This window comes from Paenibacillus sp. P13VS (assembly GCF_015143645.1).
GTDB classification, from domain to species: Bacteria; Bacillota; Bacilli; order Paenibacillales; family Paenibacillaceae; genus Paenibacillus; species Paenibacillus xylanilyticus_A.
Window position 1 is genome coordinate 173,015 of sequence record NZ_WYEV01000007.1, and the last position, 56,558, is coordinate 229,572.

At 47.6% G+C, this 56,558-nt stretch carries 64 protein-coding genes (2 of these 64 running past the window's edge); 8 read left to right on the forward strand and 56 right to left on the reverse strand.

Annotated elements, in window-relative coordinates:
* The 5 genes from lysA to GUA98_RS18995 all read right to left on the reverse strand — a co-directional run.
* Positions 1–1,033: the 5' portion of a diaminopimelate decarboxylase gene (gene lysA, locus GUA98_RS18975; protein WP_153979219.1), read on the reverse strand. Its footprint begins 299 nt before the window's first position; 1,033 of the gene's 1,332 nt are visible here — the first part of the coding sequence; the start codon lies at positions 1,031–1,033; its stop codon lies beyond the left edge, outside the window.
* A 107-nt stretch (positions 1,034–1,140) separates the two neighbouring features.
* Positions 1,141–2,748 (reverse strand): spore germination protein, encoded by a 1,608-nt coding sequence (locus tag GUA98_RS18980; RefSeq protein WP_153980770.1) that lies wholly within the window; start codon positions 2,746–2,748, stop codon positions 1,141–1,143.
* 86 nt (positions 2,749–2,834) lie between these two features.
* Entirely contained in the window at positions 2,835–3,257 is a 423-nt protein-coding gene (locus GUA98_RS18985) for a stage V sporulation protein AB (protein WP_193724105.1), read from the reverse strand.
* Positions 3,244–3,900 carry a stage V sporulation protein AA gene (locus GUA98_RS18990; RefSeq protein WP_193724106.1) on the reverse strand — a complete coding sequence of 219 codons (657 nt, stop codon included), beginning with the start codon at positions 3,898–3,900 and terminating at the stop codon, positions 3,244–3,246. The genes GUA98_RS18985 and GUA98_RS18990 overlap by 14 nt, the downstream gene beginning before the upstream one ends.
* A 517-nt stretch (positions 3,901–4,417) precedes the next feature.
* Positions 4,418–5,329 carry a helix-turn-helix domain-containing protein gene (locus GUA98_RS18995; RefSeq protein WP_193724107.1) on the reverse strand — a complete coding sequence of 304 codons (912 nt, stop codon included), beginning with the start codon at positions 5,327–5,329 and terminating at the stop codon, positions 4,418–4,420.
* A gap of 108 nt (positions 5,330–5,437) precedes the next feature.
* Between GUA98_RS18995 and GUA98_RS19000 the strand changes: the two genes are divergently transcribed.
* Positions 5,438–6,385: a DMT family transporter gene (locus GUA98_RS19000; protein WP_193724108.1), complete on the forward strand. Its 948-nt coding sequence runs from the start codon at positions 5,438–5,440 to the stop codon at positions 6,383–6,385.
* Positions 6,386–6,458: 73 nt separating this feature from the next.
* Here the strand turns inward: GUA98_RS19000 and sigF are convergent, their stop codons facing one another.
* The 11 genes from sigF to GUA98_RS19055 form a co-directional block, all read right to left on the reverse strand.
* The gene (sigF, locus tag GUA98_RS19005) at positions 6,459–7,214 is read right to left on the reverse strand and encodes an RNA polymerase sporulation sigma factor SigF (protein WP_127537957.1); all 756 of its coding nucleotides are present in this window, start codon (positions 7,212–7,214) and stop codon (positions 6,459–6,461) included.
* An 11-nt stretch (positions 7,215–7,225) separates the two neighbouring features.
* Positions 7,226–7,681: an anti-sigma F factor gene (spoIIAB, locus tag GUA98_RS19010; RefSeq protein WP_095290499.1), complete on the reverse strand. Its 456-nt coding sequence runs from the start codon at positions 7,679–7,681 to the stop codon at positions 7,226–7,228.
* Positions 7,678–8,031, reverse strand: coding sequence for an anti-sigma F factor antagonist (gene spoIIAA / locus GUA98_RS19015; RefSeq protein ID WP_036663380.1), 354 nt, complete (start codon positions 8,029–8,031; stop codon positions 7,678–7,680). The genes spoIIAB and spoIIAA overlap by 4 nt, the downstream gene beginning before the upstream one ends.
* 143 nt (positions 8,032–8,174) lie before the next feature.
* The gene (locus GUA98_RS19020; RefSeq protein ID WP_193724109.1) at positions 8,175–9,350 is read right to left on the reverse strand and encodes a D-alanyl-D-alanine carboxypeptidase family protein; all 1,176 of its coding nucleotides are present in this window, start codon (positions 9,348–9,350) and stop codon (positions 8,175–8,177) included.
* Positions 9,351–9,701: 351 nt separating this feature from the next.
* Positions 9,702–10,526: a purine-nucleoside phosphorylase gene (locus tag GUA98_RS19025; RefSeq protein WP_193724110.1), complete on the reverse strand. Its 825-nt coding sequence runs from the start codon at positions 10,524–10,526 to the stop codon at positions 9,702–9,704.
* A 181-nt stretch (positions 10,527–10,707) separates the two neighbouring features.
* Positions 10,708–11,598 carry a tyrosine recombinase gene (locus GUA98_RS19030; protein ID WP_153979226.1) on the reverse strand — a complete coding sequence of 297 codons (891 nt, stop codon included), beginning with the start codon at positions 11,596–11,598 and terminating at the stop codon, positions 10,708–10,710.
* Positions 11,599–11,672: 74 nt separating this feature from the next.
* Entirely contained in the window at positions 11,673–11,915 is a 243-nt protein-coding gene (locus GUA98_RS19035) for a DUF4227 family protein (RefSeq protein WP_153979227.1), read from the reverse strand.
* A 167-nt stretch (positions 11,916–12,082) separates the two neighbouring features.
* Positions 12,083–12,550 (reverse strand): Fur family transcriptional regulator, encoded by a 468-nt coding sequence (locus GUA98_RS19040; RefSeq protein ID WP_024630961.1) that lies wholly within the window; start codon positions 12,548–12,550, stop codon positions 12,083–12,085.
* A 108-nt stretch (positions 12,551–12,658) separates the two neighbouring features.
* On the reverse strand, positions 12,659–13,288 hold the full coding sequence (gene spoIIM, locus GUA98_RS19045) for a stage II sporulation protein M (RefSeq protein WP_127537951.1): 630 nt from the start codon (positions 13,286–13,288) through the stop codon (positions 12,659–12,661).
* 133 nt (positions 13,289–13,421) lie between these two features.
* Positions 13,422–14,639, reverse strand: coding sequence for an endonuclease Q family protein (locus GUA98_RS19050; protein ID WP_415753042.1), 1,218 nt, complete (start codon positions 14,637–14,639; stop codon positions 13,422–13,424).
* On the reverse strand, positions 14,639–15,223 hold the full coding sequence (locus tag GUA98_RS19055) for an NUDIX hydrolase (RefSeq protein WP_193724112.1): 585 nt from the start codon (positions 15,221–15,223) through the stop codon (positions 14,639–14,641). Before GUA98_RS19055 ends, GUA98_RS19050 begins: the two co-directional genes overlap by 1 nt.
* A gap of 121 nt (positions 15,224–15,344) precedes the next feature.
* Here GUA98_RS19055 and GUA98_RS19060 point away from each other — a divergent pair, with 121 nt between their 5' ends.
* Positions 15,345–15,479 carry a Z-ring formation inhibitor MciZ gene (locus GUA98_RS19060; RefSeq protein ID WP_153979230.1) on the forward strand — a complete coding sequence of 45 codons (135 nt, stop codon included), beginning with the start codon at positions 15,345–15,347 and terminating at the stop codon, positions 15,477–15,479.
* A gap of 128 nt (positions 15,480–15,607) precedes the next feature.
* Here GUA98_RS19060 and GUA98_RS19065 read toward each other — a convergent pair whose 3' ends face one another.
* Positions 15,608–16,741 (reverse strand): M20/M25/M40 family metallo-hydrolase, encoded by a 1,134-nt coding sequence (locus GUA98_RS19065; protein ID WP_153979231.1) that lies wholly within the window; start codon positions 16,739–16,741, stop codon positions 15,608–15,610.
* Between the two features lie 85 nt (positions 16,742–16,826).
* Here GUA98_RS19065 and prli42 point away from each other — a divergent pair, with 85 nt between their 5' ends.
* Entirely contained in the window at positions 16,827–16,928 is a 102-nt protein-coding gene (gene prli42 / locus GUA98_RS19070) for a stressosome-associated protein Prli42 (protein ID WP_095290480.1), read from the forward strand.
* Positions 16,929–16,953: 25 nt separating this feature from the next.
* On the opposite strand, the gene lipB is transcribed toward prli42, so the two are convergent.
* The 5 genes from lipB to lpdA form a co-directional block, all read right to left on the reverse strand.
* Positions 16,954–17,661, reverse strand: coding sequence for a lipoyl(octanoyl) transferase LipB (gene lipB, locus GUA98_RS19075; protein WP_193724113.1), 708 nt, complete (start codon positions 17,659–17,661; stop codon positions 16,954–16,956).
* Between the two features lie 117 nt (positions 17,662–17,778).
* Positions 17,779–19,182: a dihydrolipoamide acetyltransferase family protein gene (locus GUA98_RS19080; RefSeq protein ID WP_153979233.1), complete on the reverse strand. Its 1,404-nt coding sequence runs from the start codon at positions 19,180–19,182 to the stop codon at positions 17,779–17,781.
* 71 nt (positions 19,183–19,253) lie between these two features.
* Entirely contained in the window at positions 19,254–20,240 is a 987-nt protein-coding gene (locus GUA98_RS19085) for an alpha-ketoacid dehydrogenase subunit beta (protein WP_095290475.1), read from the reverse strand.
* Positions 20,241–20,242: 2 nt separating this feature from the next.
* Positions 20,243–21,271, reverse strand: a complete 1,029-nt coding sequence (locus GUA98_RS19090) for a thiamine pyrophosphate-dependent dehydrogenase E1 component subunit alpha (protein WP_095290473.1) — start codon at positions 21,269–21,271, stop codon at positions 20,243–20,245.
* Between the two features lie 140 nt (positions 21,272–21,411).
* Positions 21,412–22,836: a dihydrolipoyl dehydrogenase gene (lpdA, locus tag GUA98_RS19095; RefSeq protein WP_153979234.1), complete on the reverse strand. Its 1,425-nt coding sequence runs from the start codon at positions 22,834–22,836 to the stop codon at positions 21,412–21,414.
* A 229-nt stretch (positions 22,837–23,065) separates the two neighbouring features.
* Between lpdA and GUA98_RS19100 the strand changes: the two genes are divergently transcribed.
* Together GUA98_RS19100 and GUA98_RS19105 are read left to right on the forward strand one after the other, a co-directional pair.
* A complete protein-coding gene (locus GUA98_RS19100) occupies positions 23,066–23,383 on the forward strand; it encodes a DUF2627 domain-containing protein (RefSeq protein ID WP_095290469.1) in 318 nt (105 codons plus the stop codon).
* A gap of 165 nt (positions 23,384–23,548) precedes the next feature.
* Entirely contained in the window at positions 23,549–23,896 is a 348-nt protein-coding gene (locus tag GUA98_RS19105; RefSeq protein WP_193724114.1) for a potassium channel family protein, read from the forward strand.
* An 8-nt stretch (positions 23,897–23,904) separates the two neighbouring features.
* Here GUA98_RS19105 and GUA98_RS19110 read toward each other — a convergent pair whose 3' ends face one another.
* The gene (locus GUA98_RS19110) at positions 23,905–24,117 is read right to left on the reverse strand and encodes a hypothetical protein (protein WP_193724115.1); all 213 of its coding nucleotides are present in this window, start codon (positions 24,115–24,117) and stop codon (positions 23,905–23,907) included.
* A gap of 178 nt (positions 24,118–24,295) precedes the next feature.
* Between GUA98_RS19110 and GUA98_RS19115 the strand changes: the two genes are divergently transcribed.
* Positions 24,296–24,889, forward strand: a complete 594-nt coding sequence (locus GUA98_RS19115) for a thymidine kinase (RefSeq protein WP_095290464.1) — start codon at positions 24,296–24,298, stop codon at positions 24,887–24,889.
* Between the two features lie 179 nt (positions 24,890–25,068).
* Here GUA98_RS19115 and GUA98_RS19120 read toward each other — a convergent pair whose 3' ends face one another.
* Entirely contained in the window at positions 25,069–25,545 is a 477-nt protein-coding gene (locus tag GUA98_RS19120) for a hypothetical protein (RefSeq protein WP_153979236.1), read from the reverse strand.
* Between the two features lie 540 nt (positions 25,546–26,085).
* Positions 26,086–26,724, reverse strand: coding sequence for a hypothetical protein (locus GUA98_RS19125; RefSeq protein ID WP_227779820.1), 639 nt, complete (start codon positions 26,722–26,724; stop codon positions 26,086–26,088).
* A gap of 201 nt (positions 26,725–26,925) precedes the next feature.
* Here GUA98_RS19125 and GUA98_RS19130 point away from each other — a divergent pair, with 201 nt between their 5' ends.
* Entirely contained in the window at positions 26,926–27,696 is a 771-nt protein-coding gene (locus GUA98_RS19130) for a FlxA-like family protein (RefSeq protein ID WP_193724116.1), read from the forward strand.
* A gap of 91 nt (positions 27,697–27,787) precedes the next feature.
* On the opposite strand, the gene GUA98_RS19135 is transcribed toward GUA98_RS19130, so the two are convergent.
* From GUA98_RS19135 to spoIIIAA, 26 genes are all read right to left on the reverse strand, one after another.
* The gene (locus GUA98_RS19135) at positions 27,788–28,825 is read right to left on the reverse strand and encodes an NAD(P)/FAD-dependent oxidoreductase (RefSeq protein ID WP_193724117.1); all 1,038 of its coding nucleotides are present in this window, start codon (positions 28,823–28,825) and stop codon (positions 27,788–27,790) included.
* A 318-nt stretch (positions 28,826–29,143) separates the two neighbouring features.
* Entirely contained in the window at positions 29,144–29,962 is an 819-nt protein-coding gene (spo0A, locus tag GUA98_RS19140; protein ID WP_193724118.1) for a sporulation transcription factor Spo0A, read from the reverse strand.
* A 193-nt stretch (positions 29,963–30,155) separates the two neighbouring features.
* Entirely contained in the window at positions 30,156–31,487 is a 1,332-nt protein-coding gene (gene spoIVB, locus GUA98_RS19145) for a SpoIVB peptidase (protein WP_193724119.1), read from the reverse strand.
* A 102-nt stretch (positions 31,488–31,589) separates the two neighbouring features.
* On the reverse strand, positions 31,590–33,326 hold the full coding sequence (gene recN, locus GUA98_RS19150; RefSeq protein ID WP_153979279.1) for a DNA repair protein RecN: 1,737 nt from the start codon (positions 33,324–33,326) through the stop codon (positions 31,590–31,592).
* 53 nt (positions 33,327–33,379) lie between these two features.
* Positions 33,380–33,829, reverse strand: coding sequence for a transcriptional regulator AhrC/ArgR (gene ahrC / locus GUA98_RS19155; protein ID WP_095290448.1), 450 nt, complete (start codon positions 33,827–33,829; stop codon positions 33,380–33,382).
* 35 nt (positions 33,830–33,864) lie between these two features.
* Positions 33,865–34,350, reverse strand: a complete 486-nt coding sequence (locus GUA98_RS19160) for a hypothetical protein (RefSeq protein WP_153980777.1) — start codon at positions 34,348–34,350, stop codon at positions 33,865–33,867.
* An 85-nt stretch (positions 34,351–34,435) separates the two neighbouring features.
* On the reverse strand, positions 34,436–35,281 hold the full coding sequence (locus GUA98_RS19165; protein WP_153979280.1) for a TlyA family RNA methyltransferase: 846 nt from the start codon (positions 35,279–35,281) through the stop codon (positions 34,436–34,438).
* Positions 35,282–35,335: 54 nt separating this feature from the next.
* The gene (gene dxs / locus GUA98_RS19170; RefSeq protein WP_193724120.1) at positions 35,336–37,243 is read right to left on the reverse strand and encodes a 1-deoxy-D-xylulose-5-phosphate synthase; all 1,908 of its coding nucleotides are present in this window, start codon (positions 37,241–37,243) and stop codon (positions 35,336–35,338) included.
* A 285-nt stretch (positions 37,244–37,528) separates the two neighbouring features.
* On the reverse strand, positions 37,529–38,434 hold the full coding sequence (locus GUA98_RS19175; RefSeq protein WP_153980778.1) for a polyprenyl synthetase family protein: 906 nt from the start codon (positions 38,432–38,434) through the stop codon (positions 37,529–37,531).
* Entirely contained in the window at positions 38,427–38,684 is a 258-nt protein-coding gene (xseB, locus tag GUA98_RS19180; protein ID WP_095290439.1) for an exodeoxyribonuclease VII small subunit, read from the reverse strand. Before xseB ends, GUA98_RS19175 begins: the two co-directional genes overlap by 8 nt.
* Positions 38,674–40,038 (reverse strand): exodeoxyribonuclease VII large subunit, encoded by a 1,365-nt coding sequence (gene xseA, locus GUA98_RS19185; RefSeq protein ID WP_193724121.1) that lies wholly within the window; start codon positions 40,036–40,038, stop codon positions 38,674–38,676. Before xseA ends, xseB begins: the two co-directional genes overlap by 11 nt.
* Before the next feature lie 8 nt (positions 40,039–40,046).
* A complete protein-coding gene (gene folD / locus GUA98_RS19190) occupies positions 40,047–40,904 on the reverse strand; it encodes a bifunctional methylenetetrahydrofolate dehydrogenase/methenyltetrahydrofolate cyclohydrolase FolD (protein ID WP_095359278.1) in 858 nt (285 codons plus the stop codon).
* A gap of 47 nt (positions 40,905–40,951) precedes the next feature.
* Positions 40,952–41,404, reverse strand: coding sequence for a transcription antitermination factor NusB (gene nusB, locus GUA98_RS19195; RefSeq protein WP_153979283.1), 453 nt, complete (start codon positions 41,402–41,404; stop codon positions 40,952–40,954).
* Between the two features lie 218 nt (positions 41,405–41,622).
* Positions 41,623–41,856: a DUF2273 domain-containing protein gene (locus GUA98_RS19200; protein WP_095290432.1), complete on the reverse strand. Its 234-nt coding sequence runs from the start codon at positions 41,854–41,856 to the stop codon at positions 41,623–41,625.
* Positions 41,857–41,870: 14 nt separating this feature from the next.
* On the reverse strand, positions 41,871–42,410 hold the full coding sequence (gene amaP / locus GUA98_RS19205; RefSeq protein ID WP_095290430.1) for an alkaline shock response membrane anchor protein AmaP: 540 nt from the start codon (positions 42,408–42,410) through the stop codon (positions 41,871–41,873).
* 154 nt (positions 42,411–42,564) lie between these two features.
* Positions 42,565–42,975: an Asp23/Gls24 family envelope stress response protein gene (locus GUA98_RS19210; RefSeq protein WP_024630996.1), complete on the reverse strand. Its 411-nt coding sequence runs from the start codon at positions 42,973–42,975 to the stop codon at positions 42,565–42,567.
* Positions 42,976–43,203: 228 nt separating this feature from the next.
* On the reverse strand, positions 43,204–44,547 hold the full coding sequence (gene accC / locus GUA98_RS19215) for an acetyl-CoA carboxylase biotin carboxylase subunit (RefSeq protein ID WP_095359280.1): 1,344 nt from the start codon (positions 44,545–44,547) through the stop codon (positions 43,204–43,206).
* A gap of 56 nt (positions 44,548–44,603) precedes the next feature.
* Positions 44,604–45,071 (reverse strand): acetyl-CoA carboxylase biotin carboxyl carrier protein, encoded by a 468-nt coding sequence (gene accB, locus GUA98_RS19220; RefSeq protein WP_095359390.1) that lies wholly within the window; start codon positions 45,069–45,071, stop codon positions 44,604–44,606.
* A 138-nt stretch (positions 45,072–45,209) separates the two neighbouring features.
* Positions 45,210–46,040, reverse strand: coding sequence for a SpoIIIAH-like family protein (locus tag GUA98_RS19225; protein WP_193724122.1), 831 nt, complete (start codon positions 46,038–46,040; stop codon positions 45,210–45,212).
* Between the two features lie 68 nt (positions 46,041–46,108).
* Positions 46,109–46,747 carry a stage III sporulation protein AG gene (spoIIIAG, locus tag GUA98_RS19230; RefSeq protein WP_095290425.1) on the reverse strand — a complete coding sequence of 213 codons (639 nt, stop codon included), beginning with the start codon at positions 46,745–46,747 and terminating at the stop codon, positions 46,109–46,111.
* Positions 46,748–46,764: 17 nt separating this feature from the next.
* Positions 46,765–47,595: a stage III sporulation protein AF gene (gene spoIIIAF, locus GUA98_RS19235; RefSeq protein ID WP_193724123.1), complete on the reverse strand. Its 831-nt coding sequence runs from the start codon at positions 47,593–47,595 to the stop codon at positions 46,765–46,767.
* Between the two features lie 30 nt (positions 47,596–47,625).
* Positions 47,626–48,822, reverse strand: coding sequence for a stage III sporulation protein AE (gene spoIIIAE, locus GUA98_RS19240; protein ID WP_193724124.1), 1,197 nt, complete (start codon positions 48,820–48,822; stop codon positions 47,626–47,628).
* Positions 48,823–48,843: 21 nt separating this feature from the next.
* Positions 48,844–49,233: a stage III sporulation protein AD gene (spoIIIAD, locus tag GUA98_RS19245; protein WP_193724125.1), complete on the reverse strand. Its 390-nt coding sequence runs from the start codon at positions 49,231–49,233 to the stop codon at positions 48,844–48,846.
* Positions 49,234–49,265: 32 nt separating this feature from the next.
* Positions 49,266–49,469, reverse strand: coding sequence for a stage III sporulation protein AC (gene spoIIIAC, locus GUA98_RS19250; protein WP_017687585.1), 204 nt, complete (start codon positions 49,467–49,469; stop codon positions 49,266–49,268).
* 29 nt (positions 49,470–49,498) lie between these two features.
* Complete coding sequence (spoIIIAB, locus tag GUA98_RS19255) at positions 49,499–50,017, reverse strand: stage III sporulation protein SpoIIIAB (RefSeq protein ID WP_193724126.1); 519 nt, start codon at positions 50,015–50,017, stop codon at positions 49,499–49,501.
* Positions 50,010–51,014 (reverse strand): stage III sporulation protein AA, encoded by a 1,005-nt coding sequence (gene spoIIIAA, locus GUA98_RS19260; RefSeq protein ID WP_153979289.1) that lies wholly within the window; start codon positions 51,012–51,014, stop codon positions 50,010–50,012. Before spoIIIAA ends, spoIIIAB begins: the two co-directional genes overlap by 8 nt.
* A gap of 265 nt (positions 51,015–51,279) precedes the next feature.
* Here spoIIIAA and GUA98_RS19265 point away from each other — a divergent pair, with 265 nt between their 5' ends.
* Positions 51,280–52,029: a 2-phosphosulfolactate phosphatase gene (locus tag GUA98_RS19265; protein ID WP_193724127.1), complete on the forward strand. Its 750-nt coding sequence runs from the start codon at positions 51,280–51,282 to the stop codon at positions 52,027–52,029.
* A gap of 70 nt (positions 52,030–52,099) precedes the next feature.
* Here GUA98_RS19265 and GUA98_RS19270 read toward each other — a convergent pair whose 3' ends face one another.
* The 5 genes from GUA98_RS19270 to GUA98_RS19290 all read right to left on the reverse strand — a co-directional run.
* A complete protein-coding gene (locus GUA98_RS19270) occupies positions 52,100–53,353 on the reverse strand; it encodes an aspartate kinase (RefSeq protein ID WP_193724128.1) in 1,254 nt (417 codons plus the stop codon).
* Between the two features lie 190 nt (positions 53,354–53,543).
* Positions 53,544–54,101 carry an elongation factor P gene (gene efp, locus GUA98_RS19275; protein WP_095290413.1) on the reverse strand — a complete coding sequence of 186 codons (558 nt, stop codon included), beginning with the start codon at positions 54,099–54,101 and terminating at the stop codon, positions 53,544–53,546.
* Positions 54,102–54,415: 314 nt separating this feature from the next.
* Positions 54,416–55,489: a M24 family metallopeptidase gene (locus GUA98_RS19280; RefSeq protein ID WP_127537928.1), complete on the reverse strand. Its 1,074-nt coding sequence runs from the start codon at positions 55,487–55,489 to the stop codon at positions 54,416–54,418.
* 39 nt (positions 55,490–55,528) lie between these two features.
* A complete protein-coding gene (gene aroQ / locus GUA98_RS19285; protein ID WP_095290410.1) occupies positions 55,529–55,972 on the reverse strand; it encodes a type II 3-dehydroquinate dehydratase in 444 nt (147 codons plus the stop codon).
* A gap of 77 nt (positions 55,973–56,049) precedes the next feature.
* Positions 56,050–56,558, reverse strand: partial view of a YqhR family membrane protein gene (locus tag GUA98_RS19290; protein ID WP_193724129.1) — the 3' portion only. The gene runs 70 nt beyond the window's last position; only the last 509 of its 579 coding nucleotides appear in the window; its start codon lies off the right edge, out of view; its stop codon occupies positions 56,050–56,052.

A 56,558-nucleotide genomic window follows, 5' to 3' on the forward strand; every position in this document is an offset into this window, starting at 1 on the left:
GGTTGGCAAGTACAGCTTCATATTTGGATTCATACAGTGCCGGACGCGGGTTGTCCGTCATGCCGCCATCCACTGCGACATATTTGCGTACACCAGGGATGTCTTTGCTCGTACCAACGGTATACAGCGTTGTACCTGCTTCACCAACGATACTGCGGCCTGGTTCAACCCAGATTTCCGGAACGTCATATCCAATTTGGGCAAAGTGATTTTTGACAGCATCTGTGATGGCTTTAACGTATTGTGCAACTTCAAGCGGAGTATCCCCTTCTGTATAGCGGATACCGAATCCACCGCCCAGGTTAACCACTTTGAACGCTACGTTGATACGCTCATATACGCTTGCAGCGAATTCAGCTACACGTTGAATCGCCATTTGGAAGCCTTCCACCTCAAAGATTTGAGAACCGATGTGGGAGTGAACACCCAGCAATACGAGGTTGGACTGTTTGGAAGCCAGCTCAATCGCTTCAAATGCTGTTCCGTTACCGATATCAAATCCGAATTTCGAATCTGTTTGACCAGTGGAGATATATTCATGCGTATGCGCTTCAACACCAGGCGTCACACGAAGCAGGATGTTCACTTGACGATTTTTCTCTGCAGCTACAGCCTGCAGCAAGTGCAATTCGTTGAAGTTATCCACAACGAAGCAGCCGATCTCGGCATCAAGTGCCATTTCAATCTCTTCCAATGTTTTGTTATTGCCGTGGAAATGAATGCGTTCAGCAGGGAATCCTGCTTGCAGTGCTGTAAACAGTTCACCGTCCGAAACCACATCCAGGGAGAGCCCTTCTTCCGCAGCGAGAGCACACATCGCCATAACGCAAAAAGCTTTGCTTGCATATGCCACTTGGAAACCAAGTCCAGAAGCACGGAATGCATCCATGTATTCTCTGCAGCGATCGCGAACCAATTGCTCGTCCACAACATACAGTGGTGTTCCAAATTGTTCTTTCAAGTCCGTTGCATCTACTCCGCCAATTTCCAGATGGCCTTGAGCATTTATTTTACTTGTACCATGTAAATACATAATCAGCATTCCTCACTTTTTTATATACTGGAACAGCTTCTTCTATTCCAATGATTTTACACCAGTATATCAAATTCGTCAGCGAGAAGAATGGATTTTTAGGCAGATCATTTGTGTTTTTTACTTTTTCGCTTTTCACCGTCCGGATCATCGGACATTTTGGTGTTATCTCTTGTTTTGTTAAATGATGGACGTTTCTTACTTTCAAGCAGAGGCATACGGAACAGAAAGTTTCCCAGAGCCTTTGCATTAAACGGTATAAACGGCCATAAGTAAGAGGAATTATAGGACCGATGTATGGTCAGCGCTATAATGAGTAAAGTTGTACCCACGACAAACCCCGGCACCTTGAACATGGCAACAGCAATCAGCAGGACCAGCCTCACCAGCCGATTCGCAAGCCCCAGCTCATAGCTTGGTGTCGCAAACATACCGATGGCAGCAATAGCCATGTACAGAACGACCTCATTGACAAAATATCCTGTTTTTACAGCGATGTCCCCGACCAATATGGCTGCAATCAAGCCCATCGCCGATGCAAGAGGTGTAGGGGTATGAACTGCCGCCATACGCAGCAAGTCGACCCCGAGTTCAATCAGAAGGAACTGCAAAATAATCGGGAGCTTCACATTCTCTTGGGGACCAATAAAATCCAGCCCCATCGGTTTGAGCGCAGGATCAATCACCATCAGCATCCATAGCGGCAGCAAAAACAACGAAATTAATATGCCGGCAAAGCGGACCCAACGCAAGTAAGTCCCCATAAACGCAGTCTGTCTGTTCTCTTCTGCATGCTCACACAGATCGAAGAAGGTTGTAGGCAAAATCATGACACTTGGCGATGTATCAACGAATACGACGACTCTTCCTTCAAGCAGGTGAGATGCTGTCACATCGGGCCTCTCCGAGTAGCGCACCAGAGGGAATGGGTTCCATCCCTTATTGATAATCGCTTCCTCCAGCTGTTTATCTGCTGCCGGTATGCCATCGACATCTACCCGTTTGATTTTTTCGCGGACCGAGTCCACCTGCACTTTATCGACGATATCGTCGATGTACACTACGCAAACATCGGTTTGTGTTCTTCGGCCCACCTGCATGATCTCGAACTTCAATCCAGGGTCGCGAATTCTGCGTCTTACCAATGTCACGTTGGTCAGCAGTGTTTCGGTAAAGCCATCCCTTGACCCACGGACTACGCGTTCGAGAGAAGGTTCTTCGGGTGATCGTACCGGATAACTCCGTGTATCCATCACTAATACGGAGCGGTCCCCTTCAACAAACAAAGCACTCATCCCCGTAAGAACCTTGTTGATGACAGCACTCATTTTATCGACTTTCTCAACCTGGATATGTGGAATGTAACAATCGAAATACGACTTAAGCGCATGGCCTGATATTTGATCAGGGGTAAGATAGGTCAGTCTTTTCAACACTTCCAGCAAAATTTCGTCTTTTGCAAATCCCGTCAGCATCAATAATCCGACATTTTTGCCTCCCAGGACCATCTCTCTCATATTGACATCAAAGGACTCCCCGAGACCCAAAACCTGCTTCAGTGTATACTTGTTCTCACTCATACGAGCGGAGATATCATCCCTGTCCTGCCAGTACTGTACCGATTCTTCAACACTATCGGACATCTCATCCTGCTTCTTTTTTTCGTATGCCCTGCGCTCCTCTTCCTTTTGAATCTCATAAGGACTCTTATGCATCAGCTCTTCGGGTACTCCCTCACCTGAACCCTGTCCAGCATTATCAGATCTCACATCCATTTTCTTTCCTCCTTCGATTCCTTGGCCTAACGCTGGTATACAAAAAAGTCAAATAAGGAACCTGTCATTTTGCCCAAAATCATGGCCAGCAGCAGTCCAAACAAATACGATTTCATACCCAGACGTTTAGCAAGTACTGGCAGCACATTCAATACCTCGGTCAGTGCCGCGGCAAGCAAGCCGATAAACACACCGCAAAAGCACCCAATAATCGGACTCAGGATCAGTATCCCATGTACCTTCCAATGCCAGAAATCCGCGATGGTTCCGACGAGCGACCCTCCGATCAGTGACCCTTCATACCAATGCGTTTTGTCATAAGAACGGGTCAGCTGTGCCAATCTGGGGATCATATCAAGCACGAGAATGAGGGCGATCACACCACTACCTACGGCAACTCCTCCCGCAATTCCAAGTACAATACTGATCGCACCATTAAGAACGCTCATCGGCATTCATCTCCCCGCGTTCCTGCTCATGCATTCGTTCGGTTTCTTCAATGACCACAAACTTGTCTACATTTTGCTGATATAAAAACATTTCCACTTCAAGCGGAGTAGGTTCTTCATTCCACTTTTTCTTGAATAAATGATTAAAGAATACAGCCATACCAAACCCGATTCCGATGGAGTATGCCACCTGAAACAGATAAGGATGCTCGTCCCGGCGACCCGTTATCATTTCCACGATTCGAATTTGAACTTCCTGCATGTTCACATCTGCATGGAAATTCATGATGGTCAGGGCCGATCCAAAGAACAACAGCAGCCAGACCAGGATGAATAGAGATTTGGAAGGTTTGCCCGTTCCCGCAACGACCTCAACCAGCGTATGCCCCGAACCAATAAGTTCGACGGTCACTTCCGGCAGCATGCGCCGTATCTGAGGAATGATCTGCAAAATGTCAATCAGGATCAGATTGCCGTCCTCCGGTCCCGGGCGCAGCAGTTCAAGCTCAAGCAGCCTTTTTTCTCCCTCTTCCGGAGAGGTTAATACATGAGCGATATCACCAAGCTTGACGCCTCTGCCCCTCTGAATGCGGATACGGCTGCGCAGACGAATATAGACCGTTGGAGTGGGTGTCAGAGACATCCGAAACACTCCTTTACTGCGTAATTTAGGTTAGTATTTGAAGAATGTGCAAATTTATTACATTCCGGTTGGAAAAAGGTCGTGGGACAAGCAGATGCTCCGGGATGGATCGGTCACTGGCCGCTGTTCTTCGAATGTTACAGATTAGAACCTACACGCGGGCACTTCGGCGGCAGACCAACCTTCCGATCGCTGTTGACTCCAAATTTCCCTAATTCAATTTTATGTTGTAGAAATTCGGAGTCAAAGGCGAACGCTTCGCTTCTTCAGGTTTATTCTGCCGCCTGCGTTGCTAGTGTAAGTATGATGCAAACCCCCTGCAGTTCTCTCCTTCGACCGATTCCATCCCTCTGCTGCATGTGTCCCCGCTTTCCAAAAGACTGAAAAAATATGCTGGCGGGTGGGTAGTCGAGAGAAAAACTGTTTTACATTTAACAACACTTAAAAACTAGCCTTTTCCACAACAAAAAAAAGCCGCCATGTGGCGACTAGACTGGATAACCTGGCAGAAAAACGCTTAATTTTTTCGTTCCTCTGGCTTCTTCTCGGCAAGCTCTCTTTTGTATCGTAAAGGCGTCTTTTTCATGCTTTTCCGAAACTGGTTAATGTAATAGCTCGTGCTGTTAAAACCCACCTCATACGCGATTTCGGTGATGCTTCGGCCCGAGAACCGCAGAAGTTCAATGCTTTTTTGGATCCGGTAATCCATAACATATTGCATGGGTGTAGTTCGCAGGATTTGCTTAAAATAGCGACATGTCTCCGATCGGCTTAACTGTCCAGTCCTTGCAATATCCTCCAACCTGACCGGGTCGGCATAATTCAGATGAATCCACTGCAGCATATCCTTCATTCTTCTGCTCCTGGTCATCTCGGATGCATCATACTCTAACGCATATCCGTTCTTAATCAAAAGTGTCCACATATCCAGCAGTGCTGAAGCCACTTTCAATTCGTAATAAGGGGTTTGACTTACAAGCTCCGTTCTAATTAACCTGATGACCTCCAAAATCTGTGCTCCCCAGGCAATGCCCCCATCTATATAGAGAAAAGGCAAATTGGTAGCCGTTATATAGGGGTGCACATACTTTACGTACAGATCTGAAGGCGCTGCAAGTTGGGGCGTCAAATTCAGACATAGATAAATGCAGTTACTATTCCCTCCATGATCTTCGGCCATATGCATGACTCCACTGTTAATAAAAATGCCATTATCTTTGGTTACACTAATTCTCTGGTCATTGATATGGAACAACGCTGTGCCCTGGAGAACCGCAACAAACTGCAATTCATCATGCCAGTGCAGGGGGATGTGTCCATGTATATTATTCACAATGGTCGTTTCATAACAGGCGACAGGTAAAGTATCGGTCCGATGCTTCGTCATTTCCTTCAAATTTTGATCAATGATAAATTCAGTCTTTTGCATAAGCCTCATCTCAATATATTTATATTTTTACGTGTGATATTGATATTAATATATCGCATTTCTCCTTAATATAGCACTATTCTTATATTTAAGGTGAGGCGATCAAGAGTGACAACTTCTGCAAGTTCCAAGATATCGGGTATCCTCCTTGTTCTAACAGGAGCCATCTGCTGGGGAATCGGAGGAACCGTATCGCAAAAACTGTTTCAACTGGATGGTATTGAAGTCAATTGGTATGTAACCGTTCGATTGCTGAGCGCTGGTACCCTGCTTCTGGTTATTCAATCTTCTACACACGGTAGATCACAGATTATGGATGTATGGAGAAATACAAAGACAGCTGTACAACTGATCCTATTTGGATTAGCAGGTATGCTCGCTGTACAGTATACGTATATGGCTTCCATTAAACACGGTAACTCCGCGGTTGCCACTCTCCTTCAGTACCTTTCCCCCATCATGATCATGATCTACATCGCACTGCGGAAGCAGGCTGTACTCACGCGCAAGGACCTTGCATGCGGCATCCTCGCACTCCTGGGCTGTTTTTTACTGCTGACAAATGGCTCGGTTACGCAGTTATCTGTCTCCTGGCTTGCCGTCATATGGGGATTATTATCCGGGGTAGCCGCTGCATTCTATACCCTTTATGCTGTACAGCTGATTAAGAAATTCGATTCACTTGTTATCGTCGGCTGGGCCATGATTATTGGTGGTCTGGGACTTAGCTTGATCCACCCGCCATGGAAAGCGGACTTTGCCAGCATCTCGACTGAAACATACGGGTATTTAATATTTACTATTATCTTTGGGACGATGATTGCTTTTTGGTTCTACATTGCGAGTTTAAAAAGCCTTACACCCAAGGAGACCAGCCTGCTTGGAAGTGCCGAACCTCTGGCTGCCGTTGGTACAACCGTCGTATGGCTCCATGAACCCTTTGGTTTCTATCAATGGCTGGGTACTGCCTGTATTATCGGGTTGATTCTGATCATGCAATTCAATCGCTCAGGATCATCTAAACGATTGAACGACAAACAACCTCACTCGCGTTAGGAGCGCGATGAAAGGTTGTTAGTTGTCGTATATTGGCGATTCAGCACCTGTGTTGGAGTCCGTACTCCACCATCTACTGCGCGATCTGATCGCGAATCGATTGAAGTATCTTTTTCTCCAGCCGGGAAACCTGAACCTGAGAAATCCCCAGCCTCGTCGCGACCTCCGACTGCGTCTGATCCCGGTAATACCGTAGATAAACGATGAGTCGTTCCCGCTCACTAAGGCCTCCGATCGCTTCATTGAGCGCCAGCTTATCAAACCAGCGTTCCTGAGATTCGTCGGCAATCTGGTCCATCAATGTAATCGGATCCCCGTCGTTCTCAAACACGGTCTCATGAATAGACGTCGGCGGTTTGTTCGCTTCCTGGGCAAAAACAACCTCCTCCGGGGTCACCCCCAGTTGTTCAGCCACTTCCTTGATCGTTGGCAGACGGTCAAGGTGTTTGGACAGTTCGTCCCTTTTTTTGCGGACTTTATTCGCCATTTCTTTCAGGGAACGACTAACCTTGAGGGTTCCGTCATCCCGCAGGAAACGTTGAATCTCTCCGATGATCATCGGTACCGCATAGGTAGAGAACTTCACATCATAACTAAGGTCGAATTTGTCCACCGATTTGAGCAGGCCGATACAACCAATCTGGAACAGATCCTCCGGTTCATATCCCCTGTTCATAAAACGCTGAACGACAGACCAGACGAGTCTGATGTTGCAGTTCACCAGCGTATCCCGTGCGACATGGTCACCCGACTGACTGAGCGCAATCAGCCGTTTGACCTCGGCATCGTCCAAATAGGTCTGTGAAGATGGTTTCACTTCAGCATCCATTAGACCAACCCCTAATTATACATTGCTTTCTTGGATTCAATCCTCTTCTTCATCTTGATGGAGGTGCCTCTGCCGGGCTCACTGCTGACTTCGAATTCATCCATGAAGTTTTCCATAATGGTGAAGCCCATGCCCGACCGCTCAAGTTCGGGTTTGGACGTATATAGCGGCTGTTTGGCCAGTTCCAGGTCTTCGATTCCTTCTCCGCGATCTTCCACAATAATTGTAATCATGTCTTCGCGAATTTGCGCCTGAATGGACACGACACCCTCGGGATTGTTGTTATACCCGTGGATGATACTGTTCGTCACCGCTTCCGAGACAACCGTCTTCAGATCGCTGAGCTCGTCCATTGTGGGATCAAGCTGAGAGATGAACGCAGCGACAGTCACCCTTGCGAACGATTCGTTCTCCGACTTGGCCGCAAATTGCAGATTCATGAAATTTGTTCCCGTACCTTCACTCATGAGACGACCTCCAGACCCGAGAGAGCTGTTCCCTCATTTTCGTAAATCGGCATGATCTTGAACAAGCCCGACATTTCCAGCAAACGATAGACCGGCGGATTAACATCACATACAACCATCTTGCCGCCTTTATTTTTAATGAGTTTGTATCTGCCCAAAATGACACCCAGACCCGAACTGTCCATGAATTGAAGATCTTTCAGGCTAAGCACCAGATGTTCACACTGTCTGCGTTGGATGGCCTCATCCATTTGCATTCGAACCATATCGGCTGTATGGTGATCCAGCTCCCCGGATAATCGCACAATCAGAATCCCACGGTGATGTTCCATTTCCACATGCAAGTTCACGTTTGCTCACTCTCCTCCCAGTCTTGAACAAGGATTTCTACGTTTCCGAAGGCTTTTCCTGCCCCCCGACAAAACTAGAAGAAAACCCCTAATTAACTACAAAATACGTTCAAAGAATGTATGCAGAACGCGCAAATCGGCATTTAATCAAACAGGTTCGATGTTGTTCGTTTAAACAGCTTCCACCAGCCAGCCTTATTCACATCCTGAGGGGCCTGGATATCAAACTCCTTGATGACCTCGTTTTCTTGGTAAACGACAAGTTTACCTACGCTCTGACCAGCCTTGACGGGTGCTTTCACTTCTTTTGCCATTAACAGCTCATGGCGGAACTCATCGGCTTTGGCGCCTTTGCGCATCAGCACACTATAATTCTGCGTAGCCGTCAGCGGCAGTTCAGCCACTTCCCCTTTTTCAATCTTCAGACTGCCGAGCTGATCCCCTGCTTTGTACAAAGGTTTCATCGTGTATTGTCCGAACGCATAGTCGAACATCGAAGCCACTTCAGCATTTCGGGTTTTCGTATTCGGTTCACCCAGCACTACCGCAACCGTACGCAGACCGTCCTTCAAAGCGGTAGCTGACAAGCAGAATTTGGCTTCTGATGTATAACCCGTTTTCAGACCGTCTGCGCCTGAGTAGAAACGGACCAGTTTATTGGTATTCACCAGCCAGAAGGGCTTTTCCGTATCTTTACGAAGGTAGTCCTGGTATGCTCCCGTGTATTTCGTAATCCCTGAATGTTTCAGCAGTTCACGACTCATCAGCGCAATGTCATGTGCGGAAGAATAATGATTCTCCACTGGAAGTCCATTACAATTGGCAAAGTGCGTATCTTTCATGCCGAGCTCTTTGGCCCGTTCATTCATCAGCTGCACAAAAGCTTCTTCTGATCCGGCAATTTTCTCTGCCATCGCAACAGATGCATCATTACCGGAAGCCATGGCGATTCCTTTCAACATGTCATCGACAGTCATCTCTTCGCCAGGTTCGAGGAAAATCTGTGACCCCCCCATGGATGCAGCATATTCACTCGTTCTCACCTTATCCGTCAGCTTCAGCTTGCCGGAATCGATGGCTTCGATCGTCAGCAGCATGGTCATAATCTTTGTAATACTCGCCGGAGGCAGCTGATCATGACTGTTTTTCTCAAAAATAACTGTTCCCGTATCGGCATCCATTAAAATGGCAGAACGAGCCGACGGGGCAAGATCTGTCCCTCCTGCCGTTTTGGGTGCTTCCTCCGCCAGCGCTGTTGTCGCCATAAGGGGTAGCAAAATACATAGGGTCATGAACGATGCCATTATTCGTTTCTTCACTAGGGTTAACCTCCTCAAATGACTTGCTTACTGCATGCTCCATGCATGTACTGCTAATCATTGTCGGCGCGTTTACAGTAAATTATTCCATCCCATGAATGATTTCCCGAACTTTTTCTATTCTCAAACAAATGCACAAAAAAACGTGCCCCCTAATTGAAAAGAGAACACGTAATTACACACGATACTGTAAAGAGGGGATTAACCCCCAAAATCCCATGAATAGATATTCCAGAAGACAAGAAAAGAAGTTAATACGACAGATATACGGATGTTCCACTTTGTAAAAAAAAGACAACCTCTTGAATGATCCCAAGGATCACCATAGGTTGTCTTACTGTAGCTTCTGAATTACATTTGTGGAATCACGGCCAGAACAAGCGCAAGGAATGATTCACGAACACGCTCGGTCGTTTCCATAACCTCATCATGGGACAACGGCTGATCTAGGATTCCGGCTGCCATATTACTGATGCAGGAAATGCCGAGCACTTTCAGACCAGCATGACGTGCCACGATAACCTCGGATACTGTAGACATACCCACCGCGTCTGCACCCAGCGTACGCAGCATGACGATCTCAGCAGGTGTCTCATAATTAGGACCCAGCAAGCCTGCGTATACGCCTTCACGTACGTTAAAGCCTTGTGAAGCCGCTGTATCTTTCGCCAGTGCGCGCAGTCGGCGGCTGTAGGCTTCAGACAGGTCAGGGAAGCGCACGCCCATAGCCGGGTCATTAGGCCCGATCAACGGATTTTTGCCCGTCATATTCAAGTGATCGGAGATGAGCATCAGATCGCCTGGCTCATACGAAGTGTTTACACCGCCAGCCGCGTTGGTTACGAGCAGTGAAGATACACCCAGTTCTTTCATGACACGTACAGGAAACGCTGTAAGCTCAGGTCCGTATCCTTCGTACATGTGGAAACGGCCTTTCATCATAACAACCGGACGGCCTTTGATGGTGCCGACCAGCAATTCCCCTTCATGCCCTTCTACCGTGGAGACCGGGAAGTGAGGAATATCCTGATAGGCAATACTTACGCCATCTTCAATAAGATCGGCCAGAATGCCAAGACCGGAACCCAAAATCAAACCGACTTCCGGCTTGATGGAGCTTTTGCTTTGAATGTAAGAAGCAGCTTCCTGAATCATCTGTTGATTTAATGGTGTCATTTCAAATGTTCCCCCTTGAGTTGAAACTTCCGTCTATGTCAGCTAGCTGCATCGTTCAGGTATATTCCTTCTGACGACGCGCTCGCTTATGTATAACGGCGTTTAAATGTGTACAGTTTATTTTATCCTAAATCAGCGATATGTTCCGCATCTATTATTGAACTTTTAGCGTTAAAGCCCATTATTTTGCTCGCGGATGATGCGTTTCATAGATCTCCTTCATCGTTTTGCGGCCATGATTCCCATATTGTTGTCCTGCCTGCTCCACATGACCCAGCATGTCCTGCACGGCACGAGTATCTGCCCCGCTTGCAATCAGGTGGGCCGCAAAGGAATGGCGCAGCGTGTGCGGCGTAATCTCTCCTGAAATCCCCGCATCCATCGCCGCTTTCTTGAGCAGCTTCCAGAAGCCCTGGCGGGTTAAACGTCTTCCGGACACGTTGACGAACAGGGCCTGCTCGTCCGAGTCTGTTTTGAGCAGGTGGTTACGAAAATCGTTAACATACACACTTGCCCAGTGTGCTGCCGGTGCGCCAATCGGCAGAATTCGTTCTTTGCCTGCACCTCCGCAGCGAATAAACCGCATGCCAGGTTGAACATCCCGTATATCCAGTGCGATCAATTCCGAGACGCGAATACCGGTAGCATACAAAAGCTCAAGCATGGCACGATCACGCACCCCTTGGGCAGAGCGAGTATCGGGCGAGGCCAGAAGGAGTTCAATTTCATCCACCGTTAATACCTGTGGCGGGGTTTTATCCGCTTTCGGAGCCTCGACATCAAACGTTGGATCCTGCAGAATCTCGCCACGGCGCATCAAAAAATGAAAATAGGAACGCAAGGATACCACGCTGCGAGCAATAGTCGCATTGGCACGCCCCGCCTGCTTCAGTTTGCCGATAAACAAAATAACATGAGTACGACGCACCTGCCCTGCCTCACGAATACCGTATTCCTTATCTGCAAATTCGATGAACTTGTCCACGTCTCGAAGATACGACTCCAGCGTACTGCTTGACATCCCTTTATCTTCTTCCAAGTATAAGGCATAGGGGTGTATCGTCTGTCTCATGTACAACGCTCCTCATCTGACAGCATTGCCGAACTGGCAACCTGCTTCCGTATTTGCATCCCTGGCTGTCCGGACTACTCTCCATACCAATAAAACAAACGGAGTCTCTCCGCCAGCGTAAGACGTGCTTCTCCATTGCCTGGCCAATCCGTCTCCTGAAAGACTTTGACTGCATTTCCTGTAGGCATCTGATACTGATCCACAGGTGAGATCCAGCCGTTGAACAAATCCAGAACATGATAGAACAGATAAACCAATCCTGCAAAAACTATAATAAATCGTATAAAACGAAGCCCTCGGCGCAGTGAAATAATCATGGGTTGTCCCCCTCCTGGTTTGAATCCAATTCATCTAGAATCAGGGTATGACGACAAACACAGGAATATGACATTTGAGATGCCATCAGAGATAACCTTACATCATGTACTGGACCAAAAAAGCTCTCCCGTCAAAACCGCCGGTGAGAGCTTGAAGATATGCTATGTTATTCTTCATCTTTGGGCTTCTGGTCATTTTTAGCTTTGCAACGATAACAAATCCCATGAAAATCCAGTCGGTGATCTACTACCGAAAAGTTAAATTCCCGCTCCAGACGCTCTTCAAGCGGTCCAAGCCAGTCTTCACGTATTTCATCCATACTTCCGCATTGAACGCAAATTAAGTGATGATGGTGATGCTTGGATGTATCTCCGCGCAGATCATAACGCGCTACACCGTCGCCGAAGTTGATTTTCTCTACAACATGCAGCTCACTCAGCAGTTCGAGGGTACGGTACACGGTTGCCAGACCGATTTCGGGAGCTTTTTCTTTAACGAGCATGAATACGTCTTCCGCACTCAGATGATCTTCTTCATTCTCAAGAAGTACTCTTACGGTGGCTTCCCGCTGGGGCGTTAATTTATAACCTTGGGACTGTAGTTGCTGCTTAATTTTATCGATCCGTGCTTCCATTTTCTCCCTCCCCCTAGGAAATCACTGCACACTGCAACTTAACCCACTTCTTTCATTATAGGGGGAGTGCGTAATTAAAGTCAACATTTTACACTGTCCGTTGCGGCGCTACGCCGGGAGCAGCATTGGCGTTACCCAGCGCATCATCGCGGGTGTTACCCATGTTTCAAAAGACGCGACGCCTAACAGCAGTCCAGCCATAACCAGCGTCAGCAGCACATAAGAGGCAAAAGGCCTTTGCCCACCTGGCGCCCGCTGCATGAGTACACGATTCCGAATGATATATAAGGAAAAGGTCATAGCCGACACACTGCAGATCAGTAATACCGGAATGACGAACAAATTATGCGGCGCGACGGATACCAGGGCAAACAGCAGCCCTTTCCAGGAATACTGTCCGACGAGATATCCAACGGTAAATCCGATCAGCACTCCTTTTAGAAAATCCAAAACCAATATCCCCGGCAATCCGATGACGGACAGGCCAAGTATCCAGATAAGGCCAACCCATTTCAGATGAAGTATCGCTATATCCCAATAGGTTCCGGACTCGACAATCTGCCCGCTGTGCTGGACTGTCATGAAAAAATTGCCCAGATACCCCTCCAGATCCTGACGCTGCTCAAGAGACAGGGCATTCACCATCAAGGCGCCAAAAATGACACCGACCAGAAACAAGACAGCTACAAATACATATAACGAAGTTTGACCTTTGAACGTGAAGTAGGAAGAACGCATACAGGTACGGGTCCCCTTTCCGGTTATCATGCTGCAGGATCTCTAAGAAATCCACACAGTCATTCTATGAACCGAAATACGTGGGTATGACTCCTTGTCCCGATACGCGCCCTATCCTTCCCTCCTGCTTGTCTTAGTCCTTTTCCTTACCAGAGACCTTGCCATAGGTTCCCCCGCCTCCGGATGACAACTCCAGTCGACCATTTCGAGCAGCAACGATAAGACTGGCCAGAACGGGTCCCACAACACTCGCAAGCTCCTCTTCAATTGTCCGATGTAGGACATTCATTTCGGTGCCAAAGTGTTCCAGAAGCTGACGCAGCTTTGCCTTGCCCAGTCCCGGGATAAACTCAAGCGGTACCTGATAGTGGTACGGTGGCCTGAATTCTGGTACGTGAGGGCTCTCCCGATCTGCTATGGCCAGTATACGATCCAGAACGCCCTGCACCAGCTTCATACTGCCGCAATAGGGACAGCGGTCTGCTGACATCGCTTGTTCATCCATGATGCTGCCACAGGCTGCGCAATACGTGCGGTGATATTTGCCAAGCCTCGGGTTCAAGCCGTAATTGGCCTTGATACTTCTTCCAGCCTGCCCCTTCAATGCCATGCTGAATTCGTCAAATGAAGGATGGGCAATCTGCAGCTCATTATACTCACGTCCAATTTTACCAAGGGAGTGTGCATCCGAATTGGTTAGAAAAGGGAGCTGGTCAAGCTCCTGAATGTAGCTGGCCATCGATGAGTCTGAGCTTAATCCCAGCTCCACCGCATCAATCAGGCTTGTATCCAGTACATCCGCCATACGCGGAGCCGTGCTGCCATAGATGCCTTTGTGAGGTGTAAAGGCATGTGCGGGCACGATGAGCCCGCCACGGGCTTTTATCTCGTCCTGCATTTCGAGGGATGAGACATATACCCGTTGTGAACTGAGATTCACATTTTTCATATAACGCTGCATCCACTCCGTGAATGACTTCATCGTTGTCAAATCACGAAAGTAGGCCAGCATGTGATATTCCCGCATCTCCGGTTCGCGCAGCTCGATTTCGGTACCGAGCAGAATCGTGGTGTCCTGGTAGGCAATGCCCCCATCCTTCAGCTCGGACATCGTACCATTCTCAAGCAGCTGCTCGATATCCATCTGTACCACTGGTGAATGGCAGTCTATGACGCCGAGCAGATGAATTCCCTTGCGTTCTGACGCTTCACGGGCAATATTCTCGAAGGTCAGATCCCGGCTGCCACTAATTTTAACAGCTTCACCGCGGGACGTACGCCCAATGTGGATATGCAGGTCTGCGTAACAGGAATCCCACGTGTTAGACGTTGTCTGCTGATCTGGCATCATTAAAACCGCCCTGTCGTTCTGTACAGATCCCAAGCGTACACAGCCATCATCGTTTTGGCATCACTGATCCGGTTCTGATCCATCAGCTGATACGCTTCCTCAAGCGTGATTTCGGATACTTCGAGAAATTCATCTTCATCCAGTGCCATGTCTCCGGCTTCGAGCTCCTCGGCAATGTACAAGTGAATGATCTCGTCTGCGAAACCGGGTGATGTATAGAATGAACGCAGATGACGGAGCGACTTGGCTGCGTAGCCGGTTTCTTCCCGTAATTCACGAGCGGCCGCAACCTCCGGCTCTTCTCCGGGATCAAGTTTGCCTGCAGGTATTTCCACCTCGGTACGCCCCATCGCCTGACGATACTGATCAACCACCAGCATGCGATCCCCGTTCAAAGCAAGTACTGCTACCGCACCAGGGTGACGGATGATCTCACGTGAAGCTGTCTGACCATTAGGCAGCTTGACCGTATCGACCTGAAGAGAAATGACTTTTCCTTCAAAGATTGGCTTCGTCGAGACTGTTACTTCATCGAGCTTGGGATTAGACGGGTGGTTAGTACCCGTTTGGTTGGTAGGATTCATATAGGATCAACTCCACTTTTTCAAGATTTTATATTCACAATACGTATAATCCCCCGTTTTTTGGCATATCGTGAGCCTATAGCCTTTCGAGAAATAAAAAAACAAATCAGGGGGATATCCAATGAACAGTTATGTGACATCTCAATCAGTACATGTGGTCGGACAAGCAAGGCAAGTCCAGCTTATACTCAAGCAATGGATGCGTGAATGGGGCCCTGATGCCAAGCTGAGTGAACTGATAGCGGGACGAAAGTAATCCTTGTTGACTTTCATTTCTCCCATAAAATATAACATGAATTCGCAAAAAGTCCGAATCCGATGCTAACCGGTTTCGGACTTTTACGTAGAGAGGCGCTTCCTTCCAAGTAACACCTCTATATATGCTTACTTGCTGCCAGAAGCCGTCTCCTGAATGATGGCTACGACAACCTGGGACAGTTTAACGATATCTTCCGCACGAATGCGCTCTTTCGTCGTATGAATATCCTCATAACCTACCGCCAGATTGACGGTCGGAATGTTGAAGCCATTGAAGATGTTGGCATCACTGCCACCACCTGAAGCAAACGTACTTGTTTCCAGACCCAGGCTGCGAATCGCACGCTGCGCAAGCTGCACAACCTCATGCTCATCGTGGAACCCGAAGGCAGGATACAAAATCTCGCTGCGGAATTCGGCTGTGGCACCATATTTGCGGCAGGTTGTTTCTAAAGCTTCACGCATCTGAGCAATTTGCTTTTCCACTTTTTCCTGCACAATACTGCGTGCTTCCGCTTCAATCTGTACAAAATCACATACAACATTCAGTGCAGATCCGCCTTGAAACTTGCCAATATTGGCCGTAGTCTCATCATCGATCCGTCCCAGTGTCATTGCTGCAATGGCCTTCGCCGCCACTTGGATGGCACTGATGCCATCTTCGGGGTTCACACCTGCATGTGCCGACTTCCCATAAATGTTCATCTGAATCTCGGCTCTCGCCGGGGCAGCCACACATATCGTTCCCACTGCACCATTGGAATCAAGTGCATAACCGAATTCAGCCTCAATATCTTTTGGATCCATTGCACGGGCACCGACGAGACCGGATTCTTCGCCAACGGTAATGACGAACTGAATTTTCCCGTGTGGAACCTTGTTCTCCTGAATCGCCCGAATCGCTTCAAGCAGAGCAGCAATACCTGCCTTGTCGTCTGCTCCGAGGATCGTTGTTCCATCGCTGCGAATCCAACCGTCTTCTCCAAGCTCGGGTTTGATTCCCTGTCCAGGAGTTACGGTATCCATGTGGCAGGTAAAAAAGATCGGCGCTGCCTCCGGTGCACCATCCGCTTCCCAGGTAACAATCAGGTTACCTGCTCCATGCCCGGTTTTCTCCAAGGTATCGTCCTCATATATGCTGAGACCCAGCTGGGTAAACTGTTCCTTCAATACGTTGGAGATGTTATGTTCATTCTTCGTTTCACTGTCGATCTGCACCAGTTCCATAAACTGATGTATGACACGTTCCTGTTTAATCATAGGACTTTCCTCCCTCTCATGGATACGGTACAATACAATTAATATGCTTGTTTATTTTTCATTTGTTGAAAGGAGTTCTCTCTTCATGCAAAAAAAGAAATGGTTCAAAATCGTGATCTATCTCATGCTGATTGCCATGATCGGGTCTACCCTTTTCATCGCTCTTGAACCCCTACTATTTGGATAGAATCTGAAGCCCTTGACTGTCTGAACTAGAGACGGACAATGGCTTCTTTTTCGTTTCTCCAAGTCATCTCATATGGAAAAATACGTCCGAAATATGGGACAATCTGCTGGGCAACGTGCTCCACGGTGTAGGTTCTGCCGGTGATGTCCTCGAGAGAGGTCACGCCGTACTGCTCTATGCCACAAGGGATAATCCCTTGAAACCCTTCATCCTGAATACCTGAAGTAATATTAAAAGCAAAACCATGACTCGTCACGAATCCTCGCCGATGTTTACAACGGTTAAACTTTACCCCGATGGCAGCGATCTTCATATCCCCGATCCATACTCCGGTGTATGCTTCTTTCCGGCCAGCCTCAATACCCTCATCTGCCAGGTAATCAATGATGACCTGCTCCAGATTGCGCAAATATCCATGTAAATCAAGAGCTTCATCACGGCCGAGAACGAGCAGCGGATAACCAACAAGCTGACCTGGACCATGATATGTAATATCACCGCCACGATCAATTTGAAACAAGGTAATCCCCTTTGCCTCGAGCTCCTCCTTGCTGAGAAGCAGATGCTCCGGGTGATTTTGAGATCCGATTGTATATGTGGGAGGATGCTGCAGCAGAAGCATCTGCTCGATTCCCTCACCTTCGTCCAGCTGCTGTACAATTGCTTTTTGGCGGTTCCAAGCCTGTTCATAATCAAGCATCGGTATGTATGTCACATCCAGCGGCTTGTTCATGATTTCCCCACACCCTTCCGCTTCATTGTCCAAACCATATTTGATCGTTTAACCGCAGACAGCGGGAAAAGTGCACGGCCTGTGGCACATACACTTTCCCTTGACAACTCTATTTCATTAATACACTTTTGTTTCCATATTATAACCTTCAAGGTTTTCCTTGACCCGCTGTAAGAACCGGCCGCAGATGACGCCATCCAGTATCCGATGATCCAGAGACAGACACAGGTTGGCCATTGAACGAACAGCAATCATGTCATTAATGACTACAGGCTTCTTCACGATCGATTCAAACGTGAGAATTGCCGCTTGTGGATAGTTAATAATCGGTTGCGAAAGAATTGAACCAAACGAACCGGTATTATTGACTGTAAACGTACCACCTTGCATATGATCCAGCTTCAGAGTACCTTCACGGGTTTTACGTGCCAAATCATCGATTTCCCGGGCCAAACCTGCGATATTACGCTGATCCGCATGTTTGATCACAGGTGTTAGTACAGAGTCTTCTGTACCTACCGCCATGGACAAGTTAATATCCCGTTTAACGATAATTTTGTCAACAGCCCAAACCGAGTTCATGATCGGGTAATCCTTAATCGCATTTACAACACCCTTCATCATGAAGGAAAGGTATGTCAGATTAATACCTTCTTTACGCTTGAACTCATCCTTGAGCTTATTGCGCAGCATAACAAGGTTGGTAACATCCACTTCAATCATGGTCCATGCGTGAGGAATTTCCGATACGCTTTGACGCATGTTTCGGGCAATGGCATTACGCACAGGAGTAACATCGATAAAATATTCCGATCTTCCCTGGCCGCCACCTTCTACTTCAATCTGCGGGATTTTCGGAGATTCCGTCAAATGAATCCCTGAATGTCTCACGGGAACGCCTGCATCCGCCGCAGAAACCGCTTCTCTTGCGGAGATTCCCGTTTCTGCACCGCTTTTGTTCAAACCGCTAAACGGTGAAGCAGATGGACTAGCTTCAGAGGAAGATTGTGCTGACGGTATACTTGTTTGGCCACCTTGAGCGATTACAGCAAGCACATCCTTGCGTGTGATGCGTCCGCCTGCTCCTGTGCCTTGAATGGCCTGCAAGTTAAGACCATGCTCTGCTGCAAGTGACTGTACCGCAGGAGAGTAGCGATTACGCATAGGCTGATTGGCATCATGACCTGCTGGAGTTACTGATCCTTGCTGTGCATTGTTCTGCTGGGATACTTGTGTCACTTGCTCTGCAACTTGTTCATCATCCGCAGCTGCTACCTGCATACGGCAGATGGCTTCACCAACAGCAATCGTCGTACCTTCTTCCACCAGAAGGTCGCCCATGATTCCATCAACTGTCGATGGAATCTCTGCATTGACCTTATCGGTAATTACTTCACAGATTGGCTCGTATTGTTCAACCCGGTCGCCCGGTTTTTTTAACCATTTTCCAATGGTAGCCGAGACCAGCGATTCTGCCAGCTGCGGCATAATGACCTCGATCCATTTCATACGTTCAGCCATTTGTTATATCACTCCAAACTTTGCTTTTAACCTTTTTTCGAATAGGTTGTCGAAACTTATATTCAACCGAATTAATACTCCGCAAGGGTGCGCATGGCTTCCTTCGCTTTATCCTTGCTAAGCATGTAGAATTTCTCCAGTGTAGGGCTGATTGGCATTGCCGGTACGTCCGGTCCGCAAAGACGCTGAATAGGTGCATCCAGATCGAACAGGCACTCTTCGCTGATAATAGCCGCAACTTCGGCACCAACACCACCTGTTTTGTTGTCCTCGTGAACAATAAGCACCTTACCTGTCTGACGAGCCGAAGCGATGATCGCTTCACGGTCAAGCGGCTGCAGTGTACGCAGATCCAGAACGTGGGAAGTAATCCCTTCTTCACGCTCCAGTTCTTCCGCTGCCTGCATTACAAAATGCAGCGGCTGGCTGTACCCGATAACCGTAATATCCGCACCTTCACGAAGCACATTTGCTTTGCCGATCGGAACGATGTAATCATCCTCTGGTACATCTTCTTTAATCAGCTTGTAACACTTCTTATTTTCAAAGAACAATACCGGATCCGGGTCACGGACGGCAGCTTTGAGCAAACCTTTGGCGTCGTATGCCGAGTAAGGAGCGATGATTTTCAAACCAGGTGTACCGAAGAAAATGGATTCCGGACATTGTGAATGATACAATCCTCCGAAAATCCCTCCTCCAATCGGCGCACGAATAACAATCGGACAGCTCCAGTCATTGTTGGAACGATAACGGATTTTGGCCGCTTCACTAATGATCTGATTGGTTGCCGGCAGCATAAAGTCTGAATATTGCATCTCCGCAATGGGCTTCATGCCATACATAGCCGCCCCAATGGCTACTCCTGCAATGGCTGATTCGGACAAAGGTGTATCCATCACACGCATCTCGCCGAATTGCTCTTGCAAGCCTTTGGTTGTGGTAAACACGCCGCCTTTGACACCGACGTCTTCACCCAGTACAAAGACATTCTCGTCTCGCTCCATCTCTTCTTTCATCGCAAGACGGATCGCATCTATATATTCCATAACCGCCATGATTACCGTCCCCCTTCTTCGCTGTCCGCATAAACGTGCGTCAGAGTGTCCTCAGGTTTCGGATATGGCGCGTTGTCTGCATATTCAGTCGCTTCTTTCATTTCCAGCGCGAGCTGGGAAGCCAGATCCGCATCCCGGGCTTCGTCCCAGATGCCGCAATCAATCAAATAATTTTTCATCCGAAGAACGCCGTCCTTCTTCCAATTCTCATCAACCTCTTCCTTGGTCCGGTAAGCCAGATCATTGTCGGAAGTGGAGTGAGGAGACAAACGGTACATCATGGCTTCAATCAGGGTAGGGCCTTCACCGGCAATTGCACGGCGGCGCGCTTCTTTGACGGCAGCATATACTTCGAGCGCATCATTGCCATCAACCCGTAGTCCAGGGAAGCCGTATCCCAGTGCACGATCCGATATCTTGCCGCTAAGCTGCTTATGGACCGGAACAGAGATGGCGTACTGGTTATTCTCACACATAATAATGACAGGCAGCTTGTGAACTCCAGCGAAGTTAGCTCCTTCGTGGAAGTCTCCCTGGTTGCTTGAGCCTTCACCAAACGTAACAAATGAAACAAATTCTTTTTTCTGCATTTTTGCCGCCAGTGCAAAACCTACGGCATGCGGTACTTGAGTAGTAACCGGGCTTGAGCCCGTAACAATTCGCAGCTTTTTATGACCAAAATGCCCCGGCATTTGACGGCCGCCGCTATTCGGATCTTCCGCCTTGGCAAAAGCAGAGAGCATCAGCTCGCGAGGCGTCATGCCTACCGCCAATACGAAGCCGTAATCGCGGTAATAAGGTAAGTAATAATCGTGATCCCGGTCCAGTCCAAAAGCAGCACCCACTTGTGCAGCTTCCTGACCTACACCGGATACGTGAAAGTTAATTTTGCCGGCCCGCTGCAAGAGCAAGCAACGTTCATCGAACTTGCGCGCAAGCAGCATGTATTTGTACATGTCCAATACTTCTCCATCGCTAAGTCCCAGCTGTTCATGCCGGTGGACCGCATCTGCAGTACCTTGTGAACTCATATGAGGTACCTCCTTTTAATCAGAGCCTGTGCCCGTCTTACAACCCGATCTTATAACCTGGTACTAAGACTTGGCTTAACCTTATTATAATCCCTTTTGCCCAAAAAAGGAAAGAACCTTTCTCATAAGTCTGTCCAGACCTACATTCCAATGGCTTTTCCGTCTACGGCCAGCATGGCTTCGCCCATAATTTCGGACAATGAAGGATGCGGATGGATCGTCTGTCCCACTTCCCATGGCGTCGCATCCAGCATTTGTGCCAGTGAAGCCTCAGCGATCAGTTCCGTTACATGGGTACCAATCATATGTACACCCAATATATCATTCGTCTTGGCATCGGCGATTACCTTCACAAAACCGTCCCGGTTTCCATGAACGAGTGATTTGCCAATTGCCTGAAACGGAAACTTGCCGGTTTTGACATCAAAACCACGCTCTTTCGCTTCACGCTCCGTGAAACCAATGCTTGCTGCTTCAGGACGAGTGTACACACACCGGGGAATACGGTGGGATTCGACGGCATGAACCGATTCACCTGCGAGGTGATTCACGGCCAGAATGCCTTCATGACTCGCAGCGTGTGCAAGCTGTAATCCACCAATGCAATCCCCGATCGCATAGATATGTCCTTCACCAGTCTGTAGATGCTTGTTTACTGCGATGAATCCGCGGTCCAATTTGATATCGGTGTTTTCGAGTCCAATATTTTCGACATTAGCCTGCCGCCCCACTGATATCAGCATTTTGTCCGCACTGAGCGTCTCCTGCTGATCGTTATTCATCTGAACATTAATTCGAACGCCTTCTTGACCAGCCTCATATGATTCTGGCATGATTTTAGCCTTTGTCAGGAAGCGTACTCCGCGTTTGCCAAGCAGCCGCTGCATCTCCCTTGCCACGTCTTCGTCTTCTGCGGGTAATACATGATCGGCAGCCTCGACAACCGTAATGTCCACCCCGAAGTCATTCAGCATGGATGCCCATTCCAGTCCAATCACGCCACCACCCACGATGATGAGTGATGTTGGCAATTCATCCATCCGCAGAGCTTCGTCACTGCTCATGATATACCGGCCATCCGGCTCCAGGCCCGGAAGTACGCGCGGACGTGACCCGGTAGCAATGATGAGATTGGTTGGCACAACCGTATCCATCTCCCCATCTTCAAACTCCACAGCTACCGCTCCGCTCTGAGGTGAGAATATGGACGGTCCGATTACACGGCCTTTGGCGTATACAACCTGGATCTTATTTTTTTTCATCAAATATTGAACACCTTGATGCAGCTGCTCCACAATGGCGTCCTTGCGCGCCTGTACCTTGGGAAATACCAGCGTTGCTCCTGCTGTTTCGATTCCGTACGATTCGCTCTCTTGAATCTCAGCGTACACTTCGGCACTTCTCAATAGCGACTTGCTTGGAATACACCCGCGATGCAAGCAGGTACCCCCAAGCTTGTCCTTCTCAATAATGACAACCTGTTTACCCAACTGGGCAGCACGAATTGCGGCAACGTAACCTCCGGTCCCTCCTCCGAGAATGGCAACATCACATGTAATTGGCATCTTTTATGTTCTCCTCTATCAATATGATTAGTTATGAATGGAACGATGTTGATGATGATGAAAAGCCTTTTGCAGAACTTTACTATATTCCATTGTACTCCCCTTGGGCAGTCAACTCAAAGTTTGTCCTAACACATGGACAGCGTGCACAAACCAAGCTATGATGGAATCAGGCATGACCTGTAAGCGCAACCTTTATTTTACGTCGACATTTGGCAGAAGGGGTTAAATGGTGATGAATACTAGACTGGTCTTTGCACGGTTTTTGGCGATTTTGGTCTTGGTTATTCCTGGACTAATGGCCATGAAAGGTTTTTTGATGATGAAAGACGCCCTTTTCCTATATTATGCTGAGCACGGGAATGATCAGATCTCACCAGGATTCCAGTGGCTTTCCTTTGGAGGCGGGCTTCTCCTGTTTGCTGCAGGCATGAGTTTCTTGGGGGGCTGGATTTTGTTCCGTGACCGTAAACGCAATTATGTGGGTCCCCGTTTCCGTTCCAAAAACACAACCGAACAGGCAGAGACACCCGGCAAGCTTTCCTAAGTCCGGGCTTTTTGCTGTTCTCCCTAGCTTTATCATTCAATCTGGATCGGGTATAATGCTTATTTATTCACATGGATTTCTCATGGATATCTCAGCATCTTCCCGCTCGTGACTGGAAGAAGATGATACGAATGATCGACTTCAAAAAAGACAGGATGGTTTAACATGATATCGTTTCTCATAACGCTGAAAAGATTGCTCAAGGGCATTTTCCACGCGTTCAAGGACCCCAAGTTTCTCGCACTTTTTATCTTGACTGCAGCAACACTGCTGTCAGGAACCTTGTTCTATACCCGTGTTGAAGGGCTGCACTGGATCGATGCGCTTTATTTCTGCGCCGTGACTTTGACGACGGTGGGGCATCCTGAATTTGTGCCTACCACCGGATTCAGCAAAGCATTTACCGTAATCTACATGTATGCCGGCATTGGCCTTACCTTTGCCATGATTGCCAGAATTACAGCAGGTATTCTATTTCCTCGCAAATTGCAGACAGAAGAGAACCCGGAGTAATCTCCGGGTTATTCGTATAATGCATCCCTCAGCTTCGTTGACATGCGGGATTCTTTGGAAGAAGACTTCAGAATGGTTCTGCGCAGGGTTAAATTGCTGGCCTGCAGCCGCTCTATTTCCGCAAACAGATCGGCAATCAGTGCCTCTGTGCCTTCATGAAGGACAGCTTGTCCCTTTAATTCCTCATACCGCTGCTGCATTTCATTTATTGCTTCACTCACTTGTAAAACACCTCTTTTCCAATACTACAGCTTCACAACTGCCGTTACCAACAGTGTAATAATCCATATAGTAACACAAAGCAGCTTGGATTAGTTCTAGCTCTGACCGGAGATTTCGTGGTACTCTGTAATGGTCGCTTTTTTTGTTGAATCCGTATGTGAGAGGAGTAGCAGCACCGTGCAAACAGGACGTATTACCGTAATTACTGGACCGATGTTCAGTGAAAAATCCGGTGAACTCATTCGCCGTTGTCAGAAATTAATTCAATTTGGCCGTAAAAAGGTCGTTGCTTACAAACCAGCCGAAGATGATCGGTTTGCTCAGGACGAGATTGTCAGCCGAATCGGATATCGTCTTCCTGCCCATTCCATCCCCCGGCAATTAACTCCGGAATCCGTGGAGATGATTCTTGCTCAGACCAAAGATGCTGATGTGGTTGCTTTTGATGAAGTGCAATTTTTCAGCAGTGCCATAATGGACCTCGTCTCCGAGCTTGCCTATTGCGGCAAACACGTGATTGTAGATGGTCTTAATATGGATTATCGTGGCAAGGAATTCGGATATATTGGGGGTCTGCTCGCCATGGCAGATGACATTGAGAAGCTCTCCGCATTCTGTGCGGTTTGCGGAAGCCCTGATGCTGCCTTCACTCAACGTATTGTGAACGGAGAACCAGTCACTCTTGGTCCGGTTGTCATGATTGGCGATTCGGAAGCCTACGAACCACGCTGCCGCTGCTGTTTCATTCCTCCTCACAAAGTAGAATGCTAGTTCAGCTTTTATTATATATTCGGCAGGTTCTCTGAAGCAGAACTCAGAGTCAGACCTGCCTGTTCTTAAAAAGCCCTGAAGGGCTTTTTTTGCTTGACCACCGCATTCGCTCTACCCGGTTCAACATTCATTACAAAAAAGCACCGCTTCAAAGCGATGCTCTAATTCGTAGTCTCCCACTAGTCGCGGGAGACAAAATATTTGTTGGTCATGTAGTATGCGTCACCGCGGGACGTTTCTACCATTCCTTTTTTGGCGTCCAGAAATACGATTTCTTTACACTTCGTACAATACCATTTGGTTCGCTTATATGGAGATTCCGTTACATATGCCGTACCGCACTTGCAATCAATTTTCATCAATAGCTCGGTTGATTTATATGCACTGGATAAGCGTTCCAGACTATCCTGCTGCTGTGTGGGCATGATGGTCTGTTGATAATCGGATAAATGATTTTGAACTTTGAAATCGGCCACGAGGCCTGCATTCAATCCAAAGAACTCTTTCCCAATCTCGGTCACGAAGCGCTTCTCATTTCTGTAGCAATCCAGCCACTCAACAATCTGCTTATTAGACAGTGGAACCGTACCCTTGATACCGCTGTTTAAGGTGTAGGTCATGATGTATAAAGTATCGTCTTGTCTACCTGAGTACATTAGAATCCTCCTTCGAATACATTTGCTAATGTACTACAAAAATGCTCATAAATCAAAGCAATGTTATTTCCTGAGCATGATTCTTCCTATTAAATGGGGTACATTCCACGTTCATCCGCCAACAGCTTACAAGAACTGCATACACCTGTAACATTTCCCTGAGGCGCTGCGTAATGAACGACTGATTCAACTTTTTTCTTGCAAATGGAGCAGTAGTGCCTCCTTTCTTTTTTAGGTGTGTAGTCCGATAGCTTCACTACGTTTTGTTTGCGTCTGAATCCGTGTAAGAAGCCCAGCCATTTCATCTCACTCTCACTCTTTCTCTAGACTAGATTGCAGCCATTCTTCGTCGTTCTCCGGTCAAACTGAACCTGCCGGTATTATGTATACAATTCCCAGTTGTGCACGTCTATCTCATAATCTATTCGACGTTTTAGAGCCTTTTCCTGTCTTTAATCGGTACACATATCAAAAAAAACCGACAAAAGCTATCCTCCCTATCGAGGGAGGGTCAAGGACAGCCGTGTCAGTATTGAATCTTTATTTATAAAAGGTACCTAATACTTCCAGCGCAGGTGAACGCTCAATTCGGAACGGATAGATATACCCTTGATTAAACCGGGTAAACCTTCTGCTCCACAGATCCAGCCCCGAGGTAAATTGATAGGCCTGATATACAAATTTGGAGCAATAATTTCGTTCAATGCTTCGCAAATTGGTCTGCAATCGATAAAACTTAACCTGCTTGTAGTGTTCATGCACCCACTCGGCCGCACGCTGTCCAGCCTGGTTTAAACGTGAACGAAATACAATGAAACGATCTCCTTCATAGAACCGGGTAAGATACCACTCCAGGGAATCGGCGAACACGGGTCCATAAGGATGAACATGATACACTTTGCCGTCCAGCCCAATAATCCCCATATGTCCTGCATAATAGGTCGATTCCGAACTTGGCGTGTACACGATATCTCCCGGTTCCAGCTTCATTTGCCCCAGTTCTGCAACAGGAAGATCCTGCTGCAGCCGTTTGGCTGCGGATCGCTCACGCCTGCTCTCCACCAGTAATCGATGCAAAGCACCGGCAACAGCAAGATAAATGGCTGCGTATTTGATTCGTTTCTTTCCTTTGGTAACCCTGAGGACAGAGGAAATGAAACTCCGAAACATTTTAGACATACCCCACCCCGTATTCTCCACTCTGTCAGATTTATTCGTCTAATTTCATATTATAGTTTTCACTTCGGAACGGATCAAACGGCCATACAATTTTAGCTGCTGCATGTTTCAGTGTCTCTTAACAGAATAACCCAAAACTCCGATATTATAATAAGTATGATAAAAAAATCACGCAACTATCACACCCAGGAGGAATCCCTTATGTTATCCGTTTCATCTTCGAACAGAAGCACCGGAACCCATCAGAGCAGTAATACAGCTACCAAGACGGACAAGATCATTCAGGACTTAAATAAACAAAAGGCAAGACTAAGCGAAGAAATACAAACGGTGAGATCCAATGAAAAACTGGACACAAAAACGAAAATGCAGCGCATTCAAACCCTGAACTCCAGTATTCAGGAAATTGACGCTCAAATTGCTCAAATTAAAGCAGAAGAGATTCAGGAAAAGACACGTCAAAAAGAGAATGAACAGCCCAAGAGTTCTGATCCTCAACCTGAAGATACGGTCTCACTCGGTTCTGTAATCAAGAATAGCAATACATACGATCAATTGGGAAAGCTGGTTGGATCCCGCGAGAAAATGCAAGGTTCAATCAACACGCTGGAGGGCGGCGTTCGTTTTGATCGTACCTTATTAGATAGTAATCCTCATGCAGATAACGGAAAATCGGCGATGCTTGAAAATGCAGAGCATACTGTTTTTCAAATGAAGCGAGAAATGGTTCAGGAAGTTAAATCCCACATTAGAAGTACGGACAAGAAAATTGGGGAATTACTCCAAGATATAAACGATACAGCTCCACGCAATGAACCGACTGTTGAGAAAGCTTCTACCGAAGAGGTGAAAGCGGAAAAGGACAATAAAGACGATAAACTTTCGGTTAACAACGAGGTTATGGACAACAAACCACATTCGAATTCTCTGACAATGATAAACCCTAATACATCAATTGACATTTTAGCTTAATAAATTTAGAACACACACAAAAATAAACCACAACCCTAATACCTGGTATTCACTCAAGGTAATTAAGGTTATGGTTTTTTAATTTTGGCATTTATTCTTCTACAACACCGAGGGCTTTGTTTTTCTCTTTGAATCGGCTGTTATGAGAAGATACATAGGCTACTTTTTCTGCCTCAGGATCCATGTATAGTTTGGCACTGTTGACCGCCAGGGCAGCATCCGTGAAAGTTCCCGCAATAAGATATAGCTTGCTGCCATAATCCACAAAGTCGCCTGCCGCGAATACACCCGGAATATTGGTTTGAAGCTTCTCTGTTGTGGTTACATGCCACTCTCCAAGATCCAATCCCCAGTCCCGAATGGGGCCAAAGTCACTCTTCATGCCGTGATTAACGATAATTGCATCGACTTCCAGCAGTTCACTTTCACCGGTTTCCACGTGGGATATCGTCACTTGTTCAATGACTTCGCCACTAGCACTGTGCAGCGTATTCACTGCATAGGGTGTACGAACATCCACCGAGGATTCTCTCATACGAATGACATTTCGCTCCAGTCCGCCGAAGTGATCCCGTCGATGTACTACCGTCACTTGTTCTGCCAGAGCTTCAAGCTCGTTGGCCCAGTCGACTGCAGAATCGCCTCCCCCAGAGATAAGCACACGTTTGCCACGAAAAGGTTCCAACTCCTGCACTGTGTAGTGCAGATTCGTTACCTCGTAACGGTCAGCTCCCTCAAGTTCCAGCTTCGCCATTTTGTATATTCCATAACCGATTGCCATAATGACGGTACGAGTCCAGTGCTTCTCACCAGTAGCAGCCGTCAGAATAATCGTACCGTCCGGCTGACGTTCAAACCCTTCAATTTGCTGTTCAAACACAATCGTAGGTTCAAACGTTCTCGCCTGTTCTTCCAGCTGCTTAATCAGATTAGCGCATAAAATCGGTGTTACACCACCCACGTCCCAGATCATCTTCTCCGGATAAAAGAGCATGCGTCCACCGAGTCTGTCCCGCGCTTCAATCAATTTCGTTTTCATATCCCGCATACCGCTATAAAAGGCAGAGTACATCCCGGCGGGACCTCCGCCGATAATGGTTACATCATATAGTTCCAACTGCTGATCCATATTAAAGTTACCTCCGTTAATTCGATCCATAACATCGAGTATTTGATATCGATTCTCATTATCACTTAATTCATAGTTTAATGGGAATGTTATCAAAATACAATGGATAAAAACAAAACAATTTTTTTATAGATATCTGAATAATAGAAGAAGTTACATTCCATCTCGATCAGCCGACCTTCTTTCACAGCGAAAATGCTGTTCCAAACTTTATGAAAACAAAAATAATGCCGCAATCTATAGGACGCTAATCGACCTGTAAATCACGGCATTCAGTATGCTGTTGCTTTCATAATTACCTAACTACTCCCGGTCCTTTCAAGACACCTTATGCTCGATTCTCAGCTTGTCGGCAACCATTGCGATAAACTCGGAGTTCGTCGGTTTCGACTTGCTGATGTTGATCGTGTAACCAAACAGGTGGCTGATGCTGTCGATGTTTCCGCGTGTCCATGCCACTTCAATCGCATGGCGGATCGCACGTTCAACGCGGGACGGTGTTGTTTTGAATTTCTCGGCAATGGCAGGGTACAGCGTTTTGGTAATCGCACCCAAAATTTCGATATTGTTATATACCATGGTGATGGCTTCACGCAAATACTGATATCCTTTAATATGCGCAGGAACGCCGATTTCATGTATGATGGACGTGATGCTGGCATCCAAATTTTTGTGTTTGCCCATTGGCACTACATTGGATTTGTTGGTCATAAACATGGATGAACCACTGTTCGTGTTTGAAGAGACGGTTGTCTGGGATCCTACAAGCTGGCGAACCCGGTTAGCGAGCACTTCCATGTCAAAAGGTTTGAGGATGTAATAAGAAGCTCCGAGCTGCACGGCACGCTGTGTGATGTTCTCTTGACCGAATGCCGTAAGCATGATCACTTTCGGTTGTGGATTCAGGTTCAGGTTGCGCAGACGCTCCAATACACCCAGCCCATCCAGATGAGGCATAATAATATCCAGAATCAATACATCCGGCACATCACGGCTTTGCTCCAACAACTGCAGTACTTCTTCCCCGTTGTAGGCAATTCCGGTAATTTCCATATCTTCCTGTTCGGATATATATTCGGCAAGCAAATTCGTAAATTCACGATTATCATCAGCCAGCAATACCTCGATTTTTTGCAAAACGGTATCCTCCTTTGGTTTAACCACTGTTTCGTACATTTCCTTACAGGTTAAATTTTCGACACAGGCGAGGAAATTCCTTCTGTCGAAAATTATTTTTCTTTATTTTTTTTTCGCATTGCTATATAATAAATATTTTATTTCATTATGTGATAATTATCTTTTCCATTCGACAAAAAAATCTTAAGGCGGTTTACCCGGCCTTAAGATTTTTCGCTTTTTCCTTTTTGATCATCACGCCGGCATCCTGTAACATCCACTCGATGAAACAGCCGTAACCTGATTTAGGGTCATTAACAAACACATGTGTTACAGCGCCAATGAGCTTGCCATTCTGAACGATTGGGGAGCCGCTCATTCCCTGAACGATCCCACCCGTTTTATCAAGCAGCTTAGGATCTGTAATGCGAAGCACAAGCCCTTTGGTTGCAGGCTCCGACTGATCGGCCACATGCACAATATCGATGGCGAAACGTTCAACTTGCTGACCCTCGACAACAGTCAAAATTTCTGCCGGTCCTTCCTTCACTTCATGTGAGAAAGCGACAGGAATTCCTTTGGTGTATAAACTGTGATCGGGATTGTCAGACATCTTACCAAATATGCCAAAAGCCGTATTACGCTCAATATTGCCTAATATTTTGCTTTCTTTAAGAAAATGTGCACGTTTTTCACCCGGATCTCCGGATTCACTTTTGGATATAGATGTCACATTCGACTGAACAATCTGTCCACTGCCTACGACAATGGATGTTTGAGTATTCATATCCGTAATCACATGCCCCAAAGCTCCATACACGCCTTGGTCTGGTGCATAGAACGTTAAAGTACCTACGCCAGCCGCAGAATCACGAATGTACAATCCAAGCCTCCAGGCCTGATCTTCGGCATCGTATGCTGGTGTGAGTCGTGTTTTAACGGTTTCCTTCCCACGCTGCAATACCACATCGATCCCTTTTTTGCTTTTTCCTGCTTGCTCTACAGCTTCAGCAACGCCTGCAACGCCATCCAGATGTTTGCCATTCATATGGGTTATCAGATCCCCAAGTTTAATGCCTGCTGTTTCTCCTGGAGAGACTCTTTGGTCTCCTTCAGCACGGACCAAGTGATGACCTACAACCAAAATCCCAGCGGACTTTACTTTTACGCCAATGGTTTGACCCCCGGGTACAACTCGCAAATCCGGAATCACGTTCACATTAACCGTTTTGACCGGAATTTTGCCCCACAGCTTCAAGGTTAATTTCGCTTGTCCTGTCTGCTGGGGATGAAGATGCAATGGCTGCTGCTTCGTGACATGCACTGCTTGCTCCTGTCCATCTAGACCAACAATATCCGGTCGGTCTACAACGGCGCTGGAGGAAGCCGGTACAGCGAGTCGTACATCTGCTTGCCTGCCTGCAAATACCTGTAATTCGTCAGGTAAGGAGGCATAACTCTGCACAGGCTGAATGGCCTGGCTGATTACACATAGAAAGAAGGCAAATAAAAGACCTAGCAATTTCTTCCTGAGGGGGGAATTCAATGGCTGTCACACTCCCTTTGCTTCTTTCGCTTGACGAAAGGTGGTCGCCAATTGCGTACCTATAAGATAACCTTGCCCCCAGGCTTTTATTACTGTCAATCATTACGCCGGTCGCTCGTTTCCTCCTTTTTTGGCTTCCGCCAAATTCAGCATTTCCTGTGCATGATGCAATGTTTTTTCTGTAATTTCAACACCGCCGAGCATACGTGCCAATTCCTTCACTCTGCCCTCGTTTGACAGCGATTCCACCTGCGTCATTGTACGCCCGTCAACGACATGTTTTTCAATGAGGTACTGATGATCTGCCATACAAGCGACTTGTGGCAAGTGTGTAATCGAAAATACTTGGCAGGTTGAGGATAAACGGAACAGCTTCTCTGCAATGGATTGTGCTGCCCGTCCGCTAACTCCTGTGTCAACCTCGTCAAATATGAGGACGGGAATTCGATCGTGACGAGCGAAAATACTCTTCATGGCAAGCATCATTCTGGATAACTCACCACCTGATGCAATTTTACCTAATGGGCGAAGCGGTTCACCCGGATTCGGGGAGATGAGAAATTCCGCATTGTCGGCTCCCTGACGACTGAGCCGGAGCCTGCGCCCGTTCCATTCAATCCCCTTCGGATCTTCTGAAGGCGTAATTTGTACACGCAGCGTTGTACGCTCCATTTGAAGATCCTTCAGCTCACTCTCCACCTGAGCAGCAAGTTCATCGGCACACTGCTTGCGTACCCGGCTCAGATCCTCTGCAGAATCCATCACCAGAACCAGAAGCTTGTCACGCTCAGCGCGCAGTTTCTCCAGGCGCTCGTCCTTGTTTTCCAGCTGGTCTGTTTCATGGCTAATCTGCTCATAATAATTCAAAATAAGGTCAACACTGTCCCCGTACTTTCGTCTTAGACCAGAAATCAAGTTTAAGCGCTGCTCAACCTCCTCCAGTCGACCGGGGTTAAACTCTATTTTTTCACGGTAATCCCTTAATTGAAATGTAGCATCCTCCAATTGATAAAAGGCCGACTGCAGCTGTTCCACGATTGGCTGTAGTCCTTTGCTATCGTAACCGGAGATATCTTCTATCCGGGAGAGGGCGATGCTTACTGCCTCGAGTCCACGCTGACCACTGAGCAGATCATATGCACCGGCAACGCTGTCCATCATTTTCTCACTATGGGATAGCTTGACCCGTTCTTCACCAAGTAATTCATCTTCACCACTTGTTAACCCGGCAGCAGCAATCTCCTCCAGCTGAAAACGATACATGTCCAGCAGCTGATAAGCGCGCTGACTTGACTCCTGAAGGGCACGCAGTTCTTTCTCCGCAGTAATGAACCGGCTGTACCTTTCCTGATATTCCGACTTCACTGGACCAATGACAGCTGCTCCGTAGGTATCCAATAAGCCCAGATGGCTTTCAGCACGCAGCAAACTTTGGTGCTCATGCTGACCATGGATATTGATCAATTTCTCTCCCACTTCACGCAGCATCGTCAGATTGACCAACTGACCATTGATGCGGGATGTGCTCTTACCCTGTGTATTCAGCTCCCGTCTAATAACGAGGTGTTCTTCAGGCTCACAATGGATCCCAAGCTTCTCCAGTGTTTCCCACACCGGATGACCCTGTTCCATCTCGAACAATGCTTCCATCTCCGCTTTGTCACAACCGTAACGGATCAGATCGGCCGAACTGCGACCACCTGCGATCAAACCGAGCGCATCGATAATAATTGATTTTCCTGCACCGGTTTCCCCTGATAACACATGAAACCCTGCGTGAAATACTACATCCACTTCTTCTACAACAGCCAGATTACGAATCGATAATGTAACTAGCATTGGCCAAAGCACCTCCGGATGACAAACTCAGCAATTATGTTTAAAATCGGACCTTAAGAAATGTAACCCATAATTCGATCGATAACCGTCACACTATTATCTTCAGTACGGCAGATGATGAGAATCGTATCGTCACCACAGATCGTCCCCATAACTTCAGTCCATTCAATATTGTCCAGCAAGGCCGCAATGGAGTTTGCCGTTCCTGGCAGACATTTCATTACAACCAGATTATTGGTATGGTCAATATGGAGAAAGTTATCCACTAATGCCCGTTTCAACTTCTGGATTGGATTATAACGCTGGTCTGTTGGCAATGAGTACTTGTAACGACCATCATCCATTGGAATTTTGATCAATAGCAATTCTTTAATATCACGGGATACCGTGGCCTGTGTCACTTGAAAACCAGCTTGACGCAGTGCTTCAACCAGATCATCCTGGGTTTCTATTTCATTCTGACTAATAATTTCACGTATCTTAATGTGTCGTTGTCCTTTCATACATGCCTCCAGTTTAAATAGTTACCATTGATTCCCTAGCTCAGATCATCCCCATCATATACATCTTCCTCATAATCCATCAAACGGATGATCTTTACGCTGGATTCTTCCGTATCCACGTACAATATACCTTCACAACCTGGATACAACAATAAATAGTACAAAAAGCGATCCCGAATGCCAGGACCTGTGAATTCCACCGGCTGTCTGCGCCTTGCCGTCTTGACCAAATACCTGATCTCATCACGCTCGGCAACATAATCAACGAACAACCGACTATAATAAACGGATTCATTGACCTCAAAGGCGAGCGGTATCTTCATTTTGCCTCCGATGACTTCATACCCCTCTGCTTCAAGCAGATCAACAACCGGGGAATGCGGTATGTCGGAATTCAGCTGCATGCCTGACAAACTTACCGGTACCGGTCGATTCAGCCAATTACGCAAACCGTAAAAGAGCCATATGATTAAAATGACAGCAAGTACACCAATAACGATTGTGTCGGATTGCCCATTCATCATCGTTCACCTCGAAGACTTATTCGAGGTCCGGCAGTCGATCTCCTGTTAATAGGATCACCTTTCCAGCGAAAAGAAACTCATCCTATGATGAGTTTCCCGTAAAAGTATGAGCGGCTTCCATAGCAACTTGATGGGCAAGTGCATCGAGTGAAGCCAGATCCTTCTCTTGTTGTGATGCATCCGGTTCTTCCAGACGCCAATGAGCGAGAAATTCGATATTGCCCTCTCCACCGGTAATAGGCGAGAAGGTTAAACCCCGAAGATTTAAATCAAGTTCATTCGCGAAGTGAAGCATGGTTTCCAGTACTTCCTTGTGCACTTTTGGATCTCGAACAACACCAGACTTACCTACCTTCTCACGTCCTGCCTCAAATTGAGGCTTGATCAATGCTACAATATCTGCCGGCTGCTTCAGAAGAGCAAGCAAGGGCGGCAGTATAATTCGCAGCGATATGAAGGATACATCAATGCTGGCAAAGTTTGGCTCAGGTCCAATTAAATCCTCAGGCGTCACATAACGAAAATTGGTTCTTTCCATCACGGTGACCCGGTCATCATTGCGTAATGACCAGTCCAGCTGGTTGTATCCTACATCAATGGCATAAACATGCGATGCACCATGTTGTAATGCACAATCCGTAAATCCACCCGTTGACGAACCAATATCAAGCATGACCAGACCGTTCATGTCAAGATCGAAGTGTTTAATCGCTTTTTCAAGCTTCAATCCACCCCGTCCCACATAAGGATGCACCGAGCCTTTAACCTTTAGTTCAGCTTCCCGCGGTATTTTCATGCCTGCCTTTTCAATTCGTTCATTGTTGGCATACACCAGTCCAGCCATGATTGCCGCTTTTGCCTTCTCACGACTTTCATAATAACCCTGCTCGACCAGCAGAACATCAATTCGTTCTTTCGGGAGTGACATGTCTTTCTCCTATCATATAGTTAATTCATTTATTTAGGTAAAGCATTCCATTGATCAAGAAGGAAAGCGGGTTCTGGACATGCCGTAAGAGGTTTGAGCTGCCAAACTGCGCAGCTGCACACATACGTTGTCCACCGTAAGCCCAACTTCAGCCCGTTGTTCATTGATGCTGCCATGTTCAATGAAGCGATCCGGAATCCCCATAAGATCAACATGTACATCATGCAGACCCTGTTCAGCATAGAACTCAAGCACTGCGCTGCCCATACTGCCTGCTTGAGAAGCTTCTTCAAGCACAATCAGTTTGGTACCACGAATCGCGAGATCACGAAGCATTTGTTCATCCAGTGGCTTGAGGAAGCGTGCATTGATCACTCCGGCTGTAATGCCTTCCTTTTTCACGGTTTCAGCTGCTTCTTCAGCAATTTGAACCATGGAACCCGAAGCGATGATGGCATAACCTTCAGATGGTCGCAGCTGTTCCCAAGTTCCGATTGGAATCGGTACGAGCTGCTCATCCATTGGAACGCCTACCACATTGTTTCGAGGATACCGGTAAGCAATAGGTCCTTCGTTATAATCAAGTGCTGTTTTCATCATGTGACGCAGTTCATTCTCATCCTTCGGCATCATAAGTACAATGTTAGGAATGTGTCTCATAAACGCCACATCATACACGCCTTGATGCGTCTCTCCATCAGGTCCAACAAATCCCGCACGGTCAATGGCAAAGATCACATTGGCATTATGACGGCAAATATCATGCACGATCTGATCATATGCCCGCTGCATAAACGTAGAATATACGGCAAAGACAGGCTTCATGCCTTCCATGGCCAGTGCAGCACACATGGTTGCCGCATGCTGCTCTGCAATCCCTACATCAATCATGCGGTCCGGGAATTCCTTGCTAAATGGAATAAGCCCCGATCCTGTCGGCATAGCAGGCGTTACAGCAACGATACGCTGGTCTTCTTTCGCAAGTTCAACCAGTGTCTGCCCGAATATTTCGGTGTACATTGGTTTGCCCACGGCCTTGAGTACCTGACCGGATTCTATTTTATAAGGTGAGATACCATGCCATTTGTGTGAGTCTGCCTCCGCTGGCTGGTATCCTTTGCCCTTGGTTGTGAGAACATGAACGAGAACGGGTCCCTCCACGTTATCCGCTTGTTTGAACGTCTCAATTAATTTGGGAATGTCATGTCCATCGATGGGTCCCAAATAAGTGAAGCCGAGTTCTTCAAACAAAACACCCGGAACCATCATATATTTGACGCTATCCTTAATCCAGCTTGCCGATTTGGCCAAACGGTCTCCAATGGCAGGAATCTTTTTGAGCATTCCTTCCACATCATCTTTGGCTTTTAGATAATGGCGATCAGAACGGATTTTGCTTAAGTATTTATGCATCGCCCCAACATTGGGCGCAATGGACATTTCATTATCATTCAGAATGACCATCAGTTTTTTCTGCTCATGGCCAATGTGGTTAAGTGCCTCAAAGGCCATACCACCTGTAAGAGCTCCATCACCAATCATGGCAATAACCTGATTATCTTCACCCTTCAAATCACGTGCAAGCGCCATACCCATGGCAGCAGACAAGGATGTACTGCTGTGTCCAGCCTCCCATACATCATGCTCGCTCTCATTACGCTTGACGAACCCGCACAATCCATTGTGCTGACGCAATGTATCAAAACGGTCCATGCGCCCTGTAAGAATTTTATGCACATACGCTTGATGCCCTACATCGTAAATCATTTTGTCTACCGGACTGTTATAACAGTAGTGCAGGGCTACCGTGAGCTCAACCACGCCTAAATTCGGTGCCAGATGCCCCCCCGTTACGGACAATTTCTCAATCAGAAATTGCCGAATCTCTGCGGATAATAAAACAAGATCATCCGGAGACATCGATTTTAGATCACTGGGTTGTTTAATTTGTGGAAGCAGCACGAGAATCTCCCCGCTTTCCTAGATTGTTTGATTAAGTGGATAACACTTTTTAAACTGAATTTTATTAAATCACATTAAATCATTATAACATAAAAGAACAGGAATCATAATTTACGGCTTCATACTCCAGATTGCGAGCTTTTTCGCGAGCAAGACAAATGAATTGAACCATTATTATGTATCCGTTATGTCAAATGTAATCACCGTGCAAAAAGCACATTAACATTATTACACCGATCTGAATCTTACGAAACAGCCGCAGGGCCGTTTCATTTACTTTTTAGACTAATGATCTCTGCGCATTAAATAATCTGCTATCTCCATCAATCGCGATGAATCTGACAACTCCGCTCTGCTAAGGGCCTCTTTTGCAGATTGGGTCAAGGACTTCACCTGTTTTTGAGACGCTTCCATGCCTATGAAAAATGGATAAGTTACCTTTTGCTGATTGACATCGCTTTGGGTTTTCTTGCCCATTTTTTGCTCATCCCCAGTCAGATCAAGGATATCGTCCTGAATCTGAAAAGCAAGACCAAGATCACGCCCGAATACACGCAGTGCATCAAGTTGTCCTTCAGTTGCGCCACCAATACGAGCGCCAGCCAGCAAGGAGAACACGATCAAATCACCGGTTTTATGCAAATGGATATACTGCAGTTGTTCCAGATCCGTCATCCCTTGCTCACCTTCCATATCAGCCACTTGCCCACCAACCATGCCGCGGGCGCCAGCCAGTTCGGAAAGCTCCTCCACAATAGAAAGCAAGGCTTCTGCCGGCACACCGTTCTTGCGGCCTGCTTGCACTACACTATAGAAAGCATGAGTCAACAAAGCATCTCCTGCAAGAATAGCCGTGGCTTCACCATACACCTTGTGATTCGTTAATTTTCCCCGACGATAGTCATCATTATCCATTGCAGGCAGGTCATCGTGGATAAGAGAATACGTGTGTACCATTTCCACGGCGCAGGCTACCGGCAGCGCAGCTGCACGCTGTGCTCCGAGGGCTTCCGCCGCAGCGACGACCAGAAGAGGACGGAGGCGCTTGCCTCCAGCCATAAGTGAATACTGCATCGCATCACGCAGAGACTGAGGTACATCCCAGTGAACTGGGAGAATCTCTTTTAAAGCTTCCGTAACCTCATCTGTTGTCTGTTGGAGATACTGTTCAAAGGAAGGACGACTACTCATTGCCTTCACCGCTCTCAACTTCCGAAGCTCCGAACGGCTTCTTCCGAAGTTCCCCATCTTCTTCTACGATCATTTCAATCTTGCGTTCCACTTGTTCCAACTTGATTCCGCATAACTGGGAAAGTTTCATTCCTCGCTGAAACAGATCAATGGCCTGTTCTAATGGAACATCCCCATGCTCCAGCTGAGCTACGATATCTTCAAGTGCCGCCATTGCCTCTTCAAAATTCAGTTCCGGTTCATTCGCCATGGATGTTGTCATCCTCCTTCATTCCCCAAACCTGACAGTCCAGCTGTCCGTCTGTTAATTTAATCTTAATTGAATCTCCAGGCTGCACTTCCTTCAACGATTTGATCAGTCTTTGCTCCTGTTCGTCATACACCAGACTATATCCGCGAGACATGACTTTTAGCGGGCTTAGAGCATCGAGGTGGCGCACGGAAGATTTCCATTGCTGCTGCTTCGATCTGACGATAGACCTCATCGCAAGTACAAGCTGACGCCGTGCTGCGGCATTTTCCCGTTGAGCCGCATTCACCTGTTCACGTGGATTGAACCGCTGCAGAGCAGCACGAAGACGCTCTTGTTTCTCCGCGGTCCATTTCATCCGTGTATCCACTGTCCTTAACAGCCGCTGATGCAGCATGTCCAATCGTTCTGTATGCTGCATCAATGTCCGTCTTGGGTGAACAAGTACCGGCGAACGCTGTAATCTGGCAAGTCGTTCACGGTTATGTGCAGCCCGTTGACGCAGACTATGCTGCAGCTGACGCTGTCTTAGCGCAATCTGGTCAAGCAGCTCTGCACGATTTGGCACAGCCAGTTCAGCAGCCGCTGTTGGCGTCGCAGCCCGCAGGTCTGCAGCAAAGTCTGCAATGGTAAAATCGGTTTCGTGTCCGACTGCAGAGATCACAGGAATATCTGAATCAACTATGGCTCTGGCAACCATCTCTTCATTAAAAGCCCACAGCTCCTCCAGTGATCCCCCGCCCCGGCCTACAATCAGCACGTCCGCTTCACCAAGGAGATTCAGGTTTCGAATGGCTTTTACGATTGAAGGTGCTGCGCCTTTTCCCTGAACCAGAACAGGATATAGAAGCACTTTCGCAGAAGGGTATCTGCGCTGCAATGTAATCATGATATCCCGTACCGCTGCTCCTGTAGGAGACGTAACTACACCGATCGTTTTGGGATAACGCGGAATAGCACGTTTCTTGGCCGAAGAGAAAAGCCCCTCATCCTCGAGCTTCTTTTTCAATTGCTCATAAGCCAGATAGAGACTTCCGATTCCGTCAGGCTGCATCTGGGTAGCGTAAAATTGATATTGACCGTCCCGCTCATAAACCGATACATTACCACGAGCAATAACCCTTGCACCCTCCTTTGGCACAAAGGGCAATCGCTGATTATGGGACGCGAACATGATAGCCTTAATACGGCTGTCTTTATCCTTCAATGTAAAATACATATGGCCGCTAGAGTGATGTGTGAAGTTGGATATCTCCCCGCGCAGCCAGACGTCCGACAGGACCTGATCGGATTCCAGTTTCATTCGGATGTACCGATTCAGGTCTTTGATGGAGTAGATCTGTCGATCTGCCACAGACGTACCTAGGCCAATCCGTGAGCGCGTTTGGCAGCGATCAGTGTATTTTGCATCAGCATGGTGATCGTCATTGGACCAACGCCACCCGGAACTGGAGTAATCGGACCGGAAACTTCCTTCACACTTTCAAAATCCACGTCTCCAGCCAATTTACCATTGTCCAAACGGTTCATACCCACATCGATGACTACAGCACCCGGTTTCACATAATCGGCATCCACGAAGTTTGCACGACCGATTGCTACGACCAATATGTCGGCTTGACGTGTAATTTCTTTCATGTTTGCCGTACGTGAATGACACATTGTTACGGTTGCATTCTCACGTTGAAGCAGCAAAGATACCGGTTTGCCCACAATATTGCTGCGTCCGATCACAACAGCATGCTTACCCGACATTTCCAATCCAGTCCGCTTGATCAGTTCAATCACTCCGGCAGGTGTACATGGCAGCAAACTGTCATCGCCGATCACAAGGTTACCCACATTGACCGGATGGAAACCATCCACATCTTTTTCAACCGCTATTGCATCAATAACAGCCTTTTCCTCAATATGCTTCGGTAATGGGAGTTGAACAAGAATCCCGTTAATGGAGCTCTGATTGTTCAGCTTGTCCACCAGAGCCAGCAAGTCCTCTTGGGACGTACCTGCATCGAGACGATGTACTTCAGAGTAAAAACCGAGATCGTGACAAGCTTTTTCCTTATTTCGCACATAGACTTGGGATGCCGGATCTTCCCCGACGAGCACAACAGCCAGACCAGGCACAACCCCCTGTTCGCTAAGCTGCTTTACTTCTTCAGTTATGCCTGCGCGGATCTCCTGGGACACTTCTTTACCGTTAATAATAGATGCTGTCATTGTACTCTCTCTCCCTTATGTGAACATTTAATAAGTAACTCGCTATTTTAGGACAATTTCGCTTTGATCGTGTCAACTTCCTGGATCATGCGTCCAAGCACACCGTTAACGAACTTCCCCGATTCTTCTGTGCCAAAATGCTTGGACAGCTCAATCGCTTCGTTAACCGATACTTTCGCCGGAACATCATCACGAAATACCATTTCATAAGCAGCCAGCCGCAAGATCTGACGGTCTACCCGAGACAGACGGCTAATTTGCCAGCCCTTGAGATAATCCACCAGCAATCCGTCGATCGCTTCCTTCTGATTCCATGCTCCTTGAACAATTTCCGTTACATAACTGCGCATGACATCTGCATCGTGAATAACGACTTCCGTTTCATTTTCCTCGGCCGCTTCGTTAATCAGCATATTTACAGCTTCAGCTGCACCCACTTCATTCATTTCCATCTGATACAGACTTTGTACCGCAATTTCCCTTGCCAAACGTCTTTTCATGTCCTGCCTCCTGCAGCGCTCATCCGAGCGTCATCATGCTTATTTTAAAATAAAAGAACCATCCACGCATCATGTTTGTGATGCGAAATGAAGTAGCCTTTACGATATGGTTATTGTTATCCCTTTTCACAAAAAAACCTGCAGTACGTTTCCTCCAAAAAACGGGCATATTAAACTAAGCTCTTTTCGGAAGAAACATATTGCAGGGTTCAGGTGGCTCACTTAAACGGACGCCAGCGCTCTCCAAGCCATTGTCCCCATTCCCTCCAGGGAATGAACAAGCCCAGCTTCGAATCGCTTCGTCTGCCTAATGTATAACCGATGAACACCAAAAGTGCAAAGAACAACATATCCCAAAACCCGGTAAACAAATAAAGAAATCCAAAAAAGATGCCGCCCACAATTCCGGTTATCCGGCCTCTGTGACTATCCCAAATCTCTCTCCACAGCATCAGTGAAACTCACCTCATTCCACTCGACTCTTGTAGTTAGGCGACTGGGTAACATTGGCAACATACACGGTTACATTCGAAACCGGGATCCCCGTAATCTCGTGTACATGATCATGTATGGCCTTTTGCAAATCCGAACTCAGGGTTGGAATTGGCGTCTCGCCATCGACCACTGCACGGATCATAATCTCCAATCCCGACTCAACCACACGAATACGTGCCTTAACATCGCGTACTCCCCGGAAGCGGGAAGTGGCTTTCAGGCAGAGATTTTCAATGGTCTCCATTGAGATCTGCACATCACCGTATTCCGTACGCTGATCTACAGATGGCAACGAAGCCCGCCCACGCCGTACCGAGATGTAAAAAAAACGCAAACTCAGGATAAACAAGATCGCCGCTGCAACAACGGCTGCAACAATGACGTTCTGTTCCTGCTGGTAATTCAATTCGTAAGGCAGTACTCCACTAATGAGTAGAATGACAACTGCCGATATTGCTCCAACGCTTATGCTGTATATAAACAACAGAAGCCGATCCAGTATTTTCGCCACGAACTGCACAGCCTCCCTTGCTCACTAACGTTGCTGTAACCTGAACCTATGCATATCATGTCAACACGTTCTATCCATATGTCTCAATGGAAGATGAAGACATGTCCAAGACGGGATAACCCCCGGCAGTCATGCCGGGGGAATCTGTCTTCTTTTATTTTACACGCTGACTGTTCAGGTCAATCTCTTCCACTTTTTCAGTGCTTTTGAACTGAACGTCATGAATGTGCACATTGACTTCGTTCACATTCAATCCAGTCATATTCTCAATGGAGCGTTTAACATTTTGTTGGATTTCAGTAGCTACTTGGGGAAGACGATAACCATACTCGATGATAACCGATACATCCACAGCAGCCTCGCGTTGGCCCACTTCGACTTTAACACCCTTGGAGAGGTTTTTGCGACCAAGCAATTCAGCAAATCCGCCAGCGAAACCACCGCTCATGCCCGCTACTCCTTTAACTTCTACCGTAGCCAGCCCAGCGATTACTTCAATGACTTCAGGTGCGATCTGGATTTCACCGATATCCGTTCGTTCAAATTCTGTCGGTAGTGTACTCATAACTGTTCAACACACCTTTCGCGTAATAAGTTTGCGGCCATCCGTCAGGGCGCTGTCCTACAGGCTTGATGGCTTTGGACACCCTGCCGGTCCGGGAACTTCCGGAACCCCTGCAAGCAAACTTCACCAAGAAACGTGTGGGCTTATCCCTTGCAGGAGACATGCGCTCTTATTATTACATACTATATCATTTGGGCTAGATTATGACAAACAAGCCCAATATGCTTGTTAAATCTCGTTTTCCTCGAGGAATTTAATATCAAAATCGCCCCGAATGAACGTTGGATGTTCCAGCAATTTCTGATGGAAAGGAATCGTCGTAGAGATGCCTTCAATGGCAAACTCAGCGAGCGCACGTTTCATCTTGGCAATCGCCTCTTCCCTGTTCGCACCCCACACAATCAATTTAGCGATCATGGAGTCGTAAAACGGAGAAATCGTGTAGCCCGGATAAGCTGCGCTATCCACGCGGACACCTGGACCACCTGGTGCAAGATAAAAACCAATTTTACCTGGTGAAGGCATAAAATTGCGATCCGGATCTTCAGCATTGATACGGCATTCGATCGACCATCCGTTGATAACAACATCTTCCTGACGGAATGACAGCGGGTTGCCTTCAGCTACCGAGATCATTTCGCGAATCAGATCCACACCTGTCACCATTTCGGTAACGGGGTGTTCCACTTGAATACGCGTATTCATTTCCATGAAATAGAATTCACCGTTAGGGCTGAGCAAAAACTCAAGGGTTCCTGCACCGGAGTAATCCACAGCCAGTGCTGCACGAACTGCAGCCTCACCCATCCGTGTACGTACTTCCTCATTCAGCACTGGACAAGGCGCTTCTTCCACCAGCTTCTGACGACGGCGTTGAACAGAACAATCACGCTCGCCAAGGTGTACTGCGTTCCCATGCTTGTCGGCAATAATCTGAATCTCGACGTGTTTCATGCCTGTCAGGAATTTCTCCAGGTACACCCCGCCGTTGCCAAAAGCCTTTTGCGCTTCCTGCTGAGCAGCCGTAATCTGTTTGATCAGGGCTTCTTCATCTTCCGCGATACGAATACCCTTACCTCCGCCACCTGCAGTAGCTTTGATAATAACAGGGTAGCCAATATCCCGGCCAAGCATAATCGCTTCTTCCATGCTTTCGACAAGACCATCGGACCCCGGAATAACAGGAACGCCCGCGTCTTTCATCGTTTGCTTAGCGACAGCTTTGTCACCCATCTTGGTAATGGCTTCAGGGGAAGGACCGATAAAGGTGATATTGCAGGAATCACAAATTTCCGCAAAATCGGCGTTCTCCGCAAGGAATCCATAACCAGGGTGTATGGCGTCACATTCCGTTAATGTCGCCACACTCATCAGGTTGGTGAAATTCAGATAGCTGTCTTTGGACAACGTAGGTCCAATACAATAGGCTTCGTCTGCAAGACGTACATGCAGCGAGTCCTTGTCCGCTTCCGAATAAACCGCGACTGTCGAAATACCGAGCTCACGACAGGCACGAATAATGCGTACCGCAATCTCTCCACGGTTCGCAATCAGTATTTTTTGAAATTTCATTTCGTTATTGTCCTCCTTCGAAGCTCAAGCGGTTGCCGCTCTCCGGCGATTTACCGTTATTCCGGTTTAACCAGGAACAGGGGCTGTCCATACTCGACCAGCTGTCCGTTCTCAACCAGTACTTCAACGATTTCTCCCTTGATGTCGGCATCAAGCTCGTTCATCAGCTTCATCGCTTCAATGATACATACCGTTGTTTTATCAACAACCTTATCACCAACGCTTACAAAAGGACCCGCTTCCGGTGAGGAAGCTCTGTAAAAAGTACCCACCATCGGGGATACAATTTTATGTAAATGGCTTGTAGTATCCACTTGCGGAGCAGCTTCTGTTACGACTGCAGCAGGTTGTTGTGCCTGTGGAGCAGCAATGACTTGCGGTTGAACCGCAGCTGCCTGAACGTATTCGGTTTTACCCGGTTTACGGATCGACAGACGTGACCCCTCATTTTCAATTTCCAACTCTTGAACGGAACTTTCATCCACCAGTTTGATCAGTTCTTTGATCTCACTCAATTTAAACATTTCCATTATTCACTCCTTCGGCATCATGCCAGTCTCACTAGGACGGTCATATGGCTTTATGTATTATATCATAATCGTTAAAAATGGAAAGAGCCCGAGACTTGAACAAGCTCCCGGGGCACTTCTCCATGGATCAGATTACTGTTCTGTCACGTATTGCACGCTGATTCTGTTTTGCGTAACCGCGAGCTCTTTCATGACCAAGTCCACGATAGAAACGGCTTGCTTAACGTCCAGTTTTTCACTAAGCACGACTACTTTATACTTGTCAGCATCTTCTTGTACGATCGCATTGGCGAACTGTTGAGACAGCGTCTCTTCAATGCCGTTAATTTTGGCTTCTTTTTCCTCCAATGCACGGAGCTCTTCCGTTGCTTTCGCATTTTCCTCTGGCGTTTTGCTCAGATCGCCAGCAATGGTCATAAGTTCCTCATACTTGCGATTGTTGCTCTCTTCACGCTGCCATTGATAATTTTGGAACTGACTGCTCGCGGATGCCGCCGTATTTTGTTCTTCCATCTCCTTCAGCACTTCTTCATCCGTTTTGGTTGCAGTTCCCTCTGTCTGACTGCTCGCATCAGGTGTAGCGGCCGTTCCTTTATCTGCTTCTTCATTCGTTTCAGGCTTGTTCTCACCTGGCTCTGCTGCTGGAGTTTGTTCTGTTTCAGCAGCCTGCTGTCCTTCTGCAGCCGCAGGATTCTCCGTTTCCTCGGAAGCTGGCTGGCCTGCAGGATCAGAACCGGTTACTTCACCTTCGTTCACAACTTCATTGACAACCAAACCTTCTGTAGGATCAAGAATGCCGGCTGTCTCTTTGACTTCCCCCTGATTGATACCATCCACTTGCTGGCTTTCCGCCACTGGGGCATTTACTGGACCAGAGTCCTCTGTGAACAGATAATATGCGGACAAAATGACCATCAGACTCAGCATAGAAACGAGCCATACCGTTTGGCGTTTGTTATTCATTAGAACTTCCTCCTCAAATTAGCTTGATTCGCATAATAACTGGGCCATTCCACTTGGATTGCACTTGACTAGTCCTGCTTACGCGGCACGACCGATATTCGGTATGCAGCGACATTCAGTCCTTTTTCCACGGCATCGGTTATCAAATCCTTCACGACCTTGTTTTCGGCGCCTTTAGCAACGACGAGCACCCCCCTGATCTGTGGTTTGAGCTTTTTCGTAACAATCGGTGTCTGATCCCCTGAAATTTCATAAGTAATGATCTCGCCATCGCGGGTATATTGGGTCATGTGCCTCTTGCCTCCGTTTGCATCCGTCTCCTCGGTCAGCTGCTGCGAATCTTTTACGTTTCGTTGTACGACCAATTCCTCGGTTGAGTCGACAGTGACCATGACATCCACTGTTCCTACACCAACGATGTTTTCAAGTACACCCTTGATCTTGTCTTCAAATGCGAATTCTATGGCCTGAAACGGATTTTGGTCTGCCGGATCAGTGGGTAAAGACGCCATCGAAGCTACCGGATCCGGGGGTTCTCGTCCGATGTTCTCGGAATCAATCTTTTTCACATTGACGAAGGAGTTAAACAGCATAATTCCTACTCCGATCAGGCCCAGAATGATGAGCCAGCGGAACGTCTGGCTTCGTCTGGCTCCGCCTTCGCCTCCACCGAGCAGGCCTTCAATCTTTTTAAGCCATTGCTTCATCGGATACCCTCCTTTTTTTACAACGCCTGAGCGCTTTTCTGTTCCTTCACCTGTACGTTGGTGGCATCAATATCCCACTTTTCGGTGAGCAGTGTAATAATTTGCACAGCCCGCTCGGAGCGGGACGTCCCCTGTTCTTCTTGATCATGGCCTCCCGAAGCTCCATTCACAGGTTCGGATACGGTCCCATGGGGTTCATCAACATTCTCTTTGCCCACCTCAATCTGTACTTCAGGCACCTGTACCTGTCCAATCTCGATTGGCTTCGGAGATGAAGCTGCTTCAGAAGAATCCCCAGCTTGTTCAGCTCCAAACACCGGACTGGAGTTTACCGCTGCACCTTGCTGTTCAGCATCATTCCGCTTACTGCTCCCAGGAGGGGACATTTGCACGACGACACTTTGAATCACGGGCAGATCCCCTGCGGAAGAAGCATCTGTATCGGCCTGGCGTTTGGACATGACCAACTGGACTTCAACCGATTGCACTCTTTCTCCCGTCGTTTCCTCGATCTGCCCTTTCATCACACTCGCGAGTTCCCGTGCCGTCCACTGCAAGGATTGTTCCTGCTCATTCGATTGCAGCTGCCTGCCTTCAGCCAAGATCTGTTCCAGTGTGACATTCCCATCCGATGGTGATTCCATGGCAGTCATGGCCCGCTTCAGTTCACCAACCGGATCACTCCGCAGCAGCTTGGTAATGGGAGACAGGAGCGTCAGGAGGATAAGGAGGCTCAGCACGAGCTTGACGTAACGCTCCATGGAGCGGTTGGGTAACAGCATATCCACGAATGTTGCCAGCAGTACGATCATGATCAATTCCCGGAGCCAAGTGCTCAGCCACCCCATCCTTCCAGCTCCTTTCCCGAGATCACCTGCTCATCTCATCATGATTGTCAGGTTACCCGCAGTAAGCAGTATCGTAATGGCCAGAAAAAACATCAATCCCACGGCAGCCAGAGCTGCGAAGACATAGATCATCGATTTCCCTATGGCTTGCAGGCAACCAACGATCGGCGTATCTCCTAGCGGCTGCATGATAGCGCCCGTTATGTTGTAGATAAGGGCAAGTGTCAATATTTTCAGCGCAGGAAACGCACATAAAAACAGGATGATGATGACACCCGTTAGGCCAATGGCGTTTTTGACCAGCATGGAAGCCGTGATAACCGTGTCTGTTGCATCTGCAAATGTTCTTCCCACAATGGGGACAAAATTGCCTGCAATATACTTGGCAGCTTTGAGGCTTACGCCATCTGCAACGGAGCTTGAAGCCCCCTGTACTGAGATCACCCCGAGAAACATCGTCAGCAGAATGCCGAGTAATGCAATGCTGATGTTGCGAAGCAGATCGGCCAGTTGAGTCAGCTTATATTTGTCTGATATTGAACTGACAAGGTGCAGTACAGCCGAGAAAAATAATAGCGGAAATACCACGATGTGAATCAGCGTGCTGACCAGATGTATCATGAAAATGATCAGCGGATGCGTAACAGATACGGTAATGATGTTTCCCATGGAAGCCAGTAGGGTGAACAGTAAAGGCACCATAGCCATCATAAAGTTGACCATACCTTCAATGGCTTCCTTGGCATATCCAATGGCTACGCTGAAACTGTTAATCGCAATGACGATGATGACCATGTAACAGATGGAGTAGGCGATTTTACTTATGTTGTTTTTCTCAAAAGCGGTCTGCAGTGTTTCCAAAATCATGCTCAGCACACTCAGCATCACAATGGTGACGAGCAGTTTGCCGTTATATAAAATCTCATGCAGCATGAAGGTGCCAATGGCCACAAACACGGATTTCAGACTAAATCCCTCATTGCCGGGAATAAGCATATCCATGAAAGATGGAGTCTTCCCATCGGGAAAAAAGCCACCATATTGCTGCATGAGCTGATCCCAATATTTCTCCACCTGATCCTTGGGAAGCTGATCGGCCTGCTGCTGCATCCATTCATCCGTGGGTGAGCTTGAGCCTGCTGCAACCTGTCCCATTATGGCAAACAGAAAACACAGTACCAGAACGATTGTAAGGCGCCATCGCTGCTTGTCTTGCATCATGTTCATTTGCTGTATGCACGCCTCCTTCTAGACCGGCATCAGCTTCATGACGGTTTCAATAATAATGCTGATGATCGGAATAGCGAGTACGAGAATCAATACCTTACCGGCAAGTTCAATCTTGGAAGCGATGCTCTCCTGCCCTGCATCTCTTACAATCTGAGCACCGAATTCGGCAATGTATGCTATACCAATAATTTTCAACACCGTTTTCAGATAGATATTTTCCATGCCTGAATTTTCGGCCAGCCGCTTGAGCACGTCAATCACAGCGCCAATCTTGCCAATGAGCAGCATGAAAATCACAATGCTCGTCGCAGCCGCAATCAGAAAGGCAAACATCGGCTTCTGTTCCTTAACGATGAGAATAAGAACTGTTGCAATCAGGGCTAGACCCACGACTTGAATAATTTCCACAGGTCACCACCATCCCGGCTTCATGACCGTTTTCATTGAAACAGAAAGATCGATTTGATCTCTTGCAGCAGGCTGTCCAGCATGCGAACAACCATAAACAATACAACGACAAATCCGATCACGGTCACCCAGTGCGCCATATCTTCCTTTCCCATTTGTTTCAGCACCGTATGAATCATCGCAATGATGATTCCGATGCCCGCAATTTGGAAAATTGCGTTCACTTCTAGATTCATGACCTTGGCACCTCACTATCGCGGCAATTTCAAAAGATCAGAATGACGATTAACGCTCCGACAAGCATCCCGAGACTGCGGCTCATCCGTTCGTATTTCATCTGTTCGGCTTGAGCACGGGATTCCTCATGCATAAGTTGTTGAATGGCTAGCGAAATGTGTTTGGTCTGATCCTGACGGTCGCTGGTGCCAAGGCTGTAGCTTAATTGCAGCATGACTTCCCTCTCATCTGCTTTCATTGCTGATTTTCCCCATGCTTGTTCGATTCCGGACTGCAGACTCTCTCGTGCCGTGTGACCCAGCGGAGGCTCCATTTGCTTGGCTGCATGAAGAAACAGGGTTTTGACAGGCTCTCTGGTTTGAACTCCCATTTTCCCCATCGCATCGGGAAGCGGGGTCAGTCCGTAGTTGATTTCCGTCATCAACCGCTGCAGCGCAGCAATCAATTCTCGCAGCTGCCTAGGTCTGAGCGCATACTGTCTGGCACGGTAGAAGCCCGCAAGTGTGCTCGCAAGCAGAATCATTACAGCACCCAGCATGTTAACCAAAGGCTTCACCTCCTGCCTCGGTCTGCTGAAGACCTCGCATTTTACCATCGGCCACCTTGAAGCTCATGCCTCGGCTCGTCCGCTGCAGCTGAACATAACGCTGAAACATCTGTGCTCCGATTAAGGTGCGAAGTGCAGGCCTGGAAGAGAGCTCGGACAGATCCCGGCCGTGGGCTGTTGCAATCACCGAAACACCGGAATGCAGTGCCTCCATCACAGCTTCTGCATCTTCCGGACGGCCAATCTCGTCCACAATAAGCACGTCTGGCGACATGGAACGAAGCATCATCATCATGCCTTCCGCTTTGGGACAACCATCCATGACATCGGTTCGGGGACCGATGTCAAACCCGGGTACACCTTTATAACTTCCGGCGATCTCGGATCGCTCATCCACAATGCCAACCTTAAGACGTGGCCTTAGCCCCTGAATCAGCTCACTGACACCTGTTAGCTTGGTTCCACTACTGATTTGTCTGGCCAAATCTCGCAGCAGCGTCGTTTTTCCTTGCTGAGGTGGTGAGAGTATCAACGTGTGAAATACCTGTCCGCTCTTCAGATCCAACAGGTGGGGCAGGATTCGATCAGCTACCCCATGTACTTCACGAGCTACCCTGACGTTGAAACCATTAATATCACGCAAGTATTCCACTCGGCCGCCGCTGAGCACCGTTCTGCCGGCTAATCCAATTCGGTGGCCTCCCGGTATGGTGATGAATCCTTTGCGCAGCTCTTCTTCCAGCGTATAGAGCGAATGATTGCTGATCAGATCCAGCAGCCGGTGTGTTACCTCTTTTTGAGGAATATAAGCTTCTTCAGGCTTCGCTGTCGTGCTGCCTTCTGCGGTAAGGAAGTGATAGGCGTTCCCAGCATTGATCTCGAGCGGCCTTCCTTCGCGGATACGTACTTCCTCCACTTGTTCCAATATAGCGGGCGGCATCCTTCCCAGAATGGTTCGAATCGGTTCCGGAAAGAGATCCTTCCAGTTCACCTTCATGAATAGGCCCCTCCAACCCTAAAATCGTATTTACCGCGTATCGGGTGCTTGTTCCTATCTCAAGTCTATGCCTGTACATTCAATTTATGACGCTGAAATCTAGCATTTCTTACAGAACAGGCCTGAGAGTCAAATATCATAGATCCAGGCTTCTTCTAGGCACCCGTCTATATCATCATGCATATAGTGCTTGCAGACAGGTGAAATCCATTCCGGAGGGAAGACAATACCATCTATCCCCAAATGAAGAGAGGAGTTGTGGGGAGTGCAAGTCGACGTGGTAGGCAATGTGAATGAAGTTCGAAGAATCGATATCGCAGGGCGAAGTGCCGTTGTAATTGACGTGCTGCGTACAACAAGTACAATCGTTACAGCCTTGGCCTATGATGCTGCGGGTGTCATTCCGGTGGAGACCGTTCCTCAAGCGAAGCAAATGACCGTTAAAGATTCGATTCGCGGAGGGGAGCGGTTCAACAAAAAAATCGCTGGATTCGAGGTGGGCAATTCCCCCTATGAATATATGACGCAGGAGATCGCGGGTAAAACCGTGATCTTGACCACTACCGACGGGACACGTGCGCTGAGCAAAGCTGCCAGGGCAAGACATGTGCTGGCGGGTTCATTTCTGAACGTGCAGGCTGTTGCAGCTGCTCTCTGCCTGCTCCGAAGGGACGTTCTGTTGTTATGTGCAGGAGATCAGGATGAATTCGCACTGGAAGATGGATTGTGTGCAGGATGCATTATTGAGGAGCTGTACCGTCAGTCCCATTACCCTATCAGACTGAACGATCTTGGCAGGGTACTGCATCAGGCTGTTACCCAGTGCGAGGACACTATACCGGATCTTGTCCGTGTATCAACAGGTGCAAGGCGGCTTGACAAACTGGGCAGAATGCATGATGTCACCTACTGTTCCCAATTAAACGTGCTCGACTGTGTACCAGAGATGAGAGAAGATCATCGTATGGAATTGTTTCGGGGCTTGGAGGGAGAACGGATATCCAAATTGCTGTAAAGCATAAAAAAGGTGTTCTGTCGCCTGGATGGCGATACAGAACACCTTTTGTTCATTTATACATATTAAATTATCTGCGAACCTGTGGACCACCAATGACAGCCTGCTCTGCTGTGTCGAGATCATACGCTGTATGCAGTGCTTTGATCACATCATGAAGTTTGTCACCATCGATGACGCAAGATACCTTAATTTCGGATGTGCTGACCATTTTGATGCTCACACCTTGAGAAGAGATCACTTGGAACATTTTGGCTGCAACTCCCGGATGGCTGACCATACCAGCACCCACGATGGATACTTTAACCAAATTATCTTCCGATGTGACTTCACGGTATGGCAAACGGCTGTGAAGGCCCTCTAGGACACGCAGCGCGTTCTCGCGATCAGACAGTGCCACCGAGAATGAGAAGTCTGCTTTACCGTCCAATACACCGCTTTGTACGATAATATCGACATCAATCTGTTCAGATGCCAGTGCACCAAACACCTCGGCAAGAACTCCCGGTACGTCCGGAACTCCCAAAATACTGATACGAGCCACATTTTTGTCATAGGCAATTCCGCTTACCACGACGCCTTGTTCCATTGCTGCTTCCTCCTTCACAACCGTTCCTTCATTATGGTTAAAGCTGGATCTTACAATCAAAGGCACACCAGAGTGCTTCGCGTATTCAACTGCACGCGGGTGCAGCACTGCGGCCCCCAGGTTTGCAAGTTCCAACATTTCGTCATACGAAATTTCCTTAAGCTTGCGTGCGACTTTGACAATCCGGGGATCTGTCGAATAGATTCCGTCTACATCCGTATAGATCTCACACGCATCCGCCTTGATGGCTGCTGCCAGCGCTACCGCCGTTGTATCCGATCCACCGCGACCAAGTGTTGTAATTTCTCCATCTACAGTCATGCCCTGGAATCCTGCAACGATTACAATATTGCCTTCCGCAAGCGCTTCATTCACACGTTCCGGATGGATATTATTAATTCTTGCTTTACCATGTACCGGTTCAGTACGGAAGCCTGCTTGCCATCCGGTAAACGAAATGGCCTTACGTCCCAGTGCCTGAATGGCCATGGATAAAAGCGAAATCGAGATCTGCTCTCCTGTGGTCAGCAGCATATCCATTTCCCGCGCAGGCAATTCACTGTTCAGCAGCTTCGCCTGATCAATCAGATCATCTGTCGTGTCTCCCATAGCCGAAACCACAACCACACACTGATGTCCTTCATCAGCTTTCTCTACAACACGTCCGGCTACACGCTTCATGCGTTCCGTATCTCCGACCGAGCTGCCCCCAAACTTCATGACGTACAATGACAACGCAAATCCACTCCCTACCTTGTGCAGTATGCATAATTATGTCCATCGCCATTAATCTCTCCGAAAAATGACTTTAACCCAGTATATTACGAAAGTGACTGATAGGCTAATCTTTTTTCGAAAAAACCCTCTGCCAAATCATTGGCAAAGGGTTGAAATCATTGTGTATTTTGCTTACACCCCATGAAAGTTACGCGCGGGAAGAGTATTTACCTTCACGTGTATCGATCAACAGTACATCGCCTTCGTTGATGAACAATGGCACTTGTACGTTCAGGCCAGTTTCCACTTTAGCGTTTTTGGTAGCGCCTTGAGCAGTGTTACCTTTAACGCTTGGCTCAGTCTCGATAACTTTCAACTCAACGCTTGTTGGCAGGTCAATACCGAGGATTTCACCTTGGTAGCTAACGATTTTTACGTTCATGTTTTCTTTCAGGAAGTTCAATTCCCATTCCAGCTGGTCGCTTGTCAATGTGAACTGATCGTATGTTTCGTTGTCCATGAACGTGTGCTCTGTGCCACTTGCATACAGATAAGATACGCCACGGTTTTCGATGATCGCACGGCCAATCGTTTCACCTGCACGGAATGTACGCTCAACGGTATTACCGTTACGCAGGTTTTTCAATTTGGAACGTACGAAGGCAGCGCCTTTACCTGGTTTAACGTGTTGGAAGTCAAGTACAGTGAAGATATCTCCATCCACTTGTACGGTCAAGCCTGTTTTAAAATCGTTTACTGAAATCACGAAAAATCCCTCCTGATATGGTTGAAAAGTAGGCGATATAAGGCGATGGGTTATTTTATAGGTTGATTCATCTCTGAATTGCTGACCATGTGCTACGTGGCCGTTACGGGTTCGGATCGTTCCTCTGATCGCTGTTGTCTCCTCATTTTCTTAATTAGACTTAACTAAGGTAGAAAATGAGGAGACAAATGCGAACGCTTCGCTTCTTCAGAATCGATTCCGCCCCTTCACTACTTTTGCAATGATCCAGAACAATCAGAGATAACCTGTACCTACAAAATAAAAAACGTCTTATATCGCTAGTGGCTAGAATGTTAGCCGATAACGGTGAACTTCTTGTCCGACTTCGTTAAGATATGAATGCCTGTTTCCGTGATAACCACGTCATCCTCAATACGTACGCCGCCAAGTCCATCGATGTAGATTCCCGGTTCAACGGTTACAACCATCCCCGGTTTCAACACATCGTCACTAAGCTTGGACAGGCGCGGAGCTTCATGGACTTCCATACCCAGGCCGTGGCCTGTACTGTGTCCGAATTGATCTCCATATCCGTATCCTGCAATGATATCACGTGCCAGCGCATCAGCTTCCCGTCCGGTCATGCCCGGTTTCAGGTTTTCAAGCGTATGTAACTGGGCTTCCAGTACAATATCATAAATTTTACGCAGCTCTGGTACAGGTGTACCCGTGGCAATCGTGCGTGTCAGATCTGAACAGTATCCGTCAAGCAATGCACCGAAGTCAAATGTAATTAGCTCATTTTGTCCGATGACCTTGCTGCTCGCTACGCCATGTGGCATTGCGGAACGTTCACCCGAAGCTACAATCGTGTCAAAGGAAGAGGATGTCGCTCCATGCTTGCGCATGAAAAACTCCATTTCCAAATCCACTTCACGCTCAGTCATGCCCGGTTTGGCAAACTGCAAAACGTGGCTAAACGTCGCATCGGCCAGATCAGCAGCTTTTTGCATTACAGCGATTTCATCCTCATCCTTGAAGATGCGAAGTTGTTCCACGATGCCGGATACAGCTTTCAATTCAATAGATTGAAGTGCTTCAGCATAAGCGGAGTGCGTGCCAAATGTGACCGTATCCTGCTCGAAGCCAACCTCTTTGATATTTGCTGATGCCAGCAGTTCCCGCACCGATTCCATCGGTTTAGGTCCATGCTCCACAACGGTAAATCCTTTGGCTTGCTGCGGTGCCTGTGTCATATAACGAAAATCAGTCAGCAGATAGGCTTCCTGTTCCGTAATCAGCACATATCCCGCTGACCCTGTAAAGCCCGTCATGTAACGACGGTTGATCGGGTTCGTAATCAGCATTGCGGTGAGTTCGCGCTCACGCATGGCCTCACGCAACTTATTTACTCGTTTGTTTTCCATCGGTAACCCTTCTTTCTCTCACATTCCCGGGTCCCCGGCTCAGGTTTGTTTGTCCAGATGACGCACGAGAGCCAGCAGCCCCAGTTCATAGCTTACTTCGCCAAATCCGGCAATCTGCCCGATTGTTTCTGCAGCAATCACTGAATGATGTCTGAAAGCTTCGCGTGCATGAATGTTGGATAGATGTACTTCCACGGTAGGCACTTTTACAGCATTAATCGCATCACGTATAGCATAGCTGTAATGGGTGAACGCTCCGGCATTCAGCATGATTCCGTCTGCATCGTCCATCGCTGCATGAATACGATCAATGATATCTCCTTCGTGGTTGGATTGATAAAAAGCGATGGAGACGCCAAGCTCCTCAGCCTGTCTGCGAATCTTGTCCTCAATATCCTTCAGACTAAGCGTTCCATAGATGCCAGGTTCACGTATACCAAGCATGTTCAGGTTCGGGCCATTGATCACAACAATCCGTTTCATAGCTGCTCCATCCTTTCTGCAAATAACCATCTGCTATTTTAACACAGCCATTGCCGGATTGAGAAGCTTTTTTGCGGCTATGCTCCCGCTTTCTCGGGCTCACGTTTCCGTTCGTCCGTGTACTCCATGGCTACCGTATAGCCGATGAACAGCCCCCACAGCAAAAAGAAGCAAAATTCAGTGATAATGGAATCCCAGGTCAGACGGTTTATCGGCTTCACCATGTCCAGTTTGGGCCCAACCAGTACAAAGATGATAAGCCACCAAACGATCCCGTAACCAATACCGGGCAAGGGGCCCTTCCATTTTCTCAGTGTATATGTGTAGATTAGTGCAGCCACAATGGAGAACACAATAAAAAACAGCCAGCCTGTCAGATGCCCTGCAGCAGTATAGATGTACTGATGTTTGAAAAAGGGCTCTGCCAAAAAGCCTAACGGGACGATGCTGAAGTGAAGCAGGTAGTTTAGCCAATGTATGCCACCCCATATAAAACCCGCAAAGAAACCAAGCTCCACAGCAAAGGGGAACGGCTTGGTATAGTAATGCTTTTGGCCTTGTCGCTGTTTTGAGCTTCTGCCCTGAT

What these genes read in the sequence shown, in the direction of transcription:
- GUA98_RS18980 (WP_153980770.1), bottom strand. Translation starts at nt 2,748, where the DNA reads ATGCATAAGAGTCCTTATGAGATTCAAAAGGAAGAGGAGCGCAGGGCA.
- GUA98_RS18985 (WP_193724105.1), bottom strand. Translation starts at nt 3,257, where the DNA reads ATGAGCGTTCTTAATGGTGCGATCAGTATTGTACTTGGAATTGCGGGA.
- GUA98_RS18990 (WP_193724106.1), bottom strand. Translation starts at nt 3,900, where the DNA reads ATGTCTCTGACACCCACTCCAACGGTCTATATTCGTCTGCGCAGCCGT.
- GUA98_RS18995 (WP_193724107.1), bottom strand. Translation starts at nt 5,329, where the DNA reads ATGCAAAAGACTGAATTTATCATTGATCAAAATTTGAAGGAAATGACG.
- sigF (WP_127537957.1), bottom strand. Translation starts at nt 7,214, where the DNA reads ATGGATGCTGAAGTGAAACCATCTTCACAGACCTATTTGGACGATGCC.
- spoIIAB (WP_095290499.1), bottom strand. Translation starts at nt 7,681, where the DNA reads ATGAGTGAAGGTACGGGAACAAATTTCATGAATCTGCAATTTGCGGCC.
- GUA98_RS19025 (WP_193724110.1), bottom strand. Translation starts at nt 10,526, where the DNA reads ATGACACCATTAAATCAACAGATGATTCAGGAAGCTGCTTCTTACATT.
- GUA98_RS19030 (WP_153979226.1), bottom strand. Translation starts at nt 11,598, where the DNA reads ATGAGACAGACGATACACCCCTATGCCTTATACTTGGAAGAAGATAAA.
- GUA98_RS19035 (WP_153979227.1), bottom strand. Translation starts at nt 11,915, where the DNA reads ATGATTATTTCACTGCGCCGAGGGCTTCGTTTTATACGATTTATTATA.
- GUA98_RS19040 (WP_024630961.1), bottom strand. Translation starts at nt 12,550, where the DNA reads ATGGAAGCACGGATCGATAAAATTAAGCAGCAACTACAGTCCCAAGGT.
- spoIIM (WP_127537951.1), bottom strand. Translation starts at nt 13,288, where the DNA reads ATGCGTTCTTCCTACTTCACGTTCAAAGGTCAAACTTCGTTATATGTA.
- GUA98_RS19050 (WP_415753042.1), bottom strand. Translation starts at nt 14,639, where the DNA reads ATGATGCCAGATCAGCAGACAACGTCTAACACGTGGGATTCCTGTTAC.
- GUA98_RS19055 (WP_193724112.1), bottom strand. Translation starts at nt 15,223, where the DNA reads ATGAATCCTACCAACCAAACGGGTACTAACCACCCGTCTAATCCCAAG.
- GUA98_RS19060 (WP_153979230.1), top strand. Translation starts at nt 15,345, where the DNA reads ATGAACAGTTATGTGACATCTCAATCAGTACATGTGGTCGGACAAGCA.
- GUA98_RS19065 (WP_153979231.1), bottom strand. Translation starts at nt 16,741, where the DNA reads ATGATTAAACAGGAACGTGTCATACATCAGTTTATGGAACTGGTGCAG.
- prli42 (WP_095290480.1), top strand. Translation starts at nt 16,827, where the DNA reads ATGCAAAAAAAGAAATGGTTCAAAATCGTGATCTATCTCATGCTGATT.
- lipB (WP_193724113.1), bottom strand. Translation starts at nt 17,661, where the DNA reads ATGAACAAGCCGCTGGATGTGACATACATACCGATGCTTGATTATGAA.
- GUA98_RS19080 (WP_153979233.1), bottom strand. Translation starts at nt 19,182, where the DNA reads ATGGCTGAACGTATGAAATGGATCGAGGTCATTATGCCGCAGCTGGCA.
- GUA98_RS19085 (WP_095290475.1), bottom strand. Translation starts at nt 20,240, where the DNA reads ATGGCGGTTATGGAATATATAGATGCGATCCGTCTTGCGATGAAAGAA.
- GUA98_RS19090 (WP_095290473.1), bottom strand. Translation starts at nt 21,271, where the DNA reads ATGAGTTCACAAGGTACTGCAGATGCGGTCCACCGGCATGAACAGCTG.
- lpdA (WP_153979234.1), bottom strand. Translation starts at nt 22,836, where the DNA reads ATGCCAATTACATGTGATGTTGCCATTCTCGGAGGAGGGACCGGAGGT.
- GUA98_RS19100 (WP_095290469.1), top strand. Translation starts at nt 23,066, where the DNA reads ATGGTGATGAATACTAGACTGGTCTTTGCACGGTTTTTGGCGATTTTG.
- GUA98_RS19105 (WP_193724114.1), top strand. Translation starts at nt 23,549, where the DNA reads ATGATATCGTTTCTCATAACGCTGAAAAGATTGCTCAAGGGCATTTTC.
- GUA98_RS19120 (WP_153979236.1), bottom strand. Translation starts at nt 25,545, where the DNA reads ATGTACTCAGGTAGACAAGACGATACTTTATACATCATGACCTACACC.
- GUA98_RS19125 (WP_227779820.1), bottom strand. Translation starts at nt 26,724, where the DNA reads ATGTCTAAAATGTTTCGGAGTTTCATTTCCTCTGTCCTCAGGGTTACC.
- GUA98_RS19130 (WP_193724116.1), top strand. Translation starts at nt 26,926, where the DNA reads ATGTTATCCGTTTCATCTTCGAACAGAAGCACCGGAACCCATCAGAGC.
- GUA98_RS19135 (WP_193724117.1), bottom strand. Translation starts at nt 28,825, where the DNA reads ATGGATCAGCAGTTGGAACTATATGATGTAACCATTATCGGCGGAGGT.
- recN (WP_153979279.1), bottom strand. Translation starts at nt 33,326, where the DNA reads ATGCTAGTTACATTATCGATTCGTAATCTGGCTGTTGTAGAAGAAGTG.
- ahrC (WP_095290448.1), bottom strand. Translation starts at nt 33,829, where the DNA reads ATGAAAGGACAACGACACATTAAGATACGTGAAATTATTAGTCAGAAT.
- GUA98_RS19160 (WP_153980777.1), bottom strand. Translation starts at nt 34,350, where the DNA reads ATGAATGGGCAATCCGACACAATCGTTATTGGTGTACTTGCTGTCATT.
- GUA98_RS19165 (WP_153979280.1), bottom strand. Translation starts at nt 35,281, where the DNA reads ATGTCACTCCCGAAAGAACGAATTGATGTTCTGCTGGTCGAGCAGGGT.
- GUA98_RS19175 (WP_153980778.1), bottom strand. Translation starts at nt 38,434, where the DNA reads ATGAGTAGTCGTCCTTCCTTTGAACAGTATCTCCAACAGACAACAGAT.
- xseB (WP_095290439.1), bottom strand. Translation starts at nt 38,684, where the DNA reads ATGGCGAATGAACCGGAACTGAATTTTGAAGAGGCAATGGCGGCACTT.
- folD (WP_095359278.1), bottom strand. Translation starts at nt 40,904, where the DNA reads ATGACAGCATCTATTATTAACGGTAAAGAAGTGTCCCAGGAGATCCGC.
- nusB (WP_153979283.1), bottom strand. Translation starts at nt 41,404, where the DNA reads ATGAAAAGACGTTTGGCAAGGGAAATTGCGGTACAAAGTCTGTATCAG.
- GUA98_RS19200 (WP_095290432.1), bottom strand. Translation starts at nt 41,856, where the DNA reads ATGCTGTGGAGAGAGATTTGGGATAGTCACAGAGGCCGGATAACCGGA.
- GUA98_RS19210 (WP_024630996.1), bottom strand. Translation starts at nt 42,975, where the DNA reads ATGAGTACACTACCGACAGAATTTGAACGAACGGATATCGGTGAAATC.
- accC (WP_095359280.1), bottom strand. Translation starts at nt 44,547, where the DNA reads ATGAAATTTCAAAAAATACTGATTGCGAACCGTGGAGAGATTGCGGTA.
- accB (WP_095359390.1), bottom strand. Translation starts at nt 45,071, where the DNA reads ATGTTTAAATTGAGTGAGATCAAAGAACTGATCAAACTGGTGGATGAA.
- GUA98_RS19225 (WP_193724122.1), bottom strand. Translation starts at nt 46,040, where the DNA reads ATGAATAACAAACGCCAAACGGTATGGCTCGTTTCTATGCTGAGTCTG.
- spoIIIAG (WP_095290425.1), bottom strand. Translation starts at nt 46,747, where the DNA reads ATGAAGCAATGGCTTAAAAAGATTGAAGGCCTGCTCGGTGGAGGCGAA.
- spoIIIAF (WP_193724123.1), bottom strand. Translation starts at nt 47,595, where the DNA reads ATGGGGTGGCTGAGCACTTGGCTCCGGGAATTGATCATGATCGTACTG.
- spoIIIAE (WP_193724124.1), bottom strand. Translation starts at nt 48,822, where the DNA reads ATGAACATGATGCAAGACAAGCAGCGATGGCGCCTTACAATCGTTCTG.
- spoIIIAC (WP_017687585.1), bottom strand. Translation starts at nt 49,469, where the DNA reads ATGAATCTAGAAGTGAACGCAATTTTCCAAATTGCGGGCATCGGAATC.
- spoIIIAA (WP_153979289.1), bottom strand. Translation starts at nt 51,014, where the DNA reads ATGAAGGTGAACTGGAAGGATCTCTTTCCGGAACCGATTCGAACCATT.
- GUA98_RS19280 (WP_127537928.1), bottom strand. Translation starts at nt 55,489, where the DNA reads ATGGAAAACAAACGAGTAAATAAGTTGCGTGAGGCCATGCGTGAGCGC.
- aroQ (WP_095290410.1), bottom strand. Translation starts at nt 55,972, where the DNA reads ATGAAACGGATTGTTGTGATCAATGGCCCGAACCTGAACATGCTTGGT.